The sequence below is a fragment of the Clostridium simiarum genome (genome assembly GCF_018919175.1).
In the GTDB taxonomy this organism is placed as follows: domain Bacteria; phylum Bacillota; class Clostridia; order Clostridiales; family Clostridiaceae; genus Clostridium_L; species Clostridium_L simiarum.
The window spans coordinates 346029-403699 of record NZ_JAHLQL010000002.1 but is presented as its reverse complement, the minus strand read 5'-3'; the positions used below and the strand labels follow the sequence as shown (position 1 = coordinate 403699).

Here is a 57671-nt window from a genome sequence, read left to right as displayed (position 1 = left end):
TCATTTTGCAAAGGAATCTACAAAACATATAATATTAAAATCTAAATGTGGTATAAATATACCTTTAAAAGAGCTTAAAATCAAGTCGTTTTCTAACATTGATATTACCACATTTAAAGAAATTTCTCCACTTTTATGTGTATATAAAAGGTCTAGTACAAAATTATTAACTCACAAAAATAATATGTTTTGGGATGAGGATAGCTTTAAGAAAGAAGTAACCATATCTAGTAATGGATATTTAACTTTGTGCCTGTTAGAACTTGCTAAATACTATAAAAATTTTGAGAACATAGACAAAGAACTCTATACATTGCATCATATGTATATGGAGTTATCAAGAGCTCAATTAGATTTCTACTCTTCTTATTTAAGAAATGAGGAAGGTCTCTTTGTAGATAAGAAAGATATCTCCGACGATATAACAAATGAATTAAAATTCGAGGATAAAAATAAAAAATTTAAATACTCTAATCAAATTTTAATGATGAACTGCTATGCACTGTATGCTAAATTATCCGAAAACAAAGAAGCAGAAATATATGAAAATTTTTCTAATGATATATTAAACATGATTTTAAATTATAGAGAAGAGATTTATAATTTATCTCTTAATGAAAAAATAAATATTTTATCCCTTTTAAATATTTATTTAAGATTTAATGAGCATAATGATGTATTACTTTTATCTATCGATCTTATGGATTTAATATATGAGCAATTAAAAGAGTGTACTGATTCTATATCAATATCAAATACCTCTTTAGCTTTTATGACTTCAATGCTATTTAAACATAATACCGGAATCTCAAAGTATGATGAATTCAATGAAGATTTATATGAAAAATTATTAGACTTATATGATGATGAAAGAGGAATAATGATAAAAACCCAATCAAAGAAGGAAATAGATTATACTTCTCACGAAATAGTCTTCTACACTTTAGCTTTATTATTAAAAGATAAATATAACTCTGATGAATGTAATAATTTAAAAACAGAAAGCATTTACAGGAAACAACTAATAAACTCTGGAGTAATATGTAGTTGGCCAGACTCCCCAACCCTTAATAGTGTAGAAAGATATAAAAATTATTCTTTAAAATCTGAGGATCTTATAGATGAGATGTATTTTAAACTTCCTACCATTCCTTCTCCTGAAAGTTCTGGTATGGCACCAGTGATGTTAAAGAATATAAACTATAATACAAAAAAAGATGAGTTTAATGTAAATAAGCAAGTTTTTGAATCTACTAAATACTTTCAAATTTTATTTTATATGATTTACTTCCCTAGTATTTAAATAAAAAGAGTTTTTGGATAAAATAATAAACTTCCAAAAACTCTTTTTACTATTTTTTGTATCCTATAGGCATATCATCTATCTTATCCTTAGGTACATCTAACTTTTCTATGTCTTTTTTATCCTCATTTATTTCTTCTCTCTTCACCAATTTGTTAATCATAATATTTTCATTACCATCCATATATATACCCTCTACAGTATTATTTCTACATATAAATAAGTTTTCATTAAAAACAGGTATCATAGGTATCTCATTTTTTATTTCTGTGCTTACACTATTAATATATTGATCCCTTTTACCCTTTTCCTTCTCTCCTTTAAGCTTATATAAGGTCTTATCTATATTTTCATTGGAGTAATTAATACTTTTTCCAGTACTATAATACCATCTCCTAAAAAAAACTTCCTTGCTTCCAGTAGAATTATATCCTATTAAAGCCATATCGTAAAAATCCTTCTTAAGTGCATCTTGAATTTCCGATGAATTATAGTAATATATTTTACTCTTTATGTTAAATTCTCTTTCCATGATTTCCGTTAAAGATTCCATAAGTAATGTGCTTCTTTCATCATTTAAACATAATATTTTAAAATATTGATCTTTTTCCTCATTAACTAGATTCTTAATTTTGACGTTAGCAGAAAATAAATCATATTTAAATTCATTCTTTTCACTATCTGTAGAAAACACTGCCTTATTACTATCTTTTTTAAAAATCTCTCCATTAGAAATAGAAACATTAAACTTTTTTATAAGTTCACTTTCATCTAAAGAAGCTGAAAGTGCTTCATTTACTGCTTTTCTGAAATCTATTTTTGATGATAAGGGACTTTTAAAATTAAATATCAATGCATAGAAATCCTGCAAGGTTATATAATCTAAATTATCGCTGGATTTTAATCTTTCTACTTCACTAATTGGAGGATTAAAAAATATATCTATATCTCCTATATCAAATCTACTCATAGCTACCTCTGAACTTCCTGAATCATTTAAAACAATCTTATCACTTAAGATATTATCTTTATTATAGTAATTAGTATTTTTTTCTAAAATTATAGAAGACTTTTCTTTACTCTCCTCCATATTAGAAATAATATAGGAGCCTGTATAAGCTATATCTTTATAATTACTTTTCCATGATTTTAAGGCTTCAAAATTCTTTCTTAACCTATACCTTGGCTTTGATAATGTGTGTAAAAATTCTTCATCTACATAATTTAATCTGATTTGAAGAGTTTTTTTATCTGTAGCTATAATGGCCATTTCTCCCTGTGGCTTCTTTCCTTTATTATAATCTTCTGCTCCAAAGATACTATAAAGCTCAAAAGCATTTTTATTGCCCATGTTAGGATTTAGTATAGTCCTAAAAAAATCTACAAAGTTTTTGGCATCAATTTCCTTTCCATCACTCCAAAATATGTTCTCATTAAGATTAAAAACATAGGTAAGTCCATCATCACTAATCTTCCAATCCTTTGCAAGTGCCGGCTTTATCTCTCCATTATTATCTCTTTCAACTAAGCCTTCAAATAATGCACAAATTAAATCCTCATCTCTTGGATTATAATTTTCCATGGAAGTTAAATCTTTTGGTGGACTTTGTAGTCCAATTACAGGATAATTCCTTTTTTTTACTACCTTATTCTCATCTTTTTTTTGAACACAACCGGAAAATGTAAAAGTAATTATAATAAATAATAAAAATATTCTTTTCTTCATAAACTCTATCTCCTGTACCTTTGTTTACTCCATTTAAATCTATTATTTAGATTATTGACCTGTTTATGAATTTTTAATCATATTTTTATTCTGGTATATATCTACAAAAGTCTATATATTTTATATTTAAATAAGGTTTATGTTTTGGATGCATCATAATCTGCTTTTCTATAAATTTATTAGCATCTTCTAATGATACATATCGTGACCAATAATCCTTATTATAATTAGTTAGTATGTTTTTTTCAAAAATACCTGTGTTTATATAATAAGCTTTGTTACAGTTCATATTATGAGCTTTCCATAAAAAGTGAGTATAGTCTTCATAAAAAACTATAGGGGTAATATGAAATTTTAGAAAAGTACTCTTCTTTCTACCATAAAGCATAATCTCTAAAACTTCTTGATTTTTAAATACAATTTCATATTGTACAGAATATTTCCAACAATTCTTTATGATTAAATCATAAACTTTATCTATTTTTATTAGTTTCAAATATTTTTTAGAGGTCTCCACTTTTTCTTTATTGAATTTATAATATATGTTATATAATAATTGCATATTTACTCCAAAAAAAATTTCTATACTATTATTATATGTGCTAGATACCATATATTGTGATATAATTATTTGTGAAAAACATTTAATTGAGTTTTGGAGGTTTTAGATATGCTTCTTGCAGTAGAAATTATAGGTATTATAACTATGATAACCCTCTCTGGAGTTAGTATACTTTCATTTATAGTACTTAACAAAATTTTATCTCAACTGAAATATAAGAATTATCTTTTAGAAAAAATGACTCAAAATATCTACATGATGGCTTCAAAGAAAGACGTAGACCTTTATGATAAAGTATTTAAAGAAGATAATGATAATGATAAAATCTAGATTGTATACACTATGATTATGACAGGTATTTTATAAATTTATCCTTATAAAAACCTGTCATAAATATTTCCTCTGATTTCTTTTATAATTTTAATAAAATCTATTTTTTCTTTCCTGATTATCTTTAATTTCTATAGTTTTTAAATATAACTCATTCCTTTATAACTTATATTAAAAATAATCTTTTAAAAAACTCCTGATATTCTAAAAAAAATAGCAGCTAAAGCTATGATAAAGCATACAGAAGAATATATTTTTCTTTTAGGAAGTTTAGTCCAAATAAAAAATTTTAAAGACCATAACAACATGGTTATAGCTAAAGAAACTTCTAGCATATAGTAATTATTGAAATAAGATATATAAACATATTGATAGGTGGATATTATAGTAAGAATAATAACAACCATAGTTATAGATACAAAAGCCCAACAAAGATAATCTAAGGTTTTTCTCATATATTATAATCCTCCCAAAAACAATGGTTTATTGTTCTAACATTGCTTCAAAGTCTTTTTCAGAAAGTATCTTTATATTAAGTTCTTTTGCCTTATCATATTTTGATCCTGCTTCTTCCCCTGCAATAACATAGTCAGTTTTCTTGCTAACACTTCCTGCCACCTTAGCTCCTAAAGATTCAAGCTTAGCTTTTATATCTGCTCTACTATAGTTTTCTAAGGACCCTGTAACTACCACTGTTTTGCCTTCAAATTTATTTTCTTTTACCTCTATTTCTTCATATCTTGGCATAACCCCTAAGGATAAAAGCTCCTCTATACTGCTCGTGATCTTTTCATCTTTAAAAAAGTTTAATATACTCTCTGCCACTATATCTCCTATATCTGATATAGAAGTTAATTCTTCAATAGTTGCATTCTTTATTCTTTCAAGGGTTTTAAGATTTTTCACTAAATCCTTAGCTGTTTTTATGCCTACATTTGGAATGCTTAATGAATATATAAAAGCTGAAAGCTCACAATCCTTGCTTTTTTCTATAGCATTTAAAATATTTTGAGCCTTTTTCTCTCCAAACTTATCTAATGTTAATAGCTGCTCCTTTGTAACCCTATATAAATCTGGTATAGATTTTATATCTAATTTCTCAAATAATTGTTCTGCGGTTTTTTCACTAAACCCTTCTATATTCATAGCTTCTCTACTAGCATAATGGACTAAACTCTTAACCATTTGGGGTTTACAAGATAAGGTATTCTCACAAAAATAGTGTGCTCCAATTAATATAAGTTCACTATTACAATAAGGACATATAGTTGGAGGAATTATTTCTATGCTACCTTCAAGACTTTCTTCAACTACGCCCATTATTTCAGGTATAACATCATTAGATCTTCTTACAAATACCGAAGATCCAATCCTTACATTTTTTCTATTTATATCATCCATATTATTTAAAGTAGCCCGTTTCACAGTTACTCCCGCTAACTCCACCGGCTCTAAAAGAGCTGTAGGACTAACTCTTCCACTTCTTCCTACATTCCACTCCACCTCTAAAAGCTTTGTGGTAGCTTCTTGTGCTTCAAACTTAAAAGCTATAGCCCATCTAGGAAATTTTACAGTATATCCTAATAATTCTCTTGTTCTCATGTCATTTATAGCGATTACTACGCCATCTATGTCGTAGTCTAAATCTAATCTTATGCTGTCTATATACCCTATTTCTTTTTCTATTTCATCCACAGTGCTACATACTTTTATGTAGTTATCCACATAAAATCCCATATCTTTAATAAAACTCATCATATCCATATAAGTTTCAAAAGGATTGCCTTCATTATATCCTACATCATAAAAAAAGGCTGTAAGATTTCTCTTTGCTGTTTCTTTAAGATTTAAGTTCCTTAAAGCACCTGCCGCACCATTTCTCAAATTTTTTAAAGGAACTGGAGAATTTTTATTATATTCATGGAAAGCCTTCTTTGTCATTATAGCTTCCCCATGAATCTCCAAAGTATAGTCATAGGGTATTCTTAAAGGTAAGCTTTTTATAGTTTTAGCCTGAGCTGTAACATCCTCTCCTATGGTTCCCGTTCCTCTAGTTGCAGCCTTAATCAATATTCCCTCTTTATCATAAGTACAATTAAGAGTAAGTCCATCAAACTTCTTTGTTACAACATAGGTTAAAGGAGGTAGAGGATTCTCTGCATTTTTATTGTAATCCTCCACAACCTTTAAATTTCTTTTATGCCACTCTTTAAGGGTTTCAATATTTTGAGCCTTATCAAGACTCCACAATGGAGCCTTATGAACATATTTATTAAACTCAGGTAGTATAATATCTCCAACCCTTTGAGTTGGAGAATAGGGTAATACTATACCTGTTTCTTTTTCTAATTCTAATAATTCATCATATTTTTCATCATATTCTTTGTCACTAGAAGATGGATTGCTAAGAACATAGTATTCATAAGCATACTTATTAAGTTCTTTAACAAGTTCCTTAATCTTTTTTTCCTTCTGATCCACTAGACTCACTCCTTATAATATCTTAAAGTATTATAATAATTCTAAAGGGGTCATGCTAAGCATAAAATGTTTAATACCCATACTATCAAAGGCTATAGTGACTTTAAGGTCTCCACCATCTTCTAAAGTACTAATTATAGTGCCTACACCAAATCTTGAATGTTTTACTTTTCTTCCCATAGTTGCTTCTTCTTTTGTAAGCAATCCACCAGATCCTTGCTGTATGGTCTCTTCCATTTTATCTAAGGCTTTTAAAAATGATTCATCACTATAATCTGCCCTTAAACTGTGGGGGTTATATTCATTTTTAAAGTATCCTCCTCTTTTAGGTTCTTTTGAAGTTCTTACTTTAACACACTCTCTAAGTTCTGGATTTATCTCCTCTACAAAGTCAGACTGCCCATAGCTTACCGCTCTTCCAAAGACTCTTCTAACTTCAGCAGAGGTCATATATAACTTTTCCTTAGCTCTTGTTATTCCAACATAACATAGTCTTCTAGACTCTTCCATCTCTCTAGGATCATTTAAAGAAGCACTTCCTGGGAATATTCCATTTTCCATGCCCACCATAAATACTACTGGGAATTCAAGTCCCTTTGCACTATGTACTGTCATAAGTACTACGGTATCTGCATTTTGATCAAAATTATCTATATCTGAAACAAGTGTAGTCTTTTCTAAGAAGGCTGAAAGACTTTTCTCTTCAGAAGTTCTTTCAAATTCTACTGCTGCCGAAACTAATTCTTCCAAGTTTTCTATTCTACTCCTATCCTCAGGATTATTAGACTTCTCTAATTCCTTCATATATCCACTTTGATTTAGAATATATTCTATAAAATGTGATACAGGCATCTGTTCTTTCATAACCATAAGGTCATCTACAAGCTCAGTAAATTTAAGTATAGCATTTATATTCCTTTGAGTTAAACCTGGTATACTTTCTGCATCCATCATAACATTGTACAAGCTATCTTCAATAGAAATAGCAAACTCTTGAAGCTTAGAACAAGTAGTATCTCCTATGTTTCTCTTAGGTACATTTACAATCCTTCTTAAACTTATTTCATCATCAGGATTATTTATAAATTTTAAATAAGCCATAATGTCCTTTATTTCTTTTCTATCATAGAACTTTAATCCACCGATTATTCTATAAGGAATATCAGATTTCATAAAAGTATCTTCAAATATACGAGATTGAGCATTGGTTCTATAGAGTATGGCAAAATCCTTATGGTTTCTTTCTTCACTTTTAATAAGTCTCTTTATTTCACTAGATACAAATTGAGCTTCATCCATATCTGAATAGGCTCTGTATATTTTTATTTTTTCCCCTTGGGAGTTAGAGGTTCTTAAAACCTTATTTTTTCTTTCACTATTATTTTTTATTACAGTGTTAGCTGCATTCAATATATTTTCTACAGATCTATAATTTTCTTCAAGCTTTATAACCTTTGCTTCTGGGTAGTCCTTCTCGAAGTCTAATATGTTTCTTATATCTGCACCTCTCCACTGATATATGCATTGGTCATCATCTCCTACCACACATATATTCCTATGTCCTTTAGCTAATAGCCTTACAAATTCATATTGAGCTTTATTTGTATCTTGATATTCATCTATCATTATATATTTAAACTTTCTTTGATAAAACTCTAATACCTCTTGATTACTTGTAAATAACTCTACGGTCTTAAATATTAGATCATCAAAATCCAAAGCATTATTACTTTTTAATTTTTTCTGATAAAGCTCATATAAATCTGCAATTTTATTCTCTCTAAAATTGCTTTCATTTTGTCTTTTATAGGCAGAAGCTGTTGTAAGATTGTCTTTAGCCTTACCTATTTTACCTATTATTTCATTTTCAGTTATATCCTTATCACTAATTTTAAGTTCTTCCATACATTGTTTAACCAATGCCTTTTGATCATAGCTATCATATATAGTAAAGTCCTTTTTATATCCTAATTTATCTATCTCTCTTCTTAAAATCCTTACACAACTAGAGTGGAAGGTAGATATCCACATACTGTCTACTGTTTCACCAATTAACGACCTTACCCTCTCTCTCATTTCTTCTCCAGCTTTATTTGTAAAAGTTATAGCTAAAACTTGAGATGGGTATATGTTCAAATCTTCTATCATATGAGCTATTCTGTAAGTCAAAACTCTGGTTTTACCTGAACCAGCTCCTGCTAGTATTAACAACGGTCCTTCTATTGTAGTAGCGGCATCGTATTGTTCTTTATTTAAGAGCGACTTTAAATCCATATTATTACCTCCTAATAAATAAAAAAAGTTTATATCGCAAAAATATAAACTTCAAGAATAAGCCACAGTTATCCATTTCATTATAACATACATCTATAAAATAAATAAGACTATATGTTCTTTTTTATAAATTTATAATATTAAAGAGTTATCTTTCTTTCCACTCTATTCTTTCAAATATAAGTTTATATCCATCACTACCGTAGTTTAAAGCTCTGTTTACCCTACTTATGGTAGCAGTACTAGCTCCAGTGGTGCTAGCAATATCTAAATAGGTTCTCTTTTGCTTAAGCATTTTTGCAACTTGCATCCTTTGTTCTAGAGCCTTTATTTCATTTATAGTGCAAACATCTTCAAAAAATCTATAGCATTCTTCTTTATCTTTTAAACTTAATATAGCTTCAAATAAAAAATTCATATCCTCACTATAAAGTTTTGACTTATATTCTGCCATATAATCACTCCCCAATCATGATCTTATATGATCATATTCTATTTTACCATTTATATTATGAATAAGCCACAAATTTATATTATAATTTAAAAAACAAAAAAATAAAAACACAACCCTTGGGGCTAGGTTGTGTTTTAATAAATAAAAAGGGGGCTATTTGTTACTTTTTATTTATCCTTGCATGATTATTATATTAAATACCCCTTAATATTGCAAGAGATTTTGAAAATATAGTTGTAAAATTTAAGTTAATATGAAGGTAAATAGTTCATATTTTATTAATTTTATTTAGTTTCTTATAACTTTGAATATAAATAAAATTAATATGTAAAACTTCTATGTGTTTTTACATATTTTTATGATTTTTTTCGTTCATTTTATATGAAGATCGCATAAATTATTTCATATTTATTTTTTTACAACTTCATATAATAAATCTACTTCCTCCTCAGAAAGTTCTCTATACTCTCCTTCTTCTAAACCTTCATCTATAGAAAGAGGTCCAAATTTAATTCTTCTTAAATAAGTAACTTTCTTATCTACAGCTTCAAACATCCTTTTTACTTGATGAAACTTCCCTTCTTGTATAGTAAGTTCAATCTCTGATCCTTCTTCTGAAGATGAGATTATGTTTAATTTTGCAGGAAGACATCTATAACCATCATCTATAACTATTCCCTTTTTAAACTTTTCTACATCTTTTTCATCTACTTCTTTATCAATCTTTGCATAATAAACCTTATCTACCTTCCATTTAGGAGATATTAATTTATGATTAAGTTCTCCATCATTTGTAATAAGAAGAAGTCCCACAGTATCCTTATCAAGTCTTCCTACTGGAAAAGGTTCAAAAACTACATAATCAGTGTCTAAAAGATCTATAACTGTTTCATCATACTTATCGAAAGTGGCTGAAACTACATCTTTAGGTTTATTCATCATTAAATATATGTATTTTCTATAAAAAACCTCTTCGCCATTTACCTCAATAGTAGACTTTTCAGGATCTAATTGAAGAGAATTATCCTTAACTACCTCTCCATCTATCTTTACAAATCCTTTCTTAACTAAAGTTTTAATATCTTTTCTACTACCATATCCTAAATTTGAAAGTATCTTATCTAATCTTTCCATATTCCATATCCTTTCCTTTTTTTATGCCTAATACGGCTATAATTAGTATATTTTATATCTTTAACTTTTTCAAAATAAACTTTTAAAATTCTAATTTAATTAACCTTTAATTAAAAAGAGTGAATATATTTACTATACTCACTCTCAAAATTATCCTCTATAATTATCCATAACTATCCTAACATAATGCCTTGTTTCCGAAGGAAGCCTATCTATTTTATCAATACTATCCACACCTCTTCTAGCCATGGTTCCTGGACCACAATTATAAGCTGCCAGTGCCATTTCTAGACTCTTAAACTGATTTAAATACTTTTTAAAATGTCTTGTACCTGCATAAACATTTTCTACTATGTCATAGGGATTTGTTACTCCTTCTTCTTTAACATTTTCAGGCATAAGCTGCATAAGCCCCATAGCTCCTGCCCAAGATGTAGTATTAGGATTAAAATCAGACTCTTGCTTTATTATAGATCTTATTAATTTTTCATCTATACCATATCTTTTAGAGGCACCCTTTATAGCTTCCTCAATGGTTGCATTATTTGATCTTAAATCCTTGCCTATGTAGCTGGGAATAGCTCCCCCATTAAAGTTAACAGTATTTAAACGCTGTCCTTTCATATAGCCTAATTGATCTAAGTCTACTTCTTCAAGTCCAAGAGACTTAAGCATATTATCATTTCCATTATCTTGTACAGCTTTACTCATACTTTCTAAAACCATTTGAAAAGCTATAGAGTTCTCTCCTAGGGAGCTTTTCATCATTTGACTTACTAACTGCATCTTAAGCAAATTTTCTACTGCCTTAGTTTCCACAATATCACCACCTAAATTCTTTTACCCATATAACTATTGTAATTTCTTTATAAGGCATAGTCAACTATAGATTTAGGTGTTTTCATCTCTTCATAGGCTTCAAATTCAAAAATATCATAATCCTCGTAAGCACACTTTTTATGACTGCTTTTTGTAAGTACTAAAACCTTATAGCTTCCTTCAATAAATGGAATGAATCCATAATAATTTTTCTTGCTATAAGCTTGCACCCTTCTCCACTCTCCTTGCTCCATAATATAAAACTCATAACATACATCCCTACCTCCTTCATTCTGAACAGTTAAAGTTATAGGTTCATTTATATATATATAAGTTTTATCTATAGTAAGTTTTGTGTTTATAATAGGTAATGTATCGTGAACTTTTATCTTAATTTGCTTTTTGCTGTCATACCCCTCTTTGCAACGCTTATTTTTTCCTTGTATCTCTATGGAGTAAGTCCCACTACATCTTGGAGTAAAAATATACTTCTTACTCTTTATAAAATCCGTTTCCTCAACTAAATGCTCATCCACTCTAAGTATATACTTGATTAATATGTCTTTTGTATTTTCTGATATAACCTCTAGATTTATATCATCTCCTACCATATAATATTCCTTAGAGTTTAACAATACATAGTCTATATTTCCTGGTATATATTCTTTTATATTAAAGGTTAAAATTGAATGACAATCATATTCCTTCTGTGAATATTTATCCTTAACCCTTATTTCAAGTTCATATTCTCCAATTTCTTCTGGAGTAAAGTTCACCCAATTACAATCTCCGTACTCTATAAGTTCCACTTGTTTTTCTTCCTTATAAACTATAAAAGCATATTTTAAATCTAATCCACCTTGGGCTTCCACCTTTATATTTATGGTTTCATTTATCAAATGGTATCTATCACCTTCTAGTTTTATATCCTTTATAATTACAGGTATACTACTTTTTTTATTTATAGAGTATTCTATTTCTCTTATTTCCTCATACTCTCCATCATAACTTATATCTTTTACCATTGCCCTTATAAGGTAGTTACCCTCTAGAGTACATTTCCATATAAAATTATTTTCACGCAGGTATCCTGTATCTTTACTCTCGTTTCCTTCTATTATAAATCTATATAATAATTTTTTCCCTCCTTCAGCTATAACCTTCAGATTAACTTCAGTGTCTATAAGCTGTGGGGAATTAAGATCTGAAGTAAATTCCTTTATCTTAACCTTTTTATATGGCTCTACTTCATAATTTATTAAAGCTCTATCATCATATTCCCTTGGAGAATACATATCTTTAACCATACAAAGAAGTTTATACTCTCCTTTTTCTTTTTCCACATAGGATATTAAATTTTTAGTAGAAAAGTCTTGGATACATCTTACATTACCTTTAGAATCTATTTTATGAAATTTATAAAGTAACATTCTATCCTTTTCATTTTCAGAGTCAACCTTAAAAACCAGTTCTTCTCCTACCATAATTTGTGGACTTATACACTTAAAATCCTTAATTTCTATATTATCAATATCTTTCACTTTAAAACTAATTCTTTTAAAATCATCAAAATTATTCTTAGAGTCCACTTCCTTGCATTCTATTAAAATATCATAGACTCCTCCAGTATTTGCTGTAAAATTCAGATTATTTTCCAGGCAATAATTCTTCATAAGTTCCCATCCATCGTTAATTCTAAGCCAATATTTAAAAAGAAGAGGGATTCTATACGTGTCTACAGATATATTTATCTTATCCCCTACAGAATAATCTTCTTTATTAAGGTATACATCCTTTATAAGACTCTCATCATCTACACCTACTATATAGTCTGCTCTAGTTACGTAGTCAAATGCCTTTTTACTATTTTTTAATCTACCTTGAACCATTATAATGTATTTGCCATCTCTCTCCGGGATCCAGCTATACTTATTTGATTCACTAAAATCCTGAAGAGTACTCCAAACACCATCTACTCCTATAAAAAACTTATATAGTAAATTTTCTATCTTTGAGTCCACATTTATTTCTATCTTTTCTCCTTTTCTTTGAGGACTATCTAAACTAAAATTAATTTCCATACCCTTCATACCTTTCTCTCCTCTTTAAGTAAATTATAAGTCTCATGTAGTATCTTCAGTGTACTATATTATAATTCCATATTTTGTAATGTTAATCCTTCTTTTTGTTATAATATTTTTTCATCAATTTATTTACACCTATCAAAAAATTTGGCGGTATAAGAAGAAAATTAATGGCTAAAATAATAAAAAAGGAGGTGAATGGGATATAATCCCCTTTTATGAAAAGATATGAAGATGTCATTGAAAAGTTATTAAATAATAATCCTCATAATGGAAGTATCGATAATCCTAATTATCTTGTAAATAGCAGTAATGGTGCTCCTCAAATCGAGAGATTAGATAACGGTATATTATTTCCAGAAATTCCACCAGAGAATTATAGAAAAAGAGGATACAAACCCGGTGATTAGAGAAAGAACCCAAAAGTTAAACTTTTGGGTTCTTTCTTTATAATTATTCATTTGCTTTCATAATGAGTGTTTTTAAACTTTCATAAAGCCTTACATCATCTTCTTTAAGCCGTTTCTTTGGTCCTTGAGTTCTACCTCCAGACCTTCTAACCTTTTGAGATATATGTCTTTCAAATAAAAGTCTATCCATATTATCTTCATCAAAAACATAGCCTTTTGGTGATATAGCATAGGCCTTTTTACCAATTACCATAGATGCCACTCCAAAGTCCCCAGTTACAACTATATCTCCTGACTTTATACTATTAAATATAGCCATATCTACACTTTGAAACCCACTATCCATATATATAACCTTACTGTATTCACTGGTTATATGGTGATTTACATCACAAAATATCTCCATCTCTACAGAAAGTTCTCTTGCTGCCTTTTCTATTATATTTCTGGATGGACATGAGTCTCCATCAACTACTACCTTCATAAAGCTATAGTCTCTTTTCTAGTTCAGCCTTTAAATCTTCGAATCCTGGTTTTCCAAGTAGCGCAAACATATTTTTCTTATATGCCTCTACTCCTGGTTGATCAAAGGGGTTAACTCCTAAGATATATCCACTTATACTACAAGCTTTTTCAAAGAAGTAAACCATATATCCAAAATTAAATGCGGATATCTCAGAAATATTTATTATTATATTAGGAACTCCCCCATCATTATGAGCTAAAACCGTTCCTTGAAATGCCTTATTATTTACAAAATCCATAGTTTTTCCAGCTAAAAAATTTAATCCATCTATGTTTTCTTTGCTTTCTTCTATGATTATCTCTTTTCTTGGTTTTTCAACATTTAATACAGTTTCAAATAGATTTCTCATACCATCTTGTATATATTGTCCCATGGAGTGTAAGTCTGTAGAAAAATCAACAGCCGCTGGGAATATACCTTTGTTATCTTTTCCTTCGCTTTCTCCATATAGTTGTTTCCACCATTCAGCAAAATAATGAAGAGATGGCTCATAATTTACCATTATTTCTGTAGTTTTACCTTTTCTATATAGTACATTTCTAACTGCTGCATATTTATAGCAGTCATTTTCTTCTAACTTATCTGAAGAGTAGGCTTCTCTTGAAACTGATGCCCCTTTCATTACCTCATCTATATCTACACCTGAAACCGCAATAGGAAGTAATCCTACAGCTGTTAATACAGAGAATCTTCCACCTACATTATCTGGTATAACAAAGGTTTCATAACCTTCATTATCAGATAGTGATTTTAGTGCTCCCTTTTTCATGTCTGTAGTGGCAAATATTCTATTCTTCGCTTCTTCCTTACCATATTTCTTCTCTAAAAGATCCTTAAATATTCTAAAAGCAATGGCTGGTTCTGTTGTAGTACCTGATTTAGAAATTACATTTACGGATATTTCCTTATCTTTTATAGCATCCAAAAGATCTGCCATATAAGTAGAACTTATGTTGTTACCTACAAAATATATAGCTGGTGACTTTCTATCTTCTTTACCTAACATATTATAGAAACTGTGATTTAGCATTTCTATAGCTGCCCTAGCTCCAAGATAAGATCCTCCAATTCCTATAACTATTAATACTTCAGAATTTTTTCTTATTTTTTCAGCAGCTTTTTTTATTCTTTCAAACTCTTCTTTATCATAATTTATAGGTAAATCTACCCATCCTAAAAAGTCTGCTCCAAGACCAGTTCCATTATGTAATGCATTATGAGCTGCTTTTACTGCATCAGTTAAAGCATTTACCTCATGATCCTTTATGTAATCTCTTGTGCTTTTTAAATCTAAAGTCAATACATTATTCACAAACACCACTCCTAGCTTTATTAAATTTATTACATAGTGAAATTTTATTCTATTTTTCTTCATAAATCAAGTTTGTATTAATTTATTGGAAATAGTTATAAAACATATAAATAGTTATAAAATAAGAAAAAGCCAGAACTTTAAATTAAAATTCTAGCTAATACATCTTTTACTATAGCTTTTTTATGACATAAGCCTTGTAAGTATAAAAAGCAACAAAGCAAATATTGCTCCAGCAATTAAAGCTATCGGTATTAAAATTGAATACTGAGCCAATATTATAGCTAATAATTCTTTTGCTGGAATTTTTTTATTTTGAAGTTTAGATTTGTCTTCTATTTCTTCATCTGGTCTAAAGGTTAAGCCTTGAAGATCATCTTGATTGTTATTTAAAAACATTGGTTTTCCTCCTAAGAGTAAAATTATATATTAATATTATCATAAAGAAAATTTAAATGCTATGAAATACTAAATTGTTTACAAATAAAAAAGCATCTAGAGGAATATCCCTAGATGCTTTAAATTTCAAATATATTATTTTACAAGATGACAAGCTACAAAATGATCATTTCCTACGTTCTTATATTCCGGAATTTCTTTGCTACATACATCCATAGCATAAGGACATCTTGTATGGAACTTACATCCTGATGGTGGATTTGCTGGGCTTGGAATATCTCCCTTTAATATTATTCTATCTCTTCTTATAGTTGGATCCGGTATAGGTACTGCTGAAAGCAATGCCTGAGTATATGGATGCAATGGATTTGCATATAACTCATTTTTAGGAGCAAGCTCTATTAATGAACCTAGATACATAACTCCAACCCTATGGGATATATGTTTAACAACACTTAAGTCATGTGATATAAACAAATATGAGAACCCATACTTTTCTTGAGAATCCATCATTAAGTTTATTACCTGTGACTGTATTGAAACGTCAAGAGCTGATACTGGCTCATCAGCAACTATAAACTCTGGGTTCATTATAAGCGCTCTAGCTATACCTATTCTTTGTCTTTGTCCCCCTGAAAACTCATGAGGATATCTTCTTATGTGATAAGGAGCAAGTCCACAAAGTTTCATTGTATCTAAAACTTTATCACTAATATTATCCTTTGTAGCTAGTCCATGCTGCAACATAGCTTCTCCAATTATCTCACCTATAGTCATTCTTGGATTTAATGAGCTATAAGGGTCTTGGAATATAATTTGCATTTTTGGTCTTAAGCTTCTCATTTCTTTTTTATTTAACTCATGAATATTTTTATTTTGAAATATAACTTTACCATCAGTTTTTTCTAATAATCTTAATATGGTTCTACCTGTGGTACTCTTTCCGCAACCTGACTCTCCAACAAGACCTAATGTCTCTCCTTTTCTAATTTCAAAGGAAACATTATCTACCGCTTTAACATGACCAACTGTTTTAGAAAATACTCCTGCTTTAATAGGAAAATATTTTTTTAGGTTTTCAACCTTTAAAATTGTTTCTGACATCTATTTCCCCTCCTCATAAAGCCAACATGCTACCTTATGTCCTGGCTCAATCTCAATTAATGGTGGAATCTGTTTTTTACAGATATCCATAGCCTTTTCACATCTCTCGCAGAAGTAACAGTTATCTGGCATTCCTATTGGATTTGGAACTTGTCCAGGGATAGAGTATAATCTTTTTTCGTCTTGATTTAAAGCTGGTTTTGATTTTAATAATCCTGTGGTGTATGGATGCATAGGTTTTTTAAATAATGTTTCAACAGAAGCTTCTTCAACAACCTTACCAGCATACATAACAACAACATAATCTGCCATTTCAGCTATAACTCCAAGATCATGAGTTATAAGCATTATGGATGTATTTAATTTTTCTTTTATGTTTCTCATTAAGTCTAATATCTGTGCTTGAATTGTAACATCAAGAGCCGTTGTTGGTTCGTCAGCAATAAGTAGCCTTGGATTACAGGATAATGCCATAGCTATCATAATTCTTTGTCTCATACCACCACTAAGCTCGTGTGGATACGCATCAACAATTTCTTCTGCTCTTGGAATACCAACAAGTTTTATCATTTCTATAGCTTTTTTTCTAGCTTCTTCTTTACTTAACTTTTGGTGAAGAATAACTGCTTCAGATATTTGATATCCTACAGTAAATACAGGATTTAAAGAGGTCATAGGCTCTTGGAATATAACAGACATCTTATTTCCTCTTACTTCCCTCATTTCTTCTTCACTTAAGGATAATATACTTTTCCCTTCAAATAGAATGTCTCCATCTACTATTTTTCCTGGAGGGTTAGGAATAAGTCTCATTAAAGACATGGAAGTAACAGACTTACCACATCCTGATTCTCCAACAATTCCTACAGTCTCTCCTTCTTTTATTTTAAAACTTACATCATTAACCGCCTTAACGATTCCATCTTCTGTATAAAAATAAGTTTTTAGATTTCTAAATTCAACTAAATCCTTAGCCATAATTCTCACCTCTCTACTTCTTCAACTTAGGGTCTATTGCGTCTCTTAATCCATCACCTAATAGGTTTATAGCCATAACAGTTAGGAATATACAAATTCCTGGTGGTAACCATAACCATGGTCTATATTGAATGTTATACATATCGTAAACTGTCTGTATCATATTACCCCAAGATGGTGTTGGAGGTTGAACTCCAAGTCCTAAGAAACTAAGTGTTGATTCTGATAAAATCGCTCCCCCTAAGCTTAGAGTAGCGGATACTATAATTACAGGAATAGTGTTTGGTAAAAGGTGCTTAAACATCTTTCTCCTATCGTTTAGTCCAAGGGCTTCTGCCGCTTGCATATACTCCTGCTCTCTTAAGGATAATATCTGTCCTCTTACCATACGGCATAGTGCTGGCCAGTGTAGCAAACCTATAACTGCCATAACTACAAATATTCTTTTTTCAGGTGGTACACCTAAATCTGAAAGAATAGCCGCAAGAACTATAAGGATTGGCAATTGTGGTATACTCATAAATATATCAACAATTCTCATTATAATAGTATCTACTATTCCACCATAATAACCTGCCACAACTCCTAATGTACTTCCTATAACAACTTGTATAACAACAGATGCTATACCAACAAATAAAGATATTCTACCTGCAACTAATGTTCTTGCTAAAATATCCCTACCCAAACTGTCACTTCCAAGCAAAAATTTAGAAGAAGGTTTAGCGAAGCCACTAGCATAATTTTTTGCATTTGGATCCTTAGTAAATAATGGACCTATTACACACGCCAAAATCATAAATATTAATATACCTAATCCAGCCATAGCTAGTTTATTTTTCTTTAATCTTTTCCATATGGTTTTAAAAGGCGTTTCTATCTTTTCCTTTTTTTCAACCACTGACGTATTATTAGTATTTTTATCTTTTATTTCACTTTTCGCCATATCCTCACCCCCTATTTAAGTCTAATTCTTGGATCTACTAATGCATATGTGATATCTGCAATAAGATTACCAAATAACGTTAGTATCGCCAAAAGCATTTCAAATCCCATCAATAGAGGGTAGTCTCTTCCATTAATAGCTTCTATAGCTACCTTACCTATACCAGGCCATACAAATATTTGCTCTGTGATGATAGCTCCACCAAACAAACTTGGTAAATAGAACCCTAACATAGTTATAACTGGTATTAAACCATTTCTTAGAGCATGCTTGTATACTACAACTTTTTCACTTAACCCCTTAGACCTAGCTGTTCTTACATAATCCTGTCTTATAACCTCAAGCATACTAGTTCTAGTATACCTCATAAGTGAAGCTACACCACTTAATGTTAAAACTATAAACGGTAAGAACATATGTTTCATAACATCTAACACATGAGCAATTCCTGTTCTATTCCCTCCAAGGGATGTCATGCCCGACACAGGGAACAATCTTAAATCCACAGCGAACAGTTTTATAAGTAACATACCAAAGAAGAACGATGGTATGGAAATTCCAATTAAAGCAAAAACAGTAAAAAACATATCAAATCCGGAGTACTGCTTAGTAGCGGAAATTACTCCTATGGGCACTGCTAATATAACACTTACTATAAATGATGTTATTGATAAAATAAATGAATTCCAAACATAAGAGTTTATTACTTCCTTAACTGGACTTTGATGTTTTATTGATGTTCCAAAATCAAACTTAATAGCCTTTGACGCCCAATTTATGTATCTTTCTGGTATAGTTCCCTCTAATCCATATTGTCTTCTTAATTCTTGTTTTCTCTCTTCGCTCATTTTTGGATTTTCGGCGCTTACAACATCTCCTGGCGCTAGGGCAAAAATCGTAAATAAAAGTATAGATACCCCCAATATAACTGGTATCATTTGTAGAAGCCTTCTAATTATATATTGCCTCATTATTTATCCCCCATTCCAAATAATATATCCTAAATGTGCCCGGATTACCGGGCACATAATAAATTAATTATTGTTGTAACTCATATTTATCTAAGTCATAAGTAAAGTCTCTATATGGAGATATATTTACACCCTTAACTCTTGCGTTAACAGCCCACATATCTCTTCTTTGATAAACGAATATATATGGAAGATCTTTGTTTACTTCTTTATAAAACTCGTGATATACTTTCTTTCTTTCTTCGAATTTATTAGTCTTAGTTCCTTTTGATAACAATTCATCAATCTTTGGATTTGAGTATCCATTTCTATTTAAAGCACCTTTAGTTTTAAATATAGCACTTGAATCTGGCTCTGGAGTTAATCCCCAAGCCATGAAGTACATATCATAATCAGCATTTTCATCTTCTACTTTAGTACTTATAGTATTAAAATCCATTTGTTCTGGGTTAAACTCTATACCTAGAGCTTTATAATTTTCTTTAGCTATAGGAATTATAGCTTCATTAACCTCATTTGGTGTAGAAGCTAAGAATTTCAATGTAAGTTTCTTTCCATCCTTTTCTCTGATTCCACTAGAACCTTTCTTCCATCCTGCTTCATCAAGTAACTGGTTAGCTTTTTCTGCATTGTACTCATATTTTTCTACATCATCAGTAAAGTACAATGAAACTTTACTTTCTGGGATATTAATAACATCTGCATATCCTTTATAAACATTATCTACTATAGCCTTTCTATCTAAACCAAAGGTTAAGGCTTGACGAACCTTTTGATCTTTTAAAGCTTCATTTCTGTGATTAAAAGCTATATATCCATATCCATTTGTAGGATATATGCTTAGATCTAAGAATCCTTTGCCCTTAGCTTGTTCAATATTTTCTGGATTAACTGTTAGAATGTTCATATCAACTTCTCCAGTTTCTAACTGTTGCATCGCAGTCTGTTTATTTGTAACTTTATATATTAAATTAGGAATCTTTGCCTTTCCTTTATAGTAATTCTCATTAGCCTCTAAGGTTGCACTTTGTCCTTGTTTAAAGTCTTTTAATTTATATGGTCCTGAGAACACCCCAGGTGCTCTATGAACTTGCATAAGCTTGTCCGCTTCACCTTGGCTATAATATTGTGAATAGAAGTGCTTAGGTATTGGTCTTATTGCAACATCATATAAAGCCGCTGAGTTAGGCTCTTCTAGATGAATTTTAATAACTTTATCATCAACTTTTTCTAAACCAGAAATCTTATCTGATGTTCCTTCATTATATTCTCTCCAGCCTTTTACATTTAAGTTTGGCATATCAAAGTTACCATCAAATTTTTTATCACTCAAAACCATAAAGCTAAACTCTATGTCATCAGTTGTTATTGGTTTTCCATCATTCCACTTTAATCCATCCTTTAAAGTGATAGTATAGGTCTTTAAGTCTTCTGAGGCTTTAACATCACCTAAAGCAGGTTCAAGACTTCCATCAAGTTTAACATCCATTATAGAAGCAAACATAGCTTTAACTACATATTGATCATATGCCGTTTTAGCATAAAGTGGATTAAATACTCCTTTTGTATCGTCTATCCCTATAACTATAGTATCTTTTCTGCTATTAGCTGTGTCTGGGCTTTTTGAAGGATCTTCAGCCTTTATAACTTCAGTTGTTTTATTTGTTAAGTCACCTTCTACTTTTTTTCCTTCATCTTGTGCAGGTTCTTTACTACCACAAGCTGTTAATGTTACTGCTAAAGTGGTAACTCCAGCTAATGTAGCAAGAAGCTTATTTCTTTTCATAAACTTTCCCCCTCTTTATCTTTCTATATTATTTTATTTAAATAACATTGTTTCTATAAAACATCCCCATCTACTAGTATTTTACAGAAACAATGAACTTAACTTAGTTTAATATTACATTATATCAAATAATAAAAACATATTAAAAATTCTGATAAATCAAATTGGAAAAACAAATGATAATATAAAATAGGTTAGAATTCTAATGAAATTATGTTATTAATAAACTGTTAACATGGATAACCCACTGAATTGCTCAATATGTTTGAAATATCTAGTTAAAAATGAATAAATTTTAACGTGTTAACAATTAATTAGATAAATCTATATTAGCATATATCAAATTCTCTGTCAATTTTATTATTTTAACGGTTTTATTAAAATTTTTCTCCTTTTAATGACAAATCATTGTCTTACACCTTAATTATCTACGAACTTCTAATTTTTTTTCATATTTGAGTTTATATTAAAAATTTATATCATAAATTTAATTTTATGTAAAGCCTATTTCCATATTATTTTTTTGTTACATCCTAATAGTTTTCCGGTATTTTTCCTGCATATTTTATAAAATTAATAATATTAACTTCTTTATTACTTTATACTTAATATTAATTTATCTATAGTTATCTTATATAATGCTTATTTTAAACACGTTTCCAGGTGCTTTAATCATATAATTACAAAAGAAAAAAGTCTTTATCCTTCTTAGTCTAAAACCTCCTTTTCCTGAAATTATTTGGGCTAATCAATAACCTGAAACATTGCTAAAAAATCAATAACCTATCCACGAGTGAGTTAAATATTTTTAACAATGATTATATGAAAAAGAGCAGGTAGTTTTGTACCTGCTCTTTTACACATGTCTTTTCTATTATAGTTATGATTTACTGGTCATATCTCCCAGTTCCCTCAATATATTGACTTGCTACCCAACCATATTTAACTCCTCCACTGGAAGTAAGGTAGCTTATATATGTCCATCCACCATCCCTTTTACGTATCGTCACTTCTTCACCGTAATATACAAAACCTATTTTTTCGTAATTTGCACCTGCCCCACTTCTTACATTTAATCCACTAGCAGCTCTTACAATACCTATTTCTAGAGCGTATTGTGCCCTTACAAGGTCCTTTTTATCTTCCCTTACTTCTACCTTCATCTCATCTGTGGTTTTAGCAAAAACCTCTGATGGGTTAACAAATGTAAGAACACTAACGCAAGACATTACCACTAAACCTAATGCTAATTTCTTTTTTAACATATGAACATCTCCTTTTCCGTTTATAATATTCTTTTATAATATTTATATTCTACACTTTTTATGGTAAATCCTTCTTTTTAATCAATTTATTTCTAGTTATTGTTGGGATTTACTTGAAATTATGAATATAATTATTTTTAAGCTATTATTTGATCAATTGATTTGTATATAAATTTCAACATAAATTAATTTACCTACATTTAAGCAAGCTTAATTTGCAAATGCAAATTCTATACCCCTTTATCGTCTATACATTCCATTAATTTTAATTTAGTGTGTACATATAAATACAAATAAGCAGAGCTATATGAATTTATTGATCACCTATCGCAATTTTATTAATATATTGACCTGATACCCAACCATATTTAGTTACTCCATTAGGAGTTAAATAACTTACATATTTCCATCCGTTATCACTTTTACGTATTATCACGTCTTCACCGTAATATAGGAATCCTATTTTTTCATAGTTAGTTCCTGGCCCACTTCTTACATTTAATCCGCTAGTAGCTGTTACAATTCCTGTTTCTAGAGCATATTGTGCCTTTACAAAATCCTTTTTATCTTCTCTTACTTCTACCTTCATCTTATCTGTGGTTTTAGCAAAAACCTCTGATGGCTTAACAAATGTAAGAACACTAACGCAAGACATTACCGCTAAACCCAATGCTAACTTCTTTTTTAACATATGAACATCTCCTTTTCCGTTTATAATATTTTTTACAATATTTGTATTCTGTATTTTTACGGAAACTCCTTCTTTTTAAGTAATTATTTTCTGTTCATTATCATATTAACTTGAAATTGTAAATATGGTTATTTTTGGGCTATTATTTATTTGTATATACATTTCGCCATAAATTAATTTAACTACATTTAAGCAAGCCTATTTGCAAATACAAATTCTAATTTCTTATCTTCTAATTATTCCATTAACTATAATTTAGTGTGTACATATAAAAATACAAATAAGTATAATTATATTGTCAATATTCCTTTTTCAAAACTTTATTATAGCTATTTACAAAGACAAACAATAACTACTTACTGCCATAAACTTATTATACTGATGCCCATAAAGGAAAGAAAAAATATATATTTAAAAAGAAAAAGCCCTAGTTTATTAAAAACTAAGGCTTCTTTTTTAAATTTTATTCCCACTCAATAGTTGAAGGTGGTTTTGAAGTTATATCATAAACAATTCTGTTTACCCCTTTAACTTCATTTACTATCCTTCTTGATATTTTGTCTAATACCTCATAAGGTATTTTAGCCCAATCTGAAGTCATTCCATCTGAAGATGTAACCGCTCTTAACGCTACAGTATGACAGTAGGTTCTCTCATCTCCCATTACTCCTACAGATTGTATGTTAGGTAGGCATGCAAAGTACTGCCAAATACTCTCTTCAAGTCCAGCTTTTGCAACCTCTTCTCTCATTATAGCATCTGCTTCTCGAGTTATACTTAATTTTTCTTCTGTAACCTCACCTAAAACTCTTATAGCAAGACCTGGTCCTGGGAAAGGTTGCCTCCATACTAAGTGATGAGGTATACCTATTTCTTCTCCTACAGCTCTAACCTCATCTTTAAATAGTTCCCTTAAAGGTTCTATAAGCTTAAAGTCCATATCCTCAGGAAGTCCACCTACATTGTGGTGACTCTTTATTACTGCTGAAGTATCCGTTCCACTTTCTACTACATCTGGATATATAGTACCTTGAACTAAAAAGTCTATATCTCCTAGCTTATTAGCTTCTTCTTCAAAAACTCTAATAAACTCTTCACCTATTATTTTTCTCTTTTTTTCAGGCTCTGATACTGACTTAAGTTTTCCTAAAAATCTTTCCTCTGCATTAACCCTTATAAGATTCATATCAAATTGCTCTTTAAATATTTTCTCTACATTATCTCCCTCATCTTTTCTGAGTAAGCCGTGATCTACAAATATGCAAGTCAGTTGCTTGCCTACAGCTTTATGAACTAATACTGCTGCTACAGAAGAGTCTACCCCTCCTGATAGTGCACATATTAACTTTTTGTCTCCAACAATTTCTTTTATCTCTCTTATTTTATCCTCTGCAAAGGATGCCATATCCCAACTTTTCTTTAAGTTACATATATTATATAGGAAGTTTTCTAGCATTTTTCTTCCAAAAGGAGTATGTTCTACTTCCGGATGAAATTGAACTCCATATAATGACTTTTCTTCATTGACCATGGCTGCTATAGGACATTTAGAGGTTTTAGCTATGATTTTAAATCCTTTTGGCGCTTTAGATATATAATCTGTATGACTCATCCAACATTCATTTTCTTTATCAATACCTTTAAATAATAGACTTTCATTATCTATATCTATGGCAGTTTTACCATATTCTCTTGTACTGGCAGATTTAACCTCTCCACCTAAAACATGAGACATAAGTTGATCTCCATAGCAAATACCTAATATAGGCACTCCCATATTAAATATTTCTTCATTTATCCTTGGTGACTCTTCACCATAAACACTATTAGGTCCTCCGGTAAATATTATACCCTTAGGGGACTTTTCCTTTATCTTTTCTATAGTGTGGCTGTAAGGAACTATTTCACAGTATATGCCACATTCTCTAACTCTTCTAGCTATTAACTGATTATATTGTCCTCCAAAATCTATTACTAATACTAAATCCTTATTCATGTAATCCTCCTAAATTTAGAATTGTTGTATATTTTTACTGATTTACACTGTAGTTTGGAGCTTCTTTTGTGATGTTTATATCATGAGGATGACTTTCTCTAAATCCTGCAGCTGTCTGTACTACAAAAATGGCACTTTTATATAAATCTACTAATGTTTTTGATCCTAAATATCCCATACCTGAACGTATTCCACCTACTAATTGATATATAGTATCTGCTACATATCCTTTATAAGCTACCCTTCCTTCTACACCTTCTGGTACGAGCTTCTTGTTTCCTTCTTGGAAGTACCTATCTTTACTTCCGCAAGCCATAGCTCCTAAAGAACCCATGCCTCTATAAACTTTATAATTTCTTCCTTGATATATCTCTGTTTCCCCTGGAGACTCATCACAACCTGCAAACAAAGATCCCATCATACAAGCCTTAGCTCCTGCTGCTAAAGCCTTTACTATATCTCCAGAATATTTTATGCCACCATCAGCTATTACAGAAATACCATGCTTTTCAGCTTCTTCTACACAATCCATAACTGCAGTTAATTGTGGAACCCCTACTCCTGCTACTACTCTAGTAGTACATATAGATCCTGGTCCTATACCAACCTTTATACAATCTGCTCCAGCTTCTATAAGATCCTTTGTAGCTTCTCCAGTAGCAACATTTCCAGCAATAATTTGAAGTTCTGGATAAATACTCTTTATCTTTCTAACACCTTCTAAAACACCTTTTGAATGGCCATGAGCTGTATCTATAGTTATTATATCTACTCCAGCCTTAACTAATGCATCTACTCTTTCTATCATATCTGAGGTAACACCAACTGCGGCACCACATAATAATCTCCCTTGAGAGTCTTTAGCTGCATTAGGAAATTTTATTGCCTTTTCTATATCTTTAATAGTTATAAGTCCTTTAAGATTAAAATTTTCATCTACTAAAGGAAGCTTTTCAATTTTATGAGTCTTTAATAATTTTTTAGCTTCTTCCATAGTAGTTCCCTCTGAAGCTGTTATTAAATTCTCTTTAGTCATAACCTCTTCTATCTTTTTACTAAAATCATTCTCAAATATAATATCTCTATTAGTAATTATACCAACCAATTTACCCTCTTTAGTTATAGGAACTCCTGATATCCTATATTTAGCCATTAGCCTATCTGCATCCTCTATAGTATGTTCTGCTGATAGATGGAAAGGATCCTTTATTACCCCATTTTCTTGTCTTTTTACTCTGTCTACTTCACTTGCTTGCTGTTCAATAGTCATATTTTTATGGATTATACCTATTCCACCTTCTCTAGCTATAGCGATTGCCATCTTTGATTCAGTTACAGTATCCATACCTGCACTTATCAAAGGTATATTTAATTTTATTTTTTTAGTAAGTTCAGTACTTAAATTCACATCTCTAGGTAGTATCTCGGATTTGTTTGGTATTAAAAGCACATCATCAAAAGTATAAGCTGTTTTCCATATTTTAGCCATAATTAATCTTCCTTTCCATAGTTTATATTTTAAATATATTTTAATCTACAATGTTAAAGTTAGAAATAATGTGAATTAATTCATTCATTGGATAAGATAAAAAAGCATATTAGTCCTCACTTTTATATAAGTGAAAATTAATATGCTTTCAAAAACATAGATTAATTTCCACTCATAGTCGAATATTTATGGTATTCGGTAGATACTCCCAACCTTATTTTGGGGATATATGAGTTGCAGTTTTTCTTGCATTTAAATTAGCATAATGCAAGAAAAATTTCTTTAATTAAATATTTGTTAGTATTATACTTCAACATAAGAGTAAATGCAATAGCAAAAATAAACTAAATAGCCAAAGGTAAAAGAAAAGTAGAAAATAAAGCTTAACCTTAAATCCTTGTTATTATAATTAAAATTTTACTTGTAATCTTCATTTAAAGTAGGATACACTTCTGTTCCATTAATTATTACAGAAATCTTTTCGTTATTAGTTCCTACTTTTTTTACCATAATATTGAAATCTTTGCCCTTGGCTGATTTTGAATTAGGGATAGTTTGGAGGTAATCTTTTAGCGAAGTAATCTCTTCAACTTTAGTTGAGGTCTCCATTTTTTTAATTTCTTCTGAAGTAAACTTATCCTGTGCTAATAACGCTGCAGTTGCATCATGTATAATCTTGGCATTTGCAAAGTCAGCCTTCACCTTTGCATCACTAGTTATATTACCAAATTTAGGCATGATCAACGTTACTAATATTCCTATAATAGCTAATACTATTATAATTTCTATCAGCGTAAAACCTTTTTTCTTTCTTTTTTTATTTAATAATGTTTTCACTTTATAACCCTCCTTATATTTTTATAACATTCCATATATATTTTTAATAAGCTTAATGTAGCAATCTAAAATATGATTAACATAAAAAATTACACTAAAGCACGCTAATGCTATAAAAGGTCCAAAGGCTACAGAATCTTTTCTATTTTTAACTTTAATCAAAATCAAAAAAATACTTATTATAGCTCCAAATATAAATGATAATATAAGTATAATTGGAGTATATTTTATTCCTAAAACACCTCCAGCTAAAGCAGCAATTTCTATATCTCCTGCCCCTATGCCTTTTGTAAAGTAAAAAATAATGAACATTATTAGAGCTGAAAATAAAGCTCCTAATATATAATTCCATGGATTATAATTAAAAATAATCTTTTCTAAAACAGAAAAGATTAAAGCTAATATTAATGGTGGATAAACTGTAATAGAATACACATCCTGATATTTTATATCTATAAAAGATATTACTATAAAAAAACTACTCATGACCATGTATTTAAAAAAGTAAAAAGTGTATCCAAATTTTATATAAGCAATTAAAAAAATAAAAGCTGTTAAAGTCTCTATGAATGGATATATAATAGATACTCTTTCTTTACAGAATCTACACCTTCCCTTTAAAAATACATAGCTTAATATAGGTATCAAATCATAAGCTTTTATTCTATTGCCACAATTAATACAATGGGAAAATGGATAAGAAATAGATTCCTCTCTTGGAATCCTATAAATACACACATTTAAAAAACTACCAACAATAGCCCCTAAAATAAAAACCATAACTTCCATAATATAAACCTTTCTATTAAGTGTAATCTTAACTATAATCCTAACCTTATTTTAACTTATTATACATAATATATTAATCTTCCAAAAAATAAAAAGGCGTTTTGGTAATCCAAAACACCTTTAAAAAACAAATTAATCTTAGTACATTCCATCCATTCCCATTCCTGCACCTGGCATTGGCTGTGGGTTATTATCTGGAATTTCACTAATAGCTGCTTCTGTAGTTAAGAATGTAGAAGCTACTGATGCTGCATTTTGAAGTGCTGATCTTGTAACCTTAGTTGGGTCTACTATTCCAGCCTTTAGCATATTTACGTATTCTCCTCTAAGAGCATCGTATCCTACACCAACTTCACTATGTCTAACTTTTTCAATTATAACTGAACCTTCAACTCCAGCGTTTATAGCTATTTGTCTCATTGGTTCTTCTAAAGCTCTAGCTATTATGTTAATTCCAACTTGTATATCTGAATCTTCAGTAGTTAGCTTACTTACTTCATTTAAAACATTTATATAAGCTGTTCCACCACCTGCAACTATTCCTTCTTCTACAGCAGCTTTAGTTGCTGCTAGAGCGTCTTCTATTCTTAATTTTCTTTCTTTTAATTCAGTTTCAGTAGCAGCTCCAACTTTTATAACTGCAACTCCACCAGCAAGTTTAGCTAATCTTTCTTGAAGCTTTTCTTTGTCAAACTCTGATGTAGTTTCTTCTAATTGAATTTTGATTTGAGCTACTCTATCATGTATTGCTTTTTTGTCTCCTCTACCATTTACTATAGTAGTGTTTTCTTTAGAAACTCTTACACTTTCAGCTCTTCCAAGCATTTCTAATGTAGTATCCTTTAAATCTTTTCCTAGCTCTTCTGATACAACTTCTCCTCCTGTTAGTATAGCTATATCTTCAAGCATTTCTTTTCTTCTATCGCCAAATCCTGGTGCCTTAACTCCAACACAAGTAAATGTACCTCTTAGTTTGTTAACAACTAATGTAGCCATTGCTTCTCCCTCAATATCTTCAGATATTATAAGAAGCTTTTTACCTGTTTGAACTATTTGCTCAAGCACTGGTAATATTTCTTGTATATTTGTTATCTTTTTATCTGTTATTAATATATATGGATCATCTAAAACAGCTTCCATCTTTTCAGCATCTGTAACCATATAAGGACTTACATATCCTCTGTCAAATTGCATACCTTCAACTACATCTAGCTCTGTTCCCATGGATTTTGACTCTTCTACAGTGATAACACCTTCATTGCCTACCTTTTCCATGGCATCTGCTATAAGTACTCCAATTTCTTCATCTGCAGCTGATATAGCAGCAACTCTAGCTATATCTTCTTTTCCTTCTACTGGTCTTGAAATCTTTTGGATTTCATCTACAGATTTTTCTACAGCCATTCTAATACCTTGTCTTACAAGCATTGGGTTAGCTCCAGCTGTAACATTTTTTAAACCTTCTCTTATTATAGCTTGAGCAAGTAATGTAGCTGTAGTAGTACCATCTCCTGCTACATCATTAGTTTTAGTTGCAACTTCTTTAACTAGTTGAGCTCCCATATTTTCATATTGATCTTCAAGCTCTATTTCTCTTGCTATGGTAACTCCATCATTTGTTATTAAAGGAGAACCAAATTTTTTATCTAAAACCACATTTCTTCCCTTTGGTCCTAAAGTAACTTTAACAGTATCAGCTAAAATGTCCACGCCTTTTTGCATAGATCTTCTTGCTTCTTCACCAAATATAATACTCTTAGCCATTTCTAATCACCCTCCTGAAATAATATACTGTATTAGGACATGATACTATTCAACTATAGCTAATATGTCGTCTTGCTTTAAAATAGTATACTCTTCTCCGTCCATTTTAACTTCTGTACCTGCGTACTTAGAGAATAAAACTTTATCTCCAACAGTTACTTCCATTTTGATTTCTTTTCCGTCTACATATCCACCAGGTCCTACTGCTACTACCTCAGCTTCTTGAGGTCTCTCCTTTGCTGTACCAGTTAGAACTATGCCACTTTTAGTTTTTTCCTCTGCTTCTAGTCTTTTAATTACAACTCTGTCTCCAAGTGGTCTAATTTTCATTTAAACCCCTCCTTAAGTATTTAATTTTATATAAATTAATTGATTACCTCTTTATTAGCACTCATCACTATCGAGTGCTAATACAATTATTATAATAAAGAATAAAAGATATAAATTCAAATATACTCAATTATCTAAAACCCGTAATATTGGAAATAATCTAAGAATAGCTTCATTTTTATAGCTATTACTCATAATTTCTCCATTTTTATTCTTTGTACTATTTTATAAGTTAAAATTTCATATTATAATAGAATCTGTATATAATTATAGGCTTTTCCTTTAATAATTATTCATTGTACTAAATAATTATCTAATGCAAAATACTATTATTTTATTTAATTACATAACTTTATTGATATTAGGGGGTGTTACTATGAAATCAAGGAAAAAACTTATTTCTTTTTTCGCAGGATTATCTTTAGCATTATTTTTATTATGTTCCTCAATAATCTTTTCATTAAACTTTAAGCCCTTATATAGTTTTGACGTGGATAATTTAAATATAAGCGCCGAAGTTAACATGCCTAAAGAAAAGATATTAAAAAACTACGATATTCTTATTGATTACCTAAGTCCTTTTAATAAAAAAAATCTAGAATTTAAAGACTTTCCCATGTCACAGGAAGGAAGAGTTCACTTTATAGATGTAAAAAATTTATTTAATAAAATAAGCTTTTTATGGGTTATAACTTTTGCCTTATCTTTAATAACTATAGCTTATTTGTTAAAGATAAAAGATTTTTCATTTTTAAAGTATAGCTATTCAATGCTTATAATGATTCCTTTACTCTTATTCATACCCTTTGTAATAAGTTTTGATAAAACCTTTACTAAATTCCATGAGATCTTTTTTTCAAATGATTACTGGTTATTTGATCCAGTAAAAGATCCTATTATAAATGTATTACCCGAAAAATTTTTCCTTCATGAAGCCATACTTATATTATTCATAATGTGTATTTTCAGCCTAGTACTATTTTTTATACATAAAAGTAAAAAAAGAAAGTAATTTATAGAATTATCACAACTTACATCTTACTTATTTTAGTCCTACATTATTTAAATAGGGTTAGCTTTAATAAATGCTCATTTAGCAGATGCTAGAATAACTAATATCCTTTTAATGAAGCTTCAACTAAAGCTAATGATTATTTTCTTTAAAATCCAATAATAAAGCTTCAGAGGGAATCAAAACTCTCTCTGAAGCTTAGAAATCTTTTTATCTTTCTAAATTTATCTTTTCAAATTCCTCTAATTTATCATTTTGAAGAACCGCCTTCTTACTTGCTTGGTTATTAAACCTAACCAATAAGGCTTTAGATTTCATTTGAGGTAATAAGGTTGCAGGTCCGCCTATGCATCCACCCTCGCACATCATACCTTCTATAAAGTTTCCTGCAAGTCTTCCTGCTTTAGCCATAGTCATAGCCTTTTTAACTTCCGCTACTCCACTTACTTTTACAGGTTTAAATGTAACTTCCACTCCACTGTCACCTACGTAATTTTCAATAGCAGCTGTTAATCCACCACCAGCAGCAAATCCCCTTCCAAAAACTGAAGCCTCATCTATTAAAATATCTTCACAGTTTTCAGGATCTATATTAAAGGCATCCATTAATGCTACTATTTCTTCAAAGGTTAAAACATAATCTACAGAACCCCTTAACTCTTCTCTTGAAGCTTCACTCTTTTTAGCCACACAAGGTCCTACAAATATAACCTTTGCATCCTTATTATTAGCCTTTATAAATCTAGCTGTAGCTATCATCGGTGATACTGTAGTTGAGATTCTCTCTATTTGGTCTGGGTACTTCTTTTCTATAAAACTCATAAACCCTGGACAGCAGGAGTTAGTCATATACTTATCTCCCTTTTCCATTCTTTCAATAAATTCTTTACTTTCATGTACAGTTACAGCATCTGCACCACAGGCAGCCTCATACATATCCTTAAATCCTACTTTTTTAAAAGCATTTCTAACTTGTCCCATAGTTACCTTTGGTCCAAATTGTCCTGCAATGGCAGGAGCCACTATGGCATAAATATTGGAGTTTTCTTTAGTTACTTCCTTTACAACAGGTACTATATAGCTCTTATCTGATATAGCACCAAATGGACAGGCTGACATGCAACTACCGCAATTTATACAATCCTCTTCTTTTATTATAGCTCTTCTATCTTCTTTATTAACATCTAAAGCTCCAGTAGGACAGGATACCTTACAAGGCCTCATAACCTCTGATATAGCATCATATGGACATGCCTTTTTACACAATCCACATTCTTTACATAGTTCCTGATTTATATAAGCTTTTCCCCCTACCTTTACCATAGCATTGGCCGGACAGACCTCCATACACTTATGAGCTATACATCCTCTACAAGCTTCTGTTACATTATACTTATTTATAGGACATCTATCACAAGCAGCTTCTATTATATATACTATCTGACCATTATTATTTACGTTAATAAGTTCACTTTTAGGATGATCTCCATCTGGAAGACACCCAATGGCTAGTTTAACTCTTTCATTTAATATAGCTCTTTCTTTATAAACACAACATCTGTAAGTTGGTTTATCCCCTTGAATGATTTCATAAGGTATCTTTTCTAAACTCTCATCATTAAGTCTATCTTCATGGGCCAATATTGCTACATTTCTTAAAACCTCATGCTTTAGTTTTTTTAATTGAGTTTCAAAATGAAACATATTATACACCCCTCTTTAATAATCTATTAAATTGTACTAATCTAATAAAGTTAAACTATAATACAGTTCTTTAACCTATTATTAAATAAGTATAATACTATTATAACAGGTTAATGTTAAAAGCGTAACAACTTTGAAATAGTTGTTATATTGAAAATTTTCAGTATAATGAATATAATTGTTATTTTTTTATCAATTTAAAAAATGCAAGACATTACTCTTGCATTTTACTTATTATATTTATTCACTTTTTTATTTTTACTCTATATTTTAAAAAACTTTCATAAGTCTTAAAAGAGATATAACTAGTTAAACAGCTCTCATTTTATTCCACTTTAATATTATTTTCTCTAGCATAGTAAAACAAATATTGTTGTGCAAAACCTGATAAATCCCCAAATTTATTTCTTCCAAATTCTCTAATCTTCTTAAGCGAAACATCTGGTGCTAAATAAAAATGTTGCATAGCTCTTTTTACCCATACATCTACAGGAAAAGCAGAGTACTTTTGCATTGAAAATAGCATTATGCAATCCGCCACTTTAGGTCCTATACCAGAAAAATTTTGCAAGTTTATGTGGCATAAATCATCATCACAGCTTTTAATATAGTTTAAATTAAATTTTTCTGAATTTTTTTCCTCTATATTTGTTAAATTATCAACAACCGCTGTGCTTCTAGATAGATTTAAGCAATCATACATCTTATCCACAGAATCCTTTATGTACTTTGCCCTAAATCCTACCCCACAATCTTGAATCTCCTCCATTGAAACATCCTTTAAATCTTCTATTTTAGGAAAACCATAATAAGTTTTTCCCTTATATTCTATAATTTTTCCCCATTTACTACTTATTTTTTTAATAGCTCTTTTTATCATAGGAATCCTATTATTAGCAGATATTATAAAAGATATGGTGATTTCAAAAGGATCTTGTCTTAGTATCCTTATACCATGACCAAATTTTACAGCTTTTTGTAATAATGGGTCTTTTCCTAATTCAAGTTTTATTTTACCATAATCTCTTTTTAAATCAAAATAATCTTCCCAAATATTTTTAAAATCTTCTTCTGTAGAGTTATAAATCACAACATTTTCACCTTTTTTTTCTACTTCTATAACTCTATCAAAGGCTACTCCTATGTAGTTCCCATTTTCTTCTTTATCCCACCTAAAGCATTGACCACATTCAAATATATGTACAGGATCAAAATTACTTACTTCTTTTATTATTATGCCTTCTTTAAAACTCTCAATAGTTTTATAATCCATGGCGCTTAAATCTCCTTTAACTTTTTTTTAAATAGTTTTAATAAATATTATTATAAAATAATATTATGCTAAAATCAAACCGTACCTTAATATGCGATAACTAAAGAAAGAGCTTTATAACTGAATTATCATAGTTATAAAGCTCTTATATCTTATTATTTATTTTTGAAGTTCCAATTATTCTTAGCGGTCTTATAAAACTTTATTTGCTTAAAAATTCATCTATCGCTGTTGCCGCTTTTTTACCTGCCCCCATAGCAAGTATTACTGTAGCTGCTCCAGTTACAGCATCACCACCAGCATATACTTTTTCTCTTGAAGTAAGACCTGTTTCTTCTTCTGCAATTATACATTTTCTCTTATTTATTTCAAGACCCTTTGTAGTTGCTGGTATTAATGGGTTTGGTGATGTTCCAAGAGACATTATAACAGTATCCACATCAAGGGTAAACTCTGAACCTTCTACTTCTACAGGTTTTCTTCTACCTGAAGCATCTGGCTCTCCAAGTTCCATTCTTACACACTTCATTCCACTAACCCAACCTTTTTCATCTGTAAGGATTTCTACTGGGTTTGTTAATAAGTCAAAGATAACTCCTTCTTCTTTAGCATGATGAACCTCTTCAACTCTTGCCGGAAGTTCTGATTCTGATCTTCTATATACTATATGAACTTCTGCACCTAATCTTAATGCAGTTCTAGCCGCATCCATGGCAACATTTCCTCCACCTACAACTGCAACCTTATTACCAACCCTTATAGGTGTAGAATAACCTTCTTTGAAAGCTTTCATCAAGTTATTTCTTGTTAAAAATTCATTAGCTGAGAATACCCCATTAGCATTTTCTCCCGGTATTCCCATAAATTTCGGAAGACCTGCTCCTGAGCCTACAAAAATCGCATCGAATCCTTCTTCTTCTAATAGTTGATCTATAGTAACTGTTCTACCAACTATTACGTTAGTCTCTATCTTAACACCTAGTTTTTTAACATTTTCTATTTCATGTTTAACTACAGTGTCCTTTGGAAGTCTGAACTCTGGAATTCCATAAACTAAAACTCCACCTGCTTCGTGTAATGCTTCAAAAATAGTTACATCATAACCTTTTTTAGCAAGGTCCCCAGCACAAGTAAGTCCTGCTGGACCACTTCCTACCACTGCTACCTTCTTACCTTTTTTATCTTCAACTGCTGAAAGATCTATATTATGTTCTCGTGACCAGTCTGCTACAAATCTTTCAAGCTTACCTATAGCCACTGCTTCTCCCTTTATTCCAAGTACACACTTACCTTCGCATTGAACTTCTTGAGGACACACTCTACCACAGACTGCTGGAAGTGCACTAGATTTTGCTATAGTTTTAGCAGCTTCTTCAAATTCACCATTTTTAACATGTTGAATAAACTCTGGTATTCCTATTGTAACAGGACATTGAGTTACACATAGGGGTTTTTTACAATTTAAGCATCTAGCTGCTTCAGCCATAGCTTCTTCTTCTGTGTAACCTAAACAAACCTCTTCAAAATTGGTAGCTCTTACCTTTGGGTCTTGTTCACTTATTGGAGTCCTTTTCATTCTATCCATTACTTGTCACCTCCACATCCGCAACCACCATGATGGTGAGTGTCTCCTTCTTCTTTCTTTAATATTTTTCTGCCTTCTTCTGACTTATACATAGCTTGTCTTCTCATTGCTTCATCAAAATTAACTAGATGTCCATCAAATTCAGGTCCATCAACACAGGCAAATTTAACTTCCTCTCCAACAGTCACTCTGCATGCTCCACACATACCTGTTCCATCTACCATTATTGGGTTTAAACTAACTACTGTTGGTATATTTAATTCTTTAGTAAGCATAGCAACGAACTTCATCATTATCATAGGTCCTATTGCAACTACTAAATCATAGTTTTTTCCTTGATTATTAACTAAATCTTTAAGACATGCTGTAACCATTCCCTTAAATCCGTAAGATCCGTCATCTGTAGCCACATATAAATTTCCTGATACAGATTTAAGTTCTTCTTCTAATAATAAAAGCTCTTTAGTTTTTGTTCCAACTATTACGTCTGCTTCTATTCCTCTTTCATGTAACCACTTAACTTGTGGGTAAACAGGTGCCGTTCCAACTCCACCAGCTATAAACATTATTTTTTTCTTTTTTAAATCCTCTAAATCCTCATGAACCATGTCAGAAGGTCTCCCTAATGGACCTACAAAATCGCTAAAGTATTCTCCTTCTTCATAGTTTGCCATTACTTTTGTTGACTCTCCAAGAGTTTGGAATACTATTGTAACAGTACCAGCCTCTCTATCATAGTCACAAATTGTTAATGGAATTCTTTCTCCTTTTTCATCCATTTTAACTATTACAAATTGTCCTGGATCGCAAGACTTAGCTACTCTTGGTGCTTCTATGTCCATTAGATAAATGTTAGGCGCTAAGACCTTTTTCTTAACTATTTTGTACATATTCATTCCCCCATGTTAAAATTTATACACTGTGCTTTAAGTCCACATATATTATATCATATAAAAAGGGTATTTCATTATAAAATTACCTAAATAGTAGATATAGTTTTAATTTTCAAAGAAAACAGGCTCTCCTATCCTTAGTATCTAAAGAGAGCCTTATGTTTTAAGCTAATCCCATAGCATAGTTATACCCTAATCTAAAAATCAACTTCTTCTCCGTAATAAACACAAGTAAATATTTTTTTCATTTCATCCACACTTATTTCTCTTGGATTTGATCCTGTGCATGCGTCTGCTACTGCATTTACAGATATTTTTTCTAAATTAGCCTTGAAGTCTTCTTCTTTTATTCCATACTCTTTTAGTGTTTGAGGTATGTTCATCATCTTGTTCATCTCTTTTATCATATCAATTAAGGAATTTATCAGTTCTTCCTGGCTACTTCCTACAAGTCCTAATTCCTTAGCTATTTGAGCGTATCTATCTCCACAGGCTTTTTTATTAAATTCTATTACATATGGAAGATATATAGCATTTGCACAGCCATGTGGAACATGGAATATTGCTCCTGTTTTATGAGCCATACTATGAGTTATTCCAAGTAACGCATTACTAAAAGCCATACCAGCTAAACATTGAGCTATATGCATTTCTTCTCTTGCCTTTTTATCTCCATTATAAGAATTAAATAAATTATCTTTTATCATTTTTATAGATTGCATTGCCAGTGGATCTGAGAAGGATGATCTCAAGGAAGCAACATAAGCTTCTATAGCATGAGTTAATGCATCCATTCCAGTATGAGCTGTTAAAGTTTTTGGCATAGTTTCAGCTAAGCTTGGGTCAACTATAGCAACATCTGGAGTTAAGTTAAAGTCAGCCAAAGGATATTTTATTCCTGCTTTATAATCAGTTATAACTGAAAAAGCTGTAACCTCTGTGGCTGTTCCACTTGTAGATGGTATAGCTAAAAATTTAGCTTTGTTTCTTAATTCTGGAACTGTAAATGGATCTTTAACATCATCAAAAGTTACTTCTGGATGCTCATAGAATATCCACATAGCTTTAGCAGCATCTATAGGTGAGCCTCCTCCTATGGACACTATCCAATCAGGTCCAAATTCTCTCATGAATTCAGCACCTTTCATTACAGTCTCAACTGATGGATCTGGTTCTACCCCTTCAATTCTTTTAACTTCCATTCCTGCTTCTTTTAAATAGCTTTCTACTTTATCTAAAAATCCAAATTTTTGCATTGAACTTCCACCAGTTACTATAACTGCTTTTTTACCTTTTAATGTTTTTAATACTTCCATGGATCCTTCACCAAAATATATGTCCCTTGGTAATGTAAATCTATTCATACCATATCTCCTCCTGAAATTTATTAATCACATTTATAATAATTAGCAAGTACCATGCCAATAGATATTTTTTTAACAAATTTTATTATAATTAGTTAAAAAAATAACCTAGTAGCCTGTTTTATCTTATTTTGCACATTATAATTTATATGCAGTATCTTCAAAAAATATTAAAGAACAATAATATTAAAGATTTTTGTTCCATTTAAGAACACTTTTGCTTTAAATTATTGTTCGTTTTTAGACCACTGTTCGTTTTTAGACCACGTTAAATCATTAACTCTATTTTAATAAAAAGAAAACAATAAATATCATTATTATAGATGTAAAAATACTTTTCTTTTTGTAATCCTCCCACTTTTCACTTTTTACCATAGCGTTAGTCTCTATAAGATAATCTATTGAAATAAATAAAAATATCATTAAAGGATACTTTATACTACCTGCAGCTATATTAGCTTTATACCCTACATATATAAATAAAAAAGCCATTATTAAATCCGATATAGGATCTGATTTTATGTACTTTTTAAATTCATCATTTTTCTTTTCATAAGCTTTATATCTATCCACATTAATTATACACTGAAACTTTTTATAGTACTCCTTATTTATTAATTGAAGTGCTCCTTTTATAATATAAAATATTCCTAGTACATAAAGTGCAATTCTAAAATTCCATATGGATACTATAGCTAATAGTAACCCTAAGATAACAGAAGTCATAAATCCTTTTAAACTCATTTTATCCTACCCCCCGATATTATATTTTTTCATTTTACTATATAAAGTGTTTCTTCCAATGCCAAGCACCGAAGATACCTTAGTTATATTACCATTAAATTTACTTAAACAGGCTATAATAGCTCTTTTCTCTAGATCTTCTAAGGAACATATATAATCCTCTTCACCTAAAGCAATTTCTTCTAACGATAAATTATCATAAGAAATTTCTTCACTACCTATAAAATCATAATCTACATCTCCATTAAAATTCACTATTTTCTCTATAAAGTTTTCTAGTTCTCTTACATTTCCCTGCCAATTATAACTTAAAAGCTTCTGATAATCTCTTTTATGTATATTAGGTATAGATTTATTTAGTTTTTCACACTTGATTTTTAGAAAATGCTCTACAAGAGAAAATATATCTTCTCTTCTTTCTCTCAAAGGTGGAATTACAATAGGTATTACACTTAATCTATAATAAAGATCTTGCCTAAAGGTTCCTCTAGCCACCTCTTTTCTTAAATCTTTATTGGTGGCTGCAATTATCCTTACATCTACAGGAATGTACTTACTTCCTCCTATCCTAGTAACCACCCCTTCCTGAAGTACCCTAAGTAGATTCACCTGCATATCTAATGGCATCTCCCCTATTTCGTCTAAAAACAAGGTTCCTCCATTAGCTAATTCAAACTTCCCTGGCTTACCACCTTTTCTTGCTCCTGTAAAGGCCCCATCATCATAACCAAAAAGTTCACTTTCAATGAGATTTTTGGATATAGCACCACAATTTATAGCAACAAATCCTCCATTCCTTCTATTACTATAGTTATGAATGGCTTGAGCTAAAACTTCTTTTCCAGTTCCACTTTCCCCTTCTATAAGCACAGTAGATGGACTATCTGCAATCCCCTTAGCATACTCTTTTATCTTTTTTATCTCAGCGCTGTTTCCAATAAAATCTTCAAAAGTATATCTAGCGTTCATCCCTGTATATTTGTTAACTAAATTAAAAACATTTTGTATATCCTTTAAAAGTATAACTATACCCTTAATCTGATTTTTCTCTGAAAATATGGGGTATATGTTCATGTTATAACTTTTTCTAATACCATTTATTTTTAAATTTATTTCTTCATCTTCAATCTTTTTACCTTCTTCTAAGCTTTTAAAGAAATGTTTCCAATTATATAAGATATCTTCTACAGAGTTATTTATTATTTCCTCTCTATTTAAGTTTAACATTCTACAGGCTTCATCATTTATACTATTTATAATCCCTTCTCTATCTAAGGCTATTATTCCTGAGGATATAGAGTTCATTATAACCTTCATATATTGATAAGCTTCTTTTAACTTTTTTTGAGCATTTTCTACCTTTAATTGATTTTCTATAGATTTTACCGCTGCCACCACAAGACCTAAAGTATGTGGATGAACCAAATCACTTCCTCCTGTAAGATTTAATGTGCCTATTATCTCCCCCTTTACATTATGTATAGGAGCTGCAGAACAGGTCCATCTATGATATGCATTAATAAAATGTTCTTTTGCAGATATTTGTATAGGTGAATCTTCTTTAATTGCAATACCCATAGCATTAGTACCTACATTACCTTCATCCATAAATGCCCCTACTATCATATTAAGTTCTCTAGCTGCCTCTATAATTTTTTCATCTCCTACTATATTTAATATACATCCCTCTCTATCTGTCAAAAATATAATAAATCCAGACGCCTCTAAAAAGTCATAAAGTATTTTCATAAAGGCATCAGCCACATTTATTAACTCTTTGTTTTTCTCTAAAGTACCGGATACTTCATTCCCCATAAGAATTCTCTTAGAAAAAATTCTCTCTTTTTCTATTCCATATATTTTACTTCTTTCATGAGATTTTTTAATAATCTCTTCTTTTTTTCTCTTATCGTACAAATCATCACCACCAGGTTTTAGTCTCATTTTAAAGTTTAAAGGTTTACTTAAAAGCTTTAAAGTAATAAGTATCTACATTTTATCACATTATGATTTAATTTAGAAAACATATATATATAATCTAAGCTTTACACTGAGATCAGTACATTATTATCCATATAAATGCTATAGGTTCTGATCCTGCAGTATGCACATTACCTAATAGTGGATATCTTTTTACATTTCCTAAAGAAATGGGATTAAGAGGCGACGGACGTTGTGACAGTGAATTTACTACAGAACCAGATATTAATGTTCCAGAAAGTAAAGATGAGGATTTATCAAAAGATAAAGCCGTTAACAAAGCATTAGAGATTTTGAAACAATTCATACAATAATACTTAAATACAAAAGGTATTCTAGCTGTAGAATTTATTAGATAAAAATTTCAATAAATATCCATTACAAGTCCCTGTAAAATAAATACTCTTTATAACGTAAAAAAGACGACCAATAAGTCGTCTTTTTTAATTCTATTTACTATAATTATGGAATCCTCTTCCTGTCTTTCTTCCAAGCCATCCAGCTCTTACATATTTTCTAAGTAGGCTATGTGCTCTATATTTTGTATCTCCTGTTTCTTTATATAAAACATCCATTATAGCAAGACATACATCAAGCCCTATAAGATCTCCTAAAGCCAAAGGTCCCATTGGATGGTTAGCTCCAAGCATCATTGACTTATCTATATCCTCTGCACTTGCTATATCTTCTGCAAGTATTCCAACTGCTTCGTTTATCATAGGAATTAATATTCTATTTACTACAAATCCAGGAGCTTCTGCTACTTCTACTGGATCTTTGCCTATGGAAAGAGAAACTTCTTTTACTGCATCAAAAGTTTCTTGTGATGTAGCCATTCCTCTTATAATTTCTACAAGCTTCATTATAGGTGCTGGGTTAAAGAAATGCATTCCGATAACCTTATCTGGTCTATTTGTAGCTGATGCTACCTCTGTAATTGATAAAGAAGATGTATTTGAAGCAAGTATTGCTTCTGGCTTACAAATTTTATCTAATTCAGCAAAGATTTGTTTTTTGATTTCCATATTTTCAATTGCAGCTTCTACTACTAAATCACAGTCTTCAGCAAGATTCATATCTGTAGTTCCTGAAATTCTTGAAAGTATAGCTTCCTTATCTTCTTCTGTCATTTTTCCTTTAGCAACTAATTTAGAAAGGCTTTTATTTATGCCGGCAATTCCTTTATCTACAAACTCATCTTTTATATCTCTTACTATAACCTCATAACCCTTTTGTGCAAAAGCTTGAACTATACCAGCTCCCATAGTTCCTGCTCCAAGTACAAATATTTTTTCCATATAATTACCTCCTTATATTGAAAATTTGCTTAGCTAAAGTCTCCTTTAGCTAAGCTATTTTATATTATTCTTGCATTGCTTTAAATTGAGATATCATCTCGGGAATAACTTTATTCAAGTCTCCAACTATAGCATAGTCTGCAACTTTCATTATTGGCGCACCTTCATCTTTATTTATAGCTATTATTATATCACTTTCTTGCATACCAGCCAAATGCTGTATAGCTCCTGATATACCACATGCTATATAAATATTCGGTCTAACAGTTTTACCAGTTTGCCCAACTTGGTAATCTTTATCTAGCCAACTATTTTCAATTGCAGCACGAGAAGCAGCCACTGTCCCTCCCATAGTCTCTGCCAATTCTTTTAGCATATCAAAGGTTGCTTTATCTCCTACTCCTCTACCACCAGCTACTAGGACTTTAGCTTCTGTTATATCTTCAAATTCTTTATGAACCTTTTCCACACTAACAACCTTTGTTCTCACATCTTCTGCTGCTAATTTAGCATCAACTTTAATTATATTTTGAGCTCTGCTTTCATCTTTAGCAAGCTTTGCAAAAACTCCCGGTCTAACAGTTGCCATTTGTGGTCTATGATCGGCACATTCTATTGTAGCCATAAGATTTCCACCAAAAGCAGGTCTTGTCATTAATAGATTTTTCGTATCTTCATCTACATCTAAAGCCGTACAGTCAGCTGTAAGACCTGTGTTTAATCTTGCTGCTACTCTAGGTCCTAGATCTCTTCCTATGAAAGTAGCTCCTATAAATATAACTTCTGGTTTATATTCATTAGCAAGGTCACATATAACTTTTGTATATCCATCTGTAGTATAATGCTTTAATAATTCATTTTCTGATTGTAAAACTTCATCAGCTCCATAAGCTATAAGTGTCTTTGCTAGGCAATCTACATTATGTCCTAATAATAAAGCAGTTAATTTTACCCCTAGTTTATCTGCCATTTCTCTACCTTTAGCTATTAGTTCTAATGAAACCTTTTGAAGTTCTCCATCTCTTTGTTCTGCAAAAACCCAAACGCCTTTATAATCAGCTATATTCATTTATAAATCCCTCCTAATTTTCCTAACTGTAGATTAGATATAATGCTTTTCTCTTAGTTTTGAGAATACGTGTTCAACTGCCTCTTTTGCCGGCTTGTTTACTACTTCTCCCTGTCCTTTTGCTTCTTTGGTTATTGACCTTTTAACCTTTGTAGGTGAACCAGCAAGTCCAAGTTGGGATTTATCAACCTCTATATCATCAGCTGTCCATATTTTGATTTCCTTATTAGAAGATTCAAATATATAATTTGCGTGCATGTATCTTGGCTCATTTAATTCTTTTATGGCCGTTAATAATACTGGAGCTTTAACTTCAATTATTTCATATCCATCTTCTAAAGCTCTGTTTATTTTTAATACTTCTCCTTCAGCTACTACTTCTTGTACATAAGTAACTTGAGGAATATTTAAATGCTCAGCTATTTCAGGACCAACTTGAGCTGTATCTCCATCTATAGCTTGTCTTCCAGCAAATACTATATCATAATCAAGCTTTTTTAAAGCTCCTGCTAATGCTTTTGATGTTGCTAATGTATCCGCTCCAGCAAATGCTCTATCTGTTATAAGAATAGCTTCATCTGCTCCCATGGATAAAGATTCTCTTAATGCATTCTTTGCTTGTGGCGGTCCCATACTTATAACAGTTACTTTTGCACCGTATTTATCCTTTAAAACTAAAGCTTCTTCTAAAGCATGTTTGTCTTCTGGATTTATTATTGAGGGAACCCCTTCTCTTATAAGAGTTCCTGTTTTTGGGTCAATTCTTACTGCTGTGGTGTCTGGTACTTGTTTTAAACAAACTACTATATTCATCTATGTAACCTCCTATTTCAATGCATTTCCGGCTATAACCATTTTCTGAACTTGTGAAGTTCCTTCATATATCTCAGTTATCTTAGCATCTCTCATCATTCTTTCCACTGGGTACTCTCTAGTATATCCATATCCTCCGAAGATTTGAACTGCCTTAGTTGTAACTTCCATAGCTACCTCTGATGCAAATAACTTTGCTCTTGCAGCTTCTACTGAATATGGAAGCCCTTGATCTTTTAACCAAGCAGCATTATATACTAGATATCTTGCAGCTTCTATTTTAACGTCCATATCAGCTATCATCCATTGTAATCCTTGGAATGCGCTAATTGGTCTTCCAAATTGTTTTCTTTCCTTCATATATTTAATGCTTTCTTCTAAAGCACCTTCTGCTATACCTAAAGCTTGAGCAGCAACTCCAATTCTTCCTCCGTCAAGAGTCTTCATTGCTATACCGAAACCTTTTCCTTCTTGTCCAATTAAGTTTTCTTTTGGAACTATACAATTTTCCATTACAAGCTCTGTAGTTGATGAAGCCCTTATTCCCATCTTATCTTCAAGCTTACCTATAGAGAATCCTTCAAAATCTTTTTCAACTATAAAGGCTGATATTCCTTTAGTTCCTTTGCTTCTGTCTGTCATAGCAAATATTATAAATACTTCTGCAACTCCACCATTAGTTATAAATATTTTTGATCCATTTAAAACATAATGATCCCCATCTAAAGTTGCTGTAGTTTGTTGTCCTGCCGCATCCGTTCCTGCTCCTGGCTCTGTTAATCCAAAAGCACCTAGTTTTTCACCACTTATTAAAGATGGTAGATATTTTTGTCTTTGAGCTTCATTACCAAATTGATATATTAAAGATTCACATAGTGAAACATGAGCAGATAATATAATTCCTGTTGTTCCACAAACCTTTGATAACTCTTCTACTGCTAATATATAAGCTAATGTATCTCCAGAGGCTCCACCATATTCCTTTGGAAATGGAATTCCCATAAGACCATATTTACCCATAATCTTAGCATTTTCCATAGGAAATCTTTCTGTTTCATCTATTTCACCTGCTATAGGCTTAACTTTCTCTTCTGCAAACTGTCTTACCATTTGTCTAACTAATAGTTGTTCTTGTGATAATGCAAAATTCATTTATTTTTACCTCCTTAAAAGACCATATTAAATAAGGTATTATTTATTTTGGAAATTCTTATCTCTTTTTTCTACAAAGGCACTCATTCCTTCTTTTTGGTCTTCAGTTGAGAAACACTGACCAAAAGCTTCTGCTTCATACATTAAAGCTGTGTCTATATCACATTGCATTCCTCTATTTATAGCTACTTTTGATAGTGTAACTGCTATAGGTGCATTAGAGGCTATTAAGTTTGCCATAGCCTTAGCTTCTTCCATTAATTTTTCTACTTCAACTATTTTATTTATTAATCCTATTCTTAAAGCTTCATCAGATTTCATCATTCGTCCTGTAAATATCATCTCTTTTGCAATACCTAGTCCTACATGTCTTGCTAATCTTTGAGTCCCCCCAAAACCTGGAGTTATTCCAAGACCTACTTCTGGTTGTGCAAACTTTGCTTTTTCTGTTGCTATTCTTATATCACAAGCCATAGCAAGTTCACATCCTCCACCTAAAGCAAAACCATGAATAGCTGCTATAACTGGTTTTTCAAGATTCTCAATCCTTCTGAAAACTTTATTTCCAAGTACTGAGAACTTTCTTCCTTCAATAGTAGTTAGATCTTTCATTTCTGTTATGTCCGCACCTGCAACAAATGCCTTTTCTCCTGCACCTGTTAAAACTACCGCATAAATACTTTCATCATTTTCTAGCTCGTCTACAATAATGTCTAACTCTTTTAAAGTTTCTGAATTTAAAGCGTTTAACGCTTTCGGTCTGTTGATTGTGACAATAGCAATATTGCCTTCTTTCTCAAGGATAACATTTTTTAGCTCCATGATAATCCTCCCTTAATGATTTTTCAATGATTATATATTGAAATTAAAGCAATTAATATGCCAATTTCAATTTTTTACTTAGGGTTTGTTAATTATCTAACAAATAAAATTAAAAAATAATTGAAGTTTTCACTTCAATTATAATTATACCCTTAAAAATAATTTATTTCAATAATAAAAAAATTATTTTGAATGTTTTTATTCTTTTTATTATTTTTACTCTTCAATTTCTTCATCCTTTTCATGAAGTAAATAAGTAAGTGTCAGTAAACTCTCACTAAGATGAACATTTTCTATCACTACATCCTCTGGAGCTACAAGATCTACAGGTGCGAAGTTCCAAATACCTCTAACACCATTGTTCACAAGGATATTGCAAACCTTTTGGGCATTTACTCTAGGAACACAAATTATTCCTATATCTATAGAATTTGAACGAAGATACTCTTCTAGCTTATCTATGTCTTGTATTTCTATATCTCTAATTCTTATGCCTAAAAGCTTAGGATTAGCATCAAATATAGCTTCTAGATTAAATCCTAGTTTTTCAAATCTATTATAATTTGCTATAGCTTGCCCTATGTTACCAGCACCTATTATAGCTGTCTTATAATCGTTTGATAGCCCTAATATTTGGCTTATTTGAGCATATAGCTCACGTACATTATATCCATATCCTTGTTGGCCAAAATCTCCAAAACAATTTAAATCCTGCCTTATTTGAGAAGCTGTAAAGCCAATTTTTTCACTTAATTCTTTCGAAGAAATTCTATCTACATCATTTCTAAGTAATTCAGCAAGATATCTATGATATTTAGGTAATCTTTTTATCACCGCCATAGAAATATTTCTTTTTCTGTCCATATTTACACCTCTTTAACTAAATTTCTATTCACATATTTATATTGTTTATTTTATATGTAAAATTAACTATGATTCATATATCTGTATAAACCTAACCTTAATGTAAGTAGCTCAATAACCTTATCTACTAATAAACTAATACATAAAGACTTCAATATATACTGATCTTAATATACAGATCCTTTTAAAATTTAAATTTAACAACACACATAATCTACATTTTATCACACTATTTAACATAGTGACTAAAGTTTATAATTATTTATGTATTATTTACTATTATACCTTGTTTGGTATGATAAAAACAATATGCTAGTTTGATAATTTTATAACTATTGAAAAGGTTTTTTGTTAAATTATAACTGGGAAAGTTCACACAAATCTATTATAATTACTATTTTTTTAACAATGTATTTTTATATTTACTATATGTTTTAATTATTGACCTATTGTTCCTAATATATTCAACATTAATTTTAAAACTTATATTCTATTTTAAATTATAATAAATATCTCCATATTGATTAATAAATTTCTATTTATATATATAAATATGAAATAAATGCTATAATATAAATAAATTTTAAAAAATATTAGTTGTTTGGAGATATTATGGATAAAAATACTGAGAAAACCATTTGGATAATACTATATCTTTCTTTTACTTTAATATTTTTGCTATTAATTTATTTTTCTAACGAAAATAGAGTGATTTTGGGATTTTTATCCTCACTTTTAATAATTTCTGTTAGCATTAGATTGTCTATAATCTATCCAGTAAGCCATAAAAAACACATAGGTAAACTGATGCTATTCTTTGACTTAACCATAGTCTACCTTATTTTTGTCACCGATATGTCCGGTGTCTCAATTTTATACACTATAATATTAATTATGGACTCCATATTCTTTCATAGTAATAAGTTTAGTTTTTTAATTATAGTATTAGGATATATATCTTTTGTGGTTTATAATGCTTCCATGCCATCTTTATATCCCACTATAGGCCCTATTTCATTTTCATCCCTAATAGCTTTGTTAGGATTTAGCTTTCTAGCAAGTATATTGTATTTTTCAAAACAACAAATAATTCAAAGTACTAAGCTTTCTAGCTCCATGAAAGAAATAGAAGAGAAAAATATAAAACTTGAAAAAGCTTATATAAAATTAAAAGAGCACTCTGAAGCTCTTGAAGAAATGTCAGCTTTAAAAGAAAGAAATAGAATCGCTCGGGAGATTCATGATACTGTGGGCCATACTCTTACTACGGTCTTAGTGGAAATGGAGGCTGGCAAAAGACTTTTAGCAAAAAATAAAGCGGCTGGATTGGAAAAAATAGATTTAGCTCAGGAACAAGTTAGAAAAGGACTTTATGATATTAGAAAATCTGTAAGACTATTAAAAGAAGGAAAAGATCTTATAGAGTTTATACCTTCTTTAAAGCTTCTTATTGAAGACACACAGCTTCATACAGAAATAAAAATATCCTATGACATTTTATTAAATGAAGATATCCCTAAAAATTATGAAAAGATAATTTATAATAGTTTATTAGAAGGCCTTACAAATGGAATTAAACATGGTAGGGTTACAGAATTTATTTTTAAACTTTATAAAGAGAATAAAAATATTTACTTCTATTTAAAAGACAACGGTATTGGATCTGATGATATGATAATGGGCTTTGGTCTTACTACAATGAAAGAATCTATAGAAGAATTAGGCGGGAATTTTAATGTAATTTCTTATCCTAAAGGCGGATGTATAATTAAATTTAATTTATTGGAGGAGTAATTTGTTATGATACGAGTGTTGATCGCAGATGATCAGACCCTTATGAGAGATGGTCTTAAAACTATTTTAGATTTAGAAGATGATATCGAGGTAGTAGCTACCTGTGAAAATGGAGAACAGGCAATAGAACAGGCTATTAAACTGCATCCTGATGTTATATTAATGGATATTAGAATGCCTGTAATGAACGGTGTTGAAAGTGTAAAAAAAATAAAGACCTCTCTTCCTAAAATTGCAGTAATAATGCTTACCACCTTTGATGATGATGAGTATATAGTAGAAGCTTTATCTAATGGTGCCTCTGGATATCTTCTTAAAGATATTCCAGCAGATAAATTGATTGAAGCCATAAGAGATAGCTTAAAAGGCCAGCTTTTCATACCAACAAATATAGCTGCAAAACTTGTAGCTAAATTATCACATAAGGAAAGTTCAAAAGAAATTCTAAAAAAGAAACTAGATCTTTCTGAAAGGGAAATAGAAGTATCTTCATTATTAATAGAAGGACATAGTAATAAGCAAATAGCTGCAAAACTATTTATTTCTGAGGGTACTGTTAAAAATTATATAAGCAATATATATAGTAAAATAGGCATAAGTGATAGGACTAAAGCTGTATTATTTTTAAAAGAAAATCTTTAAAGTGTCAGGAGGAATATAATGAAGAGAAATATTTTTTTCGCAATAACCATATTATTCACCGGTATATTAATGCTTTTGAGAAATATGGGTATTATAAGAAATAATGTTTCATTTTTTATAGTGGGTCTTGCCTTACTAGCCATTTATATCCTCTTGGGATATTATGGTAAAGAAAAAAATATATTAATATTAATACCTTCATTAATATTAATATCTTTAGCCCTATGGGAGTTTATAATAAGTTATTATAAACTGGGTAACATAGGTTATGATATTCTTTTGATACTCTTTGGTTTTTGTTTTATAATAGTTTATTTTGTCCACATAAAAAAACAGAATTACCAGGAATTCACAAGAAATTATTGGCCTCTTTTTTGTGCTTTACTGATTTTTATTTTAGCTATAGTTTATACATTTAATTTTAATAATGTATTTATTATGTTAAGATATCTTTGGCCTTTCATTCTTTTATCTATAGGTTTTTTTATATTTATTGGAGACTATAAAGAATATAAAAAATCAAATAAAAAATAATTTAGGAGGTTTCATTATGGCCAGTAAAAGTTTGAACATAGCCCACAGAGGTTTTAGTGGAAAGTACCCCGAAAATACAATGATAGCTTTTAAAAAAGCTGTAGAAGTAGGTTGTGATGGTATAGAAACTGATGTGCAGCTTACTAAGGATAAAGTACCTGTTATATGTCATGACGAAACTATAGATAGAACTTCTGATGGTTCAGGCTTTATCTCCCAATATACCTATAAAGAACTTTTAAATATGAACTTTGGAGTTAAATTTGGAAATGAATTTAAAAATACTAAAATCCCTACTCTAGATGAGTTACTAGCTTACGTTAAGGAAACAGGCATTTACTTAAATCTTGAACTGAAAAATAGCATAGTACTCTACGAAGGCTTAGAGGAAATGGTTATAAAAAAAATCTATGATTATGATTTATCTAATAATGTTATAATGTCTTCTTTTAATCATTATTCCATGGTAAAGTGTAAATACATTGACGCAAAGATTAAGACGGGATTATTATATGAAGCTGGACTTTATAAACCAGAAAAATATGCCGAATATGTAGGTTGTGATGCTCTTCACCCTCACTTTTTAAGTGTAATACATAAACCTATCGTTGAAGGGATTAAATCTAAAGATTTTCTTATAAATACTTATACTGTCAATGATGAAAAATATATGAAAATACTTATTGACCTAGGGATAGATGGAATTATAACAAATTATCCTGATAAACTTAAATCCTTATTATTAAGCTAATTGCTCTTCATTGATAATTATTTTATCATGAGATATAATATAATTATATTTTTAAATTAAACAAAGCTCTTGTATTAAAATATACATTATGATATAAATAGACTTTTGTCTAAAATGTACTAGGAGGTAGAAATATGTTAAGTGAAAGATTATTAAAAGCTTTAAACGATCAAGTTAATTATGAGTTCTACTCAGCTTATACTTATTTAGCAATGGCTTCTTATGCTGAAAGTCAAGATTTAGATGGTTTTGCAAATTTCTTTAGAGTTCAGTATGAAGAAGAACTTTTCCACGCTATGAAGTTTTATGATTATATAAATCAAATGGATGGGAGAGTTATACTTGAGAAAATAGATCAACCTAAAGTGGAATATGATTCTGTTCTTCATCTTTTTGAAGAGGGATACAAACACGAAAAAGAAGTTACTTCTAGAATATATAATCTTGCAGATATAGCTACAGATGAAAAGGAACATGCAACTATAAGCCTACTTAAATGGTTTATAGATGAACAAGTTGAAGAGGAGCAAAACTTCAATACTATAATCAAAAAACTTAAGAGAATAGAATCTAACTCTGCAGCTTTATACATGCTTGATGATGAGTTAGCTACAAGAACCTTTACTCCGCCAGTAGCTAATGCTTAAGTAAATTTTTTAAATCAATAAGAAGCTCATGCATAACCCTAACATGCATGAGCTTCTTAAGTTACTACTCTGTAGTAAAACTGTATAAAATGTTCCAGAACAGCTCTGGTGCCATTCCCTTTATTGCCTGAAAGTAAATCTAACATTCATAAGTATAGATAAAAACTAAACCCTTGTCAACAGGGTAATCTTGTTTTTTTCGATAAACTATGACAATTTCAGACTGATTTATTGTATAATAATTTTGTTTTTCTTATTTTGCTACAAAAACTAGGAGGTATTATTTTGAATACAATTATTTTTTTACAATCCTTTAGTAATGGCTTTCTTGATAATTTCTTTATATTCCTTACCATGTTAGGTGAAGAATATTTATCAATTTTTATAATGCTCTATTTATTTTGGTGTGTTAATAAAGACCTTGGATACAAATTAGGATTCTCTATCCTGTTTAGCACAGTAACCAATGGAGCTATAAAAGATACAGTGAAAGCTATAAGACCTATTGGCAATCCTTTAATACGTAGTTTAAGAGAAAATACTGCTACAGGATATTCATTTCCTAGTGGACATACTCAAACCACTACCTCCTTATGGTTTTCTCTTATGCTAGTAATTAGAAAATTTTGGTTTTATATCTTTGCAACTTTGCTTATTTTTCTGGTAGGAATCTCAAGGCTTTACTTAGGTGTTCATTGGCCTTTAGATGTACTAGGTGGATTAGCTTTTGGTGTAATAAGTGTAATTGTTGGAAATTATCTTTTTGCATTATCTAAGAAAAAAAACAATAAATTTATTTTGCTAATTCTTATACTCCCTTCATTAATAGGTCTTATTTTATTCCCAAGTACGGATTATGCAAAAGCTGTAGGAGGTTTTACTGGATTTTTCATAGGATATGTAATTGAAAGTACCTATATAAACTTTTCTATAAATAAAAAACCTTTAAATACCATACTAAAATTATTAGTTGGACTTACAAGCATACTTGCTATAAAATCTGGATTAAAAATTATACTTCCAGCAACAAATTTAAGTGATTTCTTTAGATACTTAATAGTATGTTTATGGATTACCGCTATAGCACCTTGGATATTTAAAAAATTAGGACTATAAATTAAATTTAAAAGAAAAAATAAAACAGAAGAAATGCTTATATTTAAAAATTCATTTCTTCTGTTTATATGATAACTATCTGATCTAATACTTCCTTTAAAGTGAATCCACTAACTCTGTTTATTCTAATTAAGTTTTTAAAAACAAAGTATACAGAAAAACTTTAGCTCTTAATTTTAAGCACTCTCATAGAATTTAAAACTGCTAATAAGGTTACCCCTACGTCTGCAAATACAGCTTCCCACATAGTAGCTATACCAAAGGCTCCTAACATTAAAACAACAACTTTAACACCTAATGCAAATATTATATTTTGCCATACTATAGATCTTGTTCTCTTAGCTATATTTATGGCAGATACTATCTTAGAAGGTTCATCTGTCATTATTACCACATCAGCTGCCTCTATTGCTGCATCGGATCCCAATCCTCCCATGGCTATTCCTATATCTGCTCTAGCCAGTACTGGAGCATCATTTATTCCATCTCCAACAAATATCACCTTACCCTTTTGGGATTTAGCTTTATCTATTTCTTCTAACTTTTCTACTTTATTTTGAGGAAGTAATTCAGAGTAAACTTTATCTAATCCAAGCTCTGCCGCTACCCTATCAGCTACAGCTTTATTATCTCCAGTTAACATTACAGTATTTTTTACACCTACTGATTTTAATCCCTTTATTGCATCCTTTGAATCCTCTTTTACCTCATCAGAAATAATTATATATCCCGCATAGTTTCCATCTATAGCTAAATGCACCACAGTTCCTACACTAGATATTTCTTTTATACCTATTCTATACTTGTCCATAAGTTTTTTATTTCCAGCTAATATATTTTTATTATCTACTGAAACCTTTATTCCATAGCCTGATATTTCCTCATAATTATCAATCCTTGACTCATCAATATCTCTGTTGAAATAGCTAATTATTGAAGTTGCTATAGGGTGATTAGAAAAGCTTTCAGCATAAGCTGCATATTCTACTAATTCTTCTTTTGATATATTTTTCTCTGAATAAACTTCAGTAACATTAAATACTCCCTTTGTTAAAGTTCCTGTCTTATCAAAAACTATAGTCTCTACATTATTTAATGCTTCTAAATAATTTCCACCTTTAACTAATATTCCATTTTTGGATGCAGATCCTATCCCTCCAAAGAAACCTAAAGGTATAGATACTACCAATGCGCAAGGACAAGAAATAACCAAGAATACCAAAGCTCTATATACCCACTCTGAAAAAGTAGCTCCCTCTAATATTAAAGGTGGCAATAAAGCTAATATAGCTGCTACTATAACCACTACCGGAGTATAATATCTTGCGAACTTAGTTATAAACTTCTCAGTTGGTGCCTTTTTAGCTCCTGCATTTTGTACTAAATCCAATATCTTAGATACAGTGGACTCTCCAAACTCTCTTTTAACTTCTGCATATATTAATCCACTTTTATTTATAAATCCACCTAATACTTCATCACCTTTACCTACATTTCTTGGCACAGATTCTCCTGTTAAAGCTGATGTATCTACCATACTACTTCCTTCAGTTATTATTCCATCTAGTGGAAACTTTTCTCCTGGCTTTATCATTATAATATCGCCTATTTCTACTTCTTCTGGAGACACTGTTACAAACTCTTCTCCTCTTTTAAGGTTTGCATAATCTGGTCTTATATCCATAAGATCTGCTATGGATTTTCTTGAACGATTTACTGCTAATCCCTGGAACAGTTCGCCTATTTGATAGAAGATCATAACTGCTACTGCTTCTGGATATTCTTTTACCGCAAAAGCACCTAATGTTGCTATAGTCATTAAAAAATTCTCATCAAAAACTTGACCTCTTATTATATTCTTGAAAGCTCTTAATACAATCTCTCCACCTACCAAAAGGTAACTTGTAACAAATAATATAAGCTCTACTGTAGGTGAAAAATCAAAAATCAATGGTATTGAGAAAAACCCTATGCCTAGTATTATCTTTATAATTTCTGACCTTAAGCCTTCCCCTGAACTTTCATGGCTATGGCTATGATCATGACCATGATCATGTTCTTCATTATGGCTAATGTCATGTCCATCTTCTTTCTTCTCCATTATGGCTTTACTTTTTCTTAACTCTAATTTTTTTACTAATGTTACCTTTACATCTGGTTCTAGCTTATTCACTATATCCTTAACTTTTGTAAATATATAATTATGATCTATTTTATTATCTGTTTTTATTATAAGTCTTTTAGATACAAAATCTAAATTAGCTTCATTAACACCTTCTAAATTATTAGTTGCTCTTTCAATTTTTGCTGCACAGTTAGCGCAGTTAAGACCATCCAATAATATACTTATATTTTCGTTCTTATTTATTTTTACAGTTTTTTCTTTAGGTTTTACTATTACATCTGGTTCTAATTTATTTACTATAGTTATAGTCTTTTTAATTAATTCATCTATTGAACCTTCTTTATCTGTTTCTATTAATAAAGTTTTAGTAGCAAAATTTAAATTAGCAAAAGATACTCCTTCTAACTTTGAAACCCTGTGTTCTATTTTCGCTGCACAATTTGCGCAGTCTAAACCTTCTAATACTAATTCTTGCTTATTCACAAACCCACCCCCTATTTTTCTGTAATATGAATTAATCCTTTATCAAATATATCTTTAACGTGTTCATCATCTAATGAATAATAAACTACTTTTCCTTCTCTTCTGTTTTTTACAAGTCTTGAATTTTTTAAAACTCTAAGTTGATGAGATATAGCTGATTGGCTCATTCCAAGTAGAGCAGCTAAATCACAAACACACATTTCAGCTTTAAATAATGCACATATTATCTTTATCCTTGTACTATCTCCAAAAACCTTAAATAATTCTGCTAAATCATATAGCGTTTCATCCTCTGGTATTGATTTTTTTACATCTCTTACCACATCTTCATGTATCATAGTAACATTACAACTATCTAACTTATCTGTTTTTTCCATGTTCTCATCCCCTTTCTACATATGATCATATATTCATATGTTCAACTATATTATATGACTTCTGTACAATGCAGTCAAGTACTTAATAAAATTTCCCTTGATAAATTATATGTCTTATAAAACTTTATGTGATAAAAAAAATAGCAAGCCTAAAGCTGCTATTAATTCTATATTGTTTTATTTATTTGTATTAAATCTCTTTCTATAACCACATTTTCTACAAAGCTCTTCTACAACTTCTCTTCTTGAAAACCCTTTTATAATGTTTCTTGCTCTTTCTCCTTCTACTATTTCAGAAAAAGAATCTTTATAAATATTACCAAGATTAATTACACCCTCTCCATCAAGGCAGCAAGGAACTACTGTACCATCTACTAATATGGCAATTTGATTTTTAAGACCATAGCAAAAACCTGTTCCTGATCTATCTTCATCTACTTTTAAATCCGGCCACTGAAATTCATAATCTTGATTTAAAAATATCCCCTCTGATATTTTAATTCCTCTACCAGGATTAATCTTCTCTTCAATCTTATAAGGTAGATTAAACTCCCTTTCTATAATCTCTAAAATTTCTCTATTTCTTTTCTTTTTAATATTTGTAGAATTATCTTCATCAAGGTTCCAAAGCCTAAAAGATATAAGGGTATCACTACTTTTTCTAATATTTTTTGCAAAGGAGATTATATTATCTATATATTCATACTTATTTTCTCCGGTTTGATTACCATCAAAACTATGAAGAGAAAAATTAATCTGTCTTAACCCAGGTTTACCTATTAATCTATCCTGTACATTTTTTATTAGGGTTCCATTTGTAGTTATATTAACCTTAAAGCCCTTTTCATAGCTTAAATCTAAGAGTTTATCTATATCTCTATGCAGTAGTGGCTCCCCTTTTACATGAAAATATATATACTCTCCATAAGGTTTTATTTCATCTAATATATAACTGAATTTATTAAAATCAATAAATTCAGATTTTCTTTTAGTTTGAGGGCAAAAATCACAGGAAAGATTACAAGCATTTGTGATTTCTATATAAATCTTTTTAAATTTCATCATATACTATTACACTCCAATTCCTTCATTTCTTGATATAATCTACAAATTATATACTTCATCATAATTTTTTTAAATTTTGTAACATGTCATATTGTTTTATTAATAATTGGAGTATACTCTTATTTTAATAAACTTAATTTATTAAAAGGCCATACCCTAAGCCTTGCTTTACCCTCCACAGCCTTTAGATCTATAAATCCAAAATTTCTGCTATCTCTACTTTTTTCCCTATTATCACCTAATACAAATAGCTTACCTTCTGGAACCTTAGTTGGCAAATTAAGTTCTCTCTTTAAGGTATCCCCTTTTATATAGTCTTCAGAAATCTTTTCATCATTTATATAAACAGACCTATCCTTTATATCAATTTCATCTCCTGGCAATGCTATAACCCTTTTTACCATTCGTTTACTTACATTTTCCGAATTAAAAATATCCTTAAAAAATATCTTAATGTCATCCACAAATTTTTCTTTTATATCATCCTCTAAGAAAATAATAATGTCCCCTCTTTTAGGCTCATTAAAACTATAAGTTATTTTGTCAACAAACATTCTATCTCCTGAATATAATGTATCCTCCATAGAAGATTGTTGAACTTGAACCATAGCAAAAACCTTAGTGTTAAGTAAAGTTACTATAAAAAAAGCTAATATTATAGACAATACTAAGCTTTTAAATTCCTTTAAAAACAAATTACCCTTAGTCATTTAAATACCCTCCTTAATACATCTAGTAGGTTAAATCACCAAACTCTTTATTTATAATATTTTATACATAGACTACACATAAACAATTAGTCTA

The 57671-nt window shown here is 30.3% G+C and carries 53 protein-coding genes and 1 riboswitch (1 of these 54 only partly in view); of the genes, 10 read left to right on the top strand and 43 right to left on the bottom strand.

Going from position 1 to position 57671, the window contains the following annotated elements; genetic code table 11:
* Positions 1–1303: the 3' portion of a hypothetical protein gene (locus tag KQI89_RS09810; protein ID WP_216456942.1), read on the top strand. 68 nt of this gene lie to the left of the window's left edge; the window shows 1303 of its 1371 coding nt (coding positions 69–1371); the start codon falls outside the window, past its left edge; its stop codon occupies positions 1301–1303.
* A gap of 49 nt (positions 1304–1352) precedes the next feature.
* Here KQI89_RS09810 and KQI89_RS09805 read toward each other — a convergent pair whose 3' ends face one another.
* Both KQI89_RS09805 and KQI89_RS09800 read right to left on the bottom strand, forming a co-directional pair.
* Entirely contained in the window at positions 1353–3029 is a 1677-nt protein-coding gene (locus tag KQI89_RS09805) for an ABC transporter substrate-binding protein (RefSeq protein WP_216456941.1), read from the bottom strand.
* An 85-nt stretch (positions 3030–3114) separates the two neighbouring features.
* A complete protein-coding gene (locus KQI89_RS09800) occupies positions 3115–3591 on the bottom strand; it encodes a hypothetical protein (RefSeq protein ID WP_032120680.1) in 477 nt (158 codons plus the stop codon).
* A gap of 108 nt (positions 3592–3699) precedes the next feature.
* Here KQI89_RS09800 and KQI89_RS09795 point away from each other — a divergent pair, with 108 nt between their 5' ends.
* Positions 3700–3921, top strand: a complete 222-nt coding sequence (locus KQI89_RS09795; RefSeq protein ID WP_216456940.1) for a hypothetical protein — start codon at positions 3700–3702, stop codon at positions 3919–3921.
* A 185-nt stretch (positions 3922–4106) separates the two neighbouring features.
* Here the strand turns inward: KQI89_RS09795 and KQI89_RS09790 are convergent, their stop codons facing one another.
* The 7 genes from KQI89_RS09790 to KQI89_RS09760 all read right to left on the bottom strand — a co-directional run bounded on the left by KQI89_RS09790 (position 4107) and on the right by KQI89_RS09760 (position 13173).
* A complete protein-coding gene (locus KQI89_RS09790) occupies positions 4107–4376 on the bottom strand; it encodes a hypothetical protein (protein ID WP_216456939.1) in 270 nt (89 codons plus the stop codon).
* A gap of 28 nt (positions 4377–4404) precedes the next feature.
* On the bottom strand, positions 4405–6402 hold the full coding sequence (gene ligA / locus KQI89_RS09785) for an NAD-dependent DNA ligase LigA (protein WP_216456938.1): 1998 nt from the start codon (positions 6400–6402) through the stop codon (positions 4405–4407).
* 30 nt (positions 6403–6432) lie between these two features.
* The gene (pcrA, locus tag KQI89_RS09780; RefSeq protein WP_216456937.1) at positions 6433–8676 is read right to left on the bottom strand and encodes a DNA helicase PcrA; all 2244 of its coding nucleotides are present in this window, start codon (positions 8674–8676) and stop codon (positions 6433–6435) included.
* 148 nt (positions 8677–8824) lie between these two features.
* Positions 8825–9130, bottom strand: a complete 306-nt coding sequence (locus tag KQI89_RS09775; RefSeq protein ID WP_032120676.1) for a YerC/YecD family TrpR-related protein — start codon at positions 9128–9130, stop codon at positions 8825–8827.
* A 408-nt stretch (positions 9131–9538) separates the two neighbouring features.
* Positions 9539–10264: a pseudouridine synthase gene (locus KQI89_RS09770; RefSeq protein WP_032120675.1), complete on the bottom strand. Its 726-nt coding sequence runs from the start codon at positions 10262–10264 to the stop codon at positions 9539–9541.
* 150 nt (positions 10265–10414) lie between these two features.
* On the bottom strand, positions 10415–11083 hold the full coding sequence (locus KQI89_RS09765) for a lytic transglycosylase domain-containing protein (RefSeq protein WP_051986270.1): 669 nt from the start codon (positions 11081–11083) through the stop codon (positions 10415–10417).
* 47 nt (positions 11084–11130) lie between these two features.
* The gene (locus KQI89_RS09760; protein WP_032120673.1) at positions 11131–13173 is read right to left on the bottom strand and encodes a triple tyrosine motif-containing protein; all 2043 of its coding nucleotides are present in this window, start codon (positions 13171–13173) and stop codon (positions 11131–11133) included.
* A gap of 212 nt (positions 13174–13385) precedes the next feature.
* Here KQI89_RS09760 and KQI89_RS09755 point away from each other — a divergent pair, with 212 nt between their 5' ends.
* On the top strand, positions 13386–13577 hold the full coding sequence (locus tag KQI89_RS09755) for a hypothetical protein (protein ID WP_032120672.1): 192 nt from the start codon (positions 13386–13388) through the stop codon (positions 13575–13577).
* A gap of 43 nt (positions 13578–13620) precedes the next feature.
* Here KQI89_RS09755 and KQI89_RS09750 read toward each other — a convergent pair whose 3' ends face one another.
* From KQI89_RS09750 to groES, 16 genes are all read right to left on the bottom strand, one after another.
* Entirely contained in the window at positions 13621–14061 is a 441-nt protein-coding gene (locus tag KQI89_RS09750) for a YaiI/YqxD family protein (RefSeq protein WP_216456936.1), read from the bottom strand.
* Between the two features lie 4 nt (positions 14062–14065).
* Positions 14066–15415, bottom strand: a complete 1350-nt coding sequence (locus KQI89_RS09745) for a glucose-6-phosphate isomerase (RefSeq protein WP_343216351.1) — start codon at positions 15413–15415, stop codon at positions 14066–14068.
* 183 nt (positions 15416–15598) lie between these two features.
* Positions 15599–15814, bottom strand: coding sequence for a hypothetical protein (locus KQI89_RS09740; protein WP_216456934.1), 216 nt, complete (start codon positions 15812–15814; stop codon positions 15599–15601).
* A 135-nt stretch (positions 15815–15949) separates the two neighbouring features.
* Positions 15950–16918, bottom strand: coding sequence for an ABC transporter ATP-binding protein (locus tag KQI89_RS09735; RefSeq protein ID WP_032120668.1), 969 nt, complete (start codon positions 16916–16918; stop codon positions 15950–15952).
* A complete protein-coding gene (locus tag KQI89_RS09730; RefSeq protein WP_032120667.1) occupies positions 16919–17896 on the bottom strand; it encodes an ABC transporter ATP-binding protein in 978 nt (325 codons plus the stop codon).
* Between the two features lie 13 nt (positions 17897–17909).
* Entirely contained in the window at positions 17910–18842 is a 933-nt protein-coding gene (gene opp4C / locus KQI89_RS09725; protein ID WP_042439071.1) for an oligopeptide ABC transporter permease, read from the bottom strand.
* An 11-nt stretch (positions 18843–18853) separates the two neighbouring features.
* Positions 18854–19813, bottom strand: a complete 960-nt coding sequence (locus KQI89_RS09720) for an ABC transporter permease (RefSeq protein WP_216456933.1) — start codon at positions 19811–19813, stop codon at positions 18854–18856.
* 67 nt (positions 19814–19880) lie between these two features.
* The gene (locus KQI89_RS09715) at positions 19881–21599 is read right to left on the bottom strand and encodes an ABC transporter substrate-binding protein (RefSeq protein WP_032120665.1); all 1719 of its coding nucleotides are present in this window, start codon (positions 21597–21599) and stop codon (positions 19881–19883) included.
* Between the two features lie 887 nt (positions 21600–22486).
* Positions 22487–22864 (bottom strand): SH3 domain-containing protein, encoded by a 378-nt coding sequence (locus tag KQI89_RS09710; protein WP_216456932.1) that lies wholly within the window; start codon positions 22862–22864, stop codon positions 22487–22489.
* A 313-nt stretch (positions 22865–23177) separates the two neighbouring features.
* Entirely contained in the window at positions 23178–23555 is a 378-nt protein-coding gene (locus tag KQI89_RS09705; RefSeq protein ID WP_216456931.1) for an SH3 domain-containing protein, read from the bottom strand.
* 463 nt (positions 23556–24018) lie between these two features.
* Positions 24019–25551, bottom strand: coding sequence for a glutamine-hydrolyzing GMP synthase (gene guaA / locus KQI89_RS09700; RefSeq protein ID WP_216456930.1), 1533 nt, complete (start codon positions 25549–25551; stop codon positions 24019–24021).
* Between the two features lie 34 nt (positions 25552–25585).
* Positions 25586–27040, bottom strand: coding sequence for an IMP dehydrogenase (gene guaB / locus KQI89_RS09695; RefSeq protein WP_216456929.1), 1455 nt, complete (start codon positions 27038–27040; stop codon positions 25586–25588).
* Positions 27041–27195: 155 nt separating this feature from the next.
* A riboswitch (purine riboswitch) is annotated at positions 27196–27293 on the bottom strand.
* 164 nt (positions 27294–27457) lie between these two features.
* The gene (locus KQI89_RS09690; protein ID WP_216456928.1) at positions 27458–27877 is read right to left on the bottom strand and encodes a prepilin-type N-terminal cleavage/methylation domain-containing protein; all 420 of its coding nucleotides are present in this window, start codon (positions 27875–27877) and stop codon (positions 27458–27460) included.
* A 21-nt stretch (positions 27878–27898) separates the two neighbouring features.
* Positions 27899–28666 carry a prepilin peptidase gene (locus tag KQI89_RS09685; RefSeq protein WP_216456927.1) on the bottom strand — a complete coding sequence of 256 codons (768 nt, stop codon included), beginning with the start codon at positions 28664–28666 and terminating at the stop codon, positions 27899–27901.
* Positions 28667–28804: 138 nt separating this feature from the next.
* Positions 28805–30430 carry a chaperonin GroEL gene (gene groL, locus KQI89_RS09680; RefSeq protein WP_032120653.1) on the bottom strand — a complete coding sequence of 542 codons (1626 nt, stop codon included), beginning with the start codon at positions 30428–30430 and terminating at the stop codon, positions 28805–28807.
* A gap of 45 nt (positions 30431–30475) precedes the next feature.
* Positions 30476–30760, bottom strand: coding sequence for a co-chaperone GroES (gene groES, locus KQI89_RS09675; RefSeq protein ID WP_032120652.1), 285 nt, complete (start codon positions 30758–30760; stop codon positions 30476–30478).
* Positions 30761–31136: 376 nt separating this feature from the next.
* On the opposite strand from groES, the gene KQI89_RS09670 reads away from it, so the two are divergent.
* Entirely contained in the window at positions 31137–31772 is a 636-nt protein-coding gene (locus tag KQI89_RS09670; RefSeq protein ID WP_216456926.1) for a TIGR01906 family membrane protein, read from the top strand.
* Positions 31773–31982: 210 nt separating this feature from the next.
* Here KQI89_RS09670 and KQI89_RS09665 read toward each other — a convergent pair whose 3' ends face one another.
* The 14 genes from KQI89_RS09665 to KQI89_RS09600 form a co-directional block, all read right to left on the bottom strand.
* Positions 31983–33476, bottom strand: a complete 1494-nt coding sequence (locus KQI89_RS09665; protein WP_032120650.1) for a 4Fe-4S dicluster domain-containing protein — start codon at positions 33474–33476, stop codon at positions 31983–31985.
* A gap of 325 nt (positions 33477–33801) precedes the next feature.
* Complete coding sequence (locus tag KQI89_RS09660; protein WP_216456925.1) at positions 33802–34749, bottom strand: DNA-3-methyladenine glycosylase family protein; 948 nt, start codon at positions 34747–34749, stop codon at positions 33802–33804.
* 202 nt (positions 34750–34951) lie between these two features.
* Positions 34952–36334 (bottom strand): NADPH-dependent glutamate synthase, encoded by a 1383-nt coding sequence (gene gltA / locus KQI89_RS09655; RefSeq protein ID WP_032120648.1) that lies wholly within the window; start codon positions 36332–36334, stop codon positions 34952–34954.
* A complete protein-coding gene (locus KQI89_RS09650; protein WP_216456924.1) occupies positions 36334–37224 on the bottom strand; it encodes a sulfide/dihydroorotate dehydrogenase-like FAD/NAD-binding protein in 891 nt (296 codons plus the stop codon). The genes gltA and KQI89_RS09650 overlap by 1 nt, the downstream gene beginning before the upstream one ends.
* Before the next feature lie 200 nt (positions 37225–37424).
* On the bottom strand, positions 37425–38591 hold the full coding sequence (locus KQI89_RS09645; protein WP_032120646.1) for an iron-containing alcohol dehydrogenase: 1167 nt from the start codon (positions 38589–38591) through the stop codon (positions 37425–37427).
* 282 nt (positions 38592–38873) lie between these two features.
* A complete protein-coding gene (locus KQI89_RS09640) occupies positions 38874–39335 on the bottom strand; it encodes a hypothetical protein (RefSeq protein WP_032120645.1) in 462 nt (153 codons plus the stop codon).
* A gap of 6 nt (positions 39336–39341) precedes the next feature.
* The gene (locus KQI89_RS09635) at positions 39342–41252 is read right to left on the bottom strand and encodes a sigma-54-dependent Fis family transcriptional regulator (RefSeq protein ID WP_246583050.1); all 1911 of its coding nucleotides are present in this window, start codon (positions 41250–41252) and stop codon (positions 39342–39344) included.
* Between the two features lie 139 nt (positions 41253–41391).
* Positions 41392–41622, bottom strand: a complete 231-nt coding sequence (locus tag KQI89_RS09630) for a hypothetical protein (RefSeq protein WP_216456922.1) — start codon at positions 41620–41622, stop codon at positions 41392–41394.
* Between the two features lie 142 nt (positions 41623–41764).
* Positions 41765–42613 (bottom strand): 3-hydroxybutyryl-CoA dehydrogenase, encoded by an 849-nt coding sequence (locus KQI89_RS09625; RefSeq protein WP_216456921.1) that lies wholly within the window; start codon positions 42611–42613, stop codon positions 41765–41767.
* 64 nt (positions 42614–42677) lie between these two features.
* A complete protein-coding gene (locus tag KQI89_RS09620; protein ID WP_032120641.1) occupies positions 42678–43682 on the bottom strand; it encodes an electron transfer flavoprotein subunit alpha/FixB family protein in 1005 nt (334 codons plus the stop codon).
* Between the two features lie 33 nt (positions 43683–43715).
* Positions 43716–44495, bottom strand: coding sequence for an electron transfer flavoprotein subunit beta/FixA family protein (locus KQI89_RS09615; RefSeq protein WP_216456920.1), 780 nt, complete (start codon positions 44493–44495; stop codon positions 43716–43718).
* A gap of 12 nt (positions 44496–44507) precedes the next feature.
* Positions 44508–45647 carry an acyl-CoA dehydrogenase gene (locus KQI89_RS09610; protein ID WP_216456919.1) on the bottom strand — a complete coding sequence of 380 codons (1140 nt, stop codon included), beginning with the start codon at positions 45645–45647 and terminating at the stop codon, positions 44508–44510.
* A 39-nt stretch (positions 45648–45686) separates the two neighbouring features.
* Positions 45687–46469: a short-chain-enoyl-CoA hydratase gene (locus KQI89_RS09605; RefSeq protein WP_216456918.1), complete on the bottom strand. Its 783-nt coding sequence runs from the start codon at positions 46467–46469 to the stop codon at positions 45687–45689.
* 216 nt (positions 46470–46685) lie between these two features.
* Positions 46686–47333: a redox-sensing transcriptional repressor Rex gene (locus KQI89_RS09600; RefSeq protein ID WP_032120637.1), complete on the bottom strand. Its 648-nt coding sequence runs from the start codon at positions 47331–47333 to the stop codon at positions 46686–46688.
* Positions 47334–47945: 612 nt separating this feature from the next.
* On the opposite strand from KQI89_RS09600, the gene KQI89_RS09595 reads away from it, so the two are divergent.
* The 6 genes from KQI89_RS09595 (at position 47946) to KQI89_RS09570 (ending at position 52817) form a co-directional block, all read left to right on the top strand.
* Positions 47946–49127 (top strand): sensor histidine kinase, encoded by a 1182-nt coding sequence (locus tag KQI89_RS09595; RefSeq protein WP_216456917.1) that lies wholly within the window; start codon positions 47946–47948, stop codon positions 49125–49127.
* 6 nt (positions 49128–49133) lie between these two features.
* On the top strand, positions 49134–49769 hold the full coding sequence (locus tag KQI89_RS09590; protein ID WP_216456916.1) for a response regulator transcription factor: 636 nt from the start codon (positions 49134–49136) through the stop codon (positions 49767–49769).
* Positions 49770–49787: 18 nt separating this feature from the next.
* Positions 49788–50303, top strand: a complete 516-nt coding sequence (locus tag KQI89_RS09585; RefSeq protein WP_216456915.1) for a hypothetical protein — start codon at positions 49788–49790, stop codon at positions 50301–50303.
* Between the two features lie 16 nt (positions 50304–50319).
* Positions 50320–51054 carry a glycerophosphodiester phosphodiesterase gene (locus KQI89_RS09580; protein ID WP_216456914.1) on the top strand — a complete coding sequence of 245 codons (735 nt, stop codon included), beginning with the start codon at positions 50320–50322 and terminating at the stop codon, positions 51052–51054.
* Between the two features lie 134 nt (positions 51055–51188).
* Complete coding sequence (locus KQI89_RS09575; protein ID WP_216456913.1) at positions 51189–51701, top strand: ferritin; 513 nt, start codon at positions 51189–51191, stop codon at positions 51699–51701.
* Positions 51702–51986: 285 nt separating this feature from the next.
* On the top strand, positions 51987–52817 hold the full coding sequence (locus tag KQI89_RS09570) for a phosphatase PAP2 family protein (RefSeq protein ID WP_216456912.1): 831 nt from the start codon (positions 51987–51989) through the stop codon (positions 52815–52817).
* Positions 52818–52980: 163 nt separating this feature from the next.
* On the opposite strand, the gene KQI89_RS09565 is transcribed toward KQI89_RS09570, so the two are convergent.
* The 4 genes from KQI89_RS09565 to lepB form a co-directional block, all read right to left on the bottom strand.
* The gene (locus tag KQI89_RS09565) at positions 52981–55425 is read right to left on the bottom strand and encodes a heavy metal translocating P-type ATPase (RefSeq protein ID WP_216456911.1); all 2445 of its coding nucleotides are present in this window, start codon (positions 55423–55425) and stop codon (positions 52981–52983) included.
* Positions 55426–55436: 11 nt separating this feature from the next.
* On the bottom strand, positions 55437–55802 hold the full coding sequence (locus tag KQI89_RS09560) for an ArsR/SmtB family transcription factor (protein WP_216456910.1): 366 nt from the start codon (positions 55800–55802) through the stop codon (positions 55437–55439).
* Positions 55803–55979: 177 nt separating this feature from the next.
* Positions 55980–56867 carry a radical SAM/SPASM domain-containing protein gene (locus KQI89_RS09555; RefSeq protein WP_216456909.1) on the bottom strand — a complete coding sequence of 296 codons (888 nt, stop codon included), beginning with the start codon at positions 56865–56867 and terminating at the stop codon, positions 55980–55982.
* Between the two features lie 119 nt (positions 56868–56986).
* Positions 56987–57577, bottom strand: a complete 591-nt coding sequence (lepB, locus tag KQI89_RS09550) for a signal peptidase I (protein WP_216456908.1) — start codon at positions 57575–57577, stop codon at positions 56987–56989.
* Positions 57578–57671 lie beyond the last annotated feature (94 nt).

Bases quoted from the DNA above. Each gene is read 5' to 3' on its own strand.
- KQI89_RS09805 (WP_216456941.1), bottom strand. From the start codon at position 3,029: ATGAAGAAAAGAATATTTTTATTATTTATTATAATTACTTTTACATTT.
- KQI89_RS09800 (WP_032120680.1), bottom strand. From the start codon at position 3,591: ATGCAATTATTATATAACATATATTATAAATTCAATAAAGAAAAAGTG.
- KQI89_RS09795 (WP_216456940.1), top strand. From the start codon at position 3,700: ATGCTTCTTGCAGTAGAAATTATAGGTATTATAACTATGATAACCCTC.
- KQI89_RS09790 (WP_216456939.1), bottom strand. From the start codon at position 4,376: ATGAGAAAAACCTTAGATTATCTTTGTTGGGCTTTTGTATCTATAACT.
- pcrA (WP_216456937.1), bottom strand. From the start codon at position 8,676: ATGGATTTAAAGTCGCTCTTAAATAAAGAACAATACGATGCCGCTACT.
- KQI89_RS09775 (WP_032120676.1), bottom strand. From the start codon at position 9,130: ATGGCAGAATATAAGTCAAAACTTTATAGTGAGGATATGAATTTTTTA.
- KQI89_RS09770 (WP_032120675.1), bottom strand. From the start codon at position 10,264: ATGGAAAGATTAGATAAGATACTTTCAAATTTAGGATATGGTAGTAGA.
- KQI89_RS09760 (WP_032120673.1), bottom strand. From the start codon at position 13,173: ATGAAGGGTATGGAAATTAATTTTAGTTTAGATAGTCCTCAAAGAAAA.
- KQI89_RS09755 (WP_032120672.1), top strand. From the start codon at position 13,386: ATGAAAAGATATGAAGATGTCATTGAAAAGTTATTAAATAATAATCCT.
- KQI89_RS09750 (WP_216456936.1), bottom strand. From the start codon at position 14,061: ATGAAGGTAGTAGTTGATGGAGACTCATGTCCATCCAGAAATATAATA.
- KQI89_RS09740 (WP_216456934.1), bottom strand. From the start codon at position 15,814: ATGTTTTTAAATAACAATCAAGATGATCTTCAAGGCTTAACCTTTAGA.
- KQI89_RS09735 (WP_032120668.1), bottom strand. From the start codon at position 16,918: ATGTCAGAAACAATTTTAAAGGTTGAAAACCTAAAAAAATATTTTCCT.
- KQI89_RS09730 (WP_032120667.1), bottom strand. From the start codon at position 17,896: ATGGCTAAGGATTTAGTTGAATTTAGAAATCTAAAAACTTATTTTTAT.
- opp4C (WP_042439071.1), bottom strand. From the start codon at position 18,842: ATGGCGAAAAGTGAAATAAAAGATAAAAATACTAATAATACGTCAGTG.
- KQI89_RS09720 (WP_216456933.1), bottom strand. From the start codon at position 19,813: ATGAGGCAATATATAATTAGAAGGCTTCTACAAATGATACCAGTTATA.
- KQI89_RS09715 (WP_032120665.1), bottom strand. From the start codon at position 21,599: ATGAAAAGAAATAAGCTTCTTGCTACATTAGCTGGAGTTACCACTTTA.
- KQI89_RS09710 (WP_216456932.1), bottom strand. From the start codon at position 22,864: ATGTTAAAAAAGAAATTAGCATTAGGTTTAGTGGTAATGTCTTGCGTT.
- KQI89_RS09705 (WP_216456931.1), bottom strand. From the start codon at position 23,555: ATGTTAAAAAAGAAGTTAGCATTGGGTTTAGCGGTAATGTCTTGCGTT.
- guaA (WP_216456930.1), bottom strand. From the start codon at position 25,551: ATGAATAAGGATTTAGTATTAGTAATAGATTTTGGAGGACAATATAAT.
- guaB (WP_216456929.1), bottom strand. From the start codon at position 27,040: ATGGCTAAAATATGGAAAACAGCTTATACTTTTGATGATGTGCTTTTA.
- KQI89_RS09685 (WP_216456927.1), bottom strand. From the start codon at position 28,666: ATGGAAGTTATGGTTTTTATTTTAGGGGCTATTGTTGGTAGTTTTTTA.
- groL (WP_032120653.1), bottom strand. From the start codon at position 30,430: ATGGCTAAGAGTATTATATTTGGTGAAGAAGCAAGAAGATCTATGCAA.
- groES (WP_032120652.1), bottom strand. From the start codon at position 30,760: ATGAAAATTAGACCACTTGGAGACAGAGTTGTAATTAAAAGACTAGAA.
- KQI89_RS09670 (WP_216456926.1), top strand. From the start codon at position 31,137: ATGAAATCAAGGAAAAAACTTATTTCTTTTTTCGCAGGATTATCTTTA.
- KQI89_RS09665 (WP_032120650.1), bottom strand. From the start codon at position 33,476: ATGTTTCATTTTGAAACTCAATTAAAAAAACTAAAGCATGAGGTTTTA.
- KQI89_RS09660 (WP_216456925.1), bottom strand. From the start codon at position 34,749: ATGGATTATAAAACTATTGAGAGTTTTAAAGAAGGCATAATAATAAAA.
- gltA (WP_032120648.1), bottom strand. From the start codon at position 36,334: ATGGATAGAATGAAAAGGACTCCAATAAGTGAACAAGACCCAAAGGTA.
- KQI89_RS09650 (WP_216456924.1), bottom strand. From the start codon at position 37,224: ATGTACAAAATAGTTAAGAAAAAGGTCTTAGCGCCTAACATTTATCTA.
- KQI89_RS09645 (WP_032120646.1), bottom strand. From the start codon at position 38,591: ATGAATAGATTTACATTACCAAGGGACATATATTTTGGTGAAGGATCC.
- KQI89_RS09640 (WP_032120645.1), bottom strand. From the start codon at position 39,335: ATGAGTTTAAAAGGATTTATGACTTCTGTTATCTTAGGGTTACTATTA.
- KQI89_RS09630 (WP_216456922.1), bottom strand. From the start codon at position 41,622: ATGAATTGTTTCAAAATCTCTAATGCTTTGTTAACGGCTTTATCTTTT.
- KQI89_RS09625 (WP_216456921.1), bottom strand. From the start codon at position 42,613: ATGGAAAAAATATTTGTACTTGGAGCAGGAACTATGGGAGCTGGTATA.
- KQI89_RS09620 (WP_032120641.1), bottom strand. From the start codon at position 43,682: ATGAATATAGCTGATTATAAAGGCGTTTGGGTTTTTGCAGAACAAAGA.
- KQI89_RS09615 (WP_216456920.1), bottom strand. From the start codon at position 44,495: ATGAATATAGTAGTTTGTTTAAAACAAGTACCAGACACCACAGCAGTA.
- KQI89_RS09610 (WP_216456919.1), bottom strand. From the start codon at position 45,647: ATGAATTTTGCATTATCACAAGAACAACTATTAGTTAGACAAATGGTA.
- KQI89_RS09605 (WP_216456918.1), bottom strand. From the start codon at position 46,469: ATGGAGCTAAAAAATGTTATCCTTGAGAAAGAAGGCAATATTGCTATT.
- KQI89_RS09600 (WP_032120637.1), bottom strand. From the start codon at position 47,333: ATGGACAGAAAAAGAAATATTTCTATGGCGGTGATAAAAAGATTACCT.
- KQI89_RS09595 (WP_216456917.1), top strand. From the start codon at position 47,946: ATGGATAAAAATACTGAGAAAACCATTTGGATAATACTATATCTTTCT.
- KQI89_RS09590 (WP_216456916.1), top strand. From the start codon at position 49,134: ATGATACGAGTGTTGATCGCAGATGATCAGACCCTTATGAGAGATGGT.
- KQI89_RS09585 (WP_216456915.1), top strand. From the start codon at position 49,788: ATGAAGAGAAATATTTTTTTCGCAATAACCATATTATTCACCGGTATA.
- KQI89_RS09580 (WP_216456914.1), top strand. From the start codon at position 50,320: ATGGCCAGTAAAAGTTTGAACATAGCCCACAGAGGTTTTAGTGGAAAG.
- KQI89_RS09575 (WP_216456913.1), top strand. From the start codon at position 51,189: ATGTTAAGTGAAAGATTATTAAAAGCTTTAAACGATCAAGTTAATTAT.
- KQI89_RS09560 (WP_216456910.1), bottom strand. From the start codon at position 55,802: ATGGAAAAAACAGATAAGTTAGATAGTTGTAATGTTACTATGATACAT.
- KQI89_RS09555 (WP_216456909.1), bottom strand. From the start codon at position 56,867: ATGATGAAATTTAAAAAGATTTATATAGAAATCACAAATGCTTGTAAT.
- lepB (WP_216456908.1), bottom strand. From the start codon at position 57,577: ATGACTAAGGGTAATTTGTTTTTAAAGGAATTTAAAAGCTTAGTATTG.